Below are 57,671 nucleotides of genomic sequence, written 5' to 3'. Positions count from 1 at the left end.
CCGATGCCAGCGAAATCGAAGGCCCGGATGTGGTCGAGGAGAAAGGCGGATTCATGGTCAGCGGCGCGTTGAACCTGGCCCGGGTGCGCCAACGCACCGGCTTCACGGCAGAGCCGACCGACGACTACCAGACCCTTGCGGGACTGGTGGTGAGCGTGCTGGATCGGCTGCCGATGATCGGTGACAGTCATGAATGGGAAGGCTGGCGGTTGACGGTGATGGCGGTTGAAGAGCGGCGGGTGACACGGGTGTTGCTGGCACCTGTTGGCGGGTAACGGTGCGCTGCCGCTGAAGGCCCCTTCGCGAGCAGGCTCGCTCCCACAATTAGACCGCGATCGTCAACACGACTCGGTCAAAGGTGGGAGCGAGCCTGCTCGCGAATGCAATCTTTCAAACGAAGAGTAATTTCGGCTCCCACCTACACACTAAGGTATGCACGGAGGTGGACTTTGCCGTGGCGCTATGAAAAAAGGCGGGGTAAGGTTCGACTCAAAGTGCTATTTTGAACACCATTAAAAGCACTCCAGGAAAAAATCATGACGCATATCGTGCTTTCGCAAGTCGTCGCCAGCATTTCTGAGCTCAAGAAAAACCCAATGGGAACAGTTGCCGCCGGTGGTGGATTGTCCGTCGCGATTCTTAACCGTAACGAGCCGGCATTCTACTGCGTCCCTGCCAAAGAATATGAAGCGATGATGGATCGACTGGAAGACATGGAGTTGATTGCCCTCTGCCGCGAACGAGAAAACGATCCCACGATCAAGGTTTCTCTCGATGACCTATGAGTTGGAGTTTTCCGATAAGGCCTGGAAAGAATGGCAAAAGCTTGGCGCAACATTAAGGGAGCAGTTCAAGAAGAAGTTGCAGGAGCGACTCTCAAATCCCCACGTTCCGGCTGACCGGCTGAACGGGCTGAGGAATGCATACAAGATCAAGCTCCGTAATGCCGGGTATCGGCTGGTGTACCGCGTCGTCGATGAGGTACTGGTAGTGACGGTGATAGCGGTGGGCAAGCGTGAGCGTGGAGAAGTATATAAGGACGCAGAAAAGCGCTAGGTTTCCTGCAACTGAATACATGTGATGCATCTTGCTAGCCGGCTTCTGGGAGACACGCGAGCAAGCTCGCTCCCACATTTTGATCGCGTTCGCCAACACGACTCGGTCAAATGTGGGAGCGGGACCGGCTTGCCAGCGAATGCAGTCTTTCAAACGACGCAGGTCTCAGGTTCGGACACAAAATGTGGCCTTGATACCCGCCCTGCGTAGCCATCGGTAGCGTTCCCGGCCTGTGGGTTTCGTAACACCTCTTTCTCGCTCGATGCATCCTTCTGATTCCCAACACTTTTCAATCTCCCCAACATCCCCCGCACAACCTGTGGCACACTTTCTGCTGTCTATTCCGTTGTTACATACCATATTCCGGTATAGCGGAATACACAATCCAGGAGTGCTTGCCATGCATCGCCGACCTTCCTTGTTCAAAGCATGTGTTTTTCTCTTCGCGGCTTCGGTCGCTGCCGTGGGGGTTGCCCAGGCTGCGGACAGCAAGCTCGACAGTGTGCTGGCCCGCGGGAAGTTGATCGTCGGCACGGGCAGTACCAATGCGCCGTGGCACTTCCAGGGCGCGGACGGCAAGTTGCAGGGTTTCGATATCGATATCGCGCGGATGGTGGCCAAGGGTTTGTTCAACGACCCGAGCAAGGTCGAGTTCGTGGTGCAGTCATCCGATGCGCGGATTCCCAACCTGCTGACCGACAAGGTCGACATGAGTTGCCAGTTCATCACCGTCACCGCCAGTCGGGCGCAGCAAGTGGCGTTTACCCTGCCGTACTACCGCGAAGGTGTCGGCCTGTTGTTGCCCGCCAACAGCAAGTACAAGGAGATTGAAGACCTAAGGGCCGCCGGCGACGGCGTGACCGTTGCGGTGCTGCAGAACGTGTATGCCGAAGAACTGGTGCACCAGGCGCTGCCCAAGGCCAAGGTCGATCAGTACGACAGCGTGGACCTGATGTATCAGGCGGTGAATTCCGGCCGTGCTGACGCCGCGGCGACCGATCAGTCGTCGGTCAAGTACCTGATGGTGCAGAACCAGGGGCGCTATCGCACTCCGGCCTACGCCTGGAGCCCGCAGACCTACGCGTGCGCGGTCAAGCGCGGCGATCAGGACTGGCTGAACTTCGTCAATACCGCCCTGCATGAGGCCATGACCGGCGTCGAGTTCCCGACCTACGCGGCGTCGTTCAAGCAGTGGTTCGGTGTCGATCTGCCTACCCCGGCCATCGGTTTTCCCGCCGAATACAAATGATCCCGTGGGAGTGGGGCGCCTATGAAGCGCCCCGCTCAAGGTACTGCTGACCATGAACTATCAGTTGAATTTTGCCGCCGTGTGGCGCGATTTCGACACCTTGCTGGTGGGGCTCGGCCTGGGCCTGCAGCTGGCGCTGGTGTCGATCGCCATCGGCTGCGTGATCGGCCTGTTGATGGCGTTTGCCTTGCTGTCCAGGCATCGCGCGTTGCGGGTGCTGGCGTCGGTGTACGTGACGGTGATCCGCAATACACCGATCCTGGTGTTGATTCTGTTGATCTACTTCGCCTTGCCAAGCCTGGGCATTCGTCTGGACAAGATTCCGTCGTTCATCATCACCCTGTCGCTGTACGCCGGGGCGTACCTGACCGAAGTGTTTCGCGGCGGACTGTTGAGCATTCCCAAGGGGCAGCGCGAAGCCGGGTTGGCCATCGGGCTGGGTGAGTGGCAGGTCAAGGCCTATGTCACGGTGCCGGTGATGTTGCGTAATGTGCTGCCGGCGCTGTCGAACAATTTCATTTCGCTGTTCAAGGACACCTCGCTGGCGGCCGCGATCGCGGTGCCGGAGCTGACCTATTACGCGCGCAAGATCAACGTCGAGAGCTACCGGGTGATCGAGACCTGGCTGGTGACAACAGCGCTCTATGTGGCGGCCTGTTACCTCATTGCCATGCTGCTGCGTTACCTCGAGCAACGCCTGGCGATTCGCCGATAGGAGGCCACCATGTACGAATCCCCCAGTTGGTTACATGAGTTGTGGGTGGCGCGGGAAGTGCTGTGGCAGGGCTTTCTGACCAGTGTGCAGGTCTCGGCGCTGGCGATTCTACTGGGCACGATGGTCGGCATCGTTGCCGGCCTGGTGCTGACCTACGGCAAGTTCTGGATGCGCGCACCGTTTCGGTTTTACGTCGACGTCATTCGCGGCACGCCGGTGTTTGTGCTGGTGCTGGCCTGCTTCTACATGGCGCCGGCGCTGGGCTGGCAGATCGGTGCCTTCCAGGCGGGGGCGTTGGGGCTGACGCTGTTTTGCGGCTCACACGTGGCCGAGATCGTGCGCGGCGCCTTGCAAGCGTTGCCCAGTGGCCAGATGGAAGCGAGCAAGGCCATCGGCCTGACGTTCTTTCAATCCCTCGGTTACGTGCTGTTGCCCCAGGCGCTGCGGCAGATCTTGCCGACCTGGGTCAATTCGTCCACCGAGATCGTCAAGGCCTCGACGCTGTTGTCGGTGATCGGCGTGGCCGAGTTGCTGCTCAGCACCCAGCAGATCATCGCCCGCACTTTCATGACCCTGGAGTTCTACCTGTTCGCCGGATTGCTGTTTTTCGTCATCAACTACGCCATCGAATTACTCGGCCGGCACATTGAAAAGCGGGTGGCCTTGCCATGACACAAGCTCAAGCTTCAACACAGCCTCAAGCGCTGCTGGACATCCGCGGTTTGCACAAACAATACGGCGAACTTGAAGTGCTCAAGGGCGTTGACCTGAGCATGCAGCGCGGCAACGTCGTGACGCTGATCGGCTCCAGCGGCTCGGGCAAGACCACATTGCTGCGCTGCGTGAACATGCTCGAGGAGTTCCAGGGCGGGCAGATTCTGCTCGATGGCGAATCCATCGGTTACCACGAGGTCAATGGCAAGCGCGTGCGCCACCCGGAAAAAGTCATCGCCCGTCATCGGGCCATGACCGGCATGGCGTTCCAGCAGTTCAACCTGTTCCCGCATCTCACGGCGTTGCAGAACGTCACCCTCGGCTTGCTCAAGGTCAAGAAGCTGCACAAGGATGAAGCAGTGGCGCTGGCGGAAAAATGGCTGGAGCGGGTGGGGTTGCTGGACCGTCGCGATCACTACCCCGGTCAATTGTCCGGTGGCCAGCAACAGCGGGTGGCGATTGCCCGGGCGATTGCGATGAACCCGAGCCTGATGCTGTTCGACGAAGTCACCTCGGCCCTCGACCCGGAACTGGTGGGCGAAGTGTTGAACGTGATCAAGGGCCTGGCCGAAGACGGCATGACCATGTTGTTGGTGACCCACGAAATGCGCTTCGCCTTCGAGGTGTCGGACAAGATCGTGTTCATGAATCAGGGACGGATAGAGGAACAGGGGCCGCCCAAGGAACTGTTCGAGCGCCCGCAATCGCCACGACTGGCGGAATTTCTCAAGAACACGCGATTCTGACTTTTACCAAGATGTTCAAATTTCAATCAGGAGAGACACTCATGAGCATCACTCGTTACGGCACCGGCAGCACCGCCGGTGGCGGTCAGCCCCGTCCTTTTGCCCGCGCCGTCGAAGCCGATGGCTGGCTGCACGTGTCCGGACAGGTGCCAGCGGTGGATGGCGAGATCATTGCGGGCGGCATCGTCGAGCAGACTCACCAGACCATGAAAAACCTGATCGCGATTCTCGAAGAGGCCGGTTATGGTCTCGAAGACGTGGTGCGCACTGGTGTGTGGCTGGACGATCCGCGGGATTTCTGGAGTTTCAACAAGGTGTTTTCCGAGTACTTCAAAAGCGAGCACGCACCGGCGCGGGCCTGTGTGCAGGCGAGCATGATGGTCGATTGCAAGGTTGAGATTGACTGCGTCGCGTACAAGAAAAAGGCCTGAACCGAGGCGCGCCCATCGTGGCGGTGCGGCGATCCGACAAGCCACGCTCCCACAGGATTTGTGTCGGCCGCGGAATTGGCGGCAACTACAAAAACCTGTGGGAGCGGGCTTGCCCGCGATGGCGGCCTGACAGTCGCCATCGCACCCTGGGTAAACTCCCGGCCACATTGAATGGGAACCTGAAGACATGACCGAAGACACCATCAAGCGCCGGGCGCGCGGTCTGGACCGGGCGTTCGATATCCTCGATTTCCTCAAGGAGATCGGCCAGCCCCTGCGCCCGAATGAAATCGCCAGTGGCATCGGCAGCCCGAAATCCACGGTCTATGAACTGGTCGCTTCACTGCTCGAACGGCGCATCCTCGAACCCGTGGGCAAGGACGGGCACGTGTACCTGGGCCGTCAGCTGTACTTCCTCGGACAAGCGCATTTGCGTCATTTCGACCTGGCCCGCGAGGCCGATCACGCCTTGCAGGAGATCGTCAGCCAGACCCGTGAAACCGCGCAGATGTGCCTGCTCAACGGGCGCAAATACACGGTGGCGCTGATGAAGGAGGGCGAGCGGCATTTCCGCATTTCCTCGGACATTGGCGAAAACGCGCCAATCCCCTGGACCGCTTCCGGGCGCTTGCTGCTGGCGCACCTGAGCGACCAGGCCATCGTTGACCTGATCGATCCTGACGACTTCATCCTGCCCGGCGGCGAACGTCTGCCGCTGGAGCAGTTTCTCAAGGAGATTCGTCAGGCCGGCATCGATGGGTTCTTCTCCTTCGACAGCGTCGCCGATACCTTCACCCATTGCTTCGCTGCCCCGGTCAAGGACCCCGACGGTGTGGCCATCGCGACCCTGTGCATCGTCGCCCCCCGGGCCGATGCCAGGAGCAACTACAACGACTATCGTCGGGTGCTGATCGCCAGCGCCAATAGCCTGGCCCGTCGCATCAACGAATAACCGGCTGCTCGCGGCCGCGAATGTGAGGAGTTCGACCATGTATTCTGTCAAAAATACTGCCGCTGTTGAGAAAGGTTTTGCCCATACCGGTGCCAACCTGGTGCGCGACGTCAGCCTGCCGGCGCTGGTGCTGCATCGCGAGGCGTTGGAACACAACATTCGCTGGATGCAGGCGTTTGTCAGCGACAGCGGCGCGGAACTGGCCCCCCACGGTAAAACCAGCATGACGCCTGCGCTGTTCCGTCGCCAGCTCGATGCCGGTGCCTGGGGCATCACCCTGGCCAGCGCCACCCAGACCCGTGCGGCTTATGCCCATGGCGTGCATCGGGTGTTGATGGCCAACCAGTTGGTCGGCACGCCGAACATGGCGCTGATTGCCGATCTGCTGGCGGACCCGACCTTCGACTTTTATTGCATGGTCGATCATCCGGACAACGTCGCTGACCTGGGCGCGTATTTCGCCTCTCGCGGCGTGCGCCTGAATGTAATGATCGAGTACGGCGTGGTCGGTGGTCGTTGTGGTTGCCGCAGCGAAGGGGAAGTAATCGCGCTGGCCAAGGCCATTGCCGCGCAACCAGCCCTGGCGCTGACCGGGATCGAAGGCTACGAAGGGGTGATTCACGGTGATCATGCGGTGACGGGCATCCGCGAGTTCGCCGCCTCCCTGGTACGGCTGGCGGTGCAGTTGCAGGACAGCGGCGCCTTCGCCATCGCCAAGCCGATCATCACTGCCTCGGGCTCGGCCTGGTATGACCTGATCGCCGAATCCTTCGAGGCCCAGAATGCCGGCGGACGTTTCCTCAGCGTGCTGCGTCCCGGCAGCTATGTGGCCCACGACCACGGCATCTATAAAGAAGCGCAGTGCTGCGTGCTCGATCGTCGCAGCGACCTGCACGAAGGCCTGCGCCCGGCGCTGGAAGTCTGGGCGCATGTGCAATCGTTACCGGAACCGGGGTTCGCGGTGATCGCCCTGGGCAAGCGCGACGTCGCCTACGACGCCGGCCTGCCGGTGCCGTTGCTGCGCTACAAGGCCGGCGTATTGCCAGCGACGGGCGACGACGTCAGTGCCTGCAAGGTGACGGCGGTGATGGATCAGCATGCGTTCATGACAGTGGCGCCGGGGGGCGAGTTGCGGGTGGGGGACATCATTTCCTTTGGTACTTCCCATCCGTGCCTGACGTTCGACAAGTGGCGTATCGGGTGCCTGGTGGATGAGCAGCTGAATGTCATCGAGACCATGGAAACCTGTTTCTAAAGCTTGAGACCGCAGTGCTGCCATCGCGGGCAAGCCCGCACCCACAGGGGCGATGGCGAACATTAAATTTATGTTCAACACAAATAACTGTGGGAGTGGCGGTGCGGCGATCCGACTTGCCCGCGATGGCGGCCGGCCAGACACCACCGAAACACCAGAGACTCCACAACATGAACACCATTAACACCCTCGGCCCCAACCCCCCGCGTATCGCCCTGATCGGCGAATGCATGATCGAGTTGCAGCAACGCGCCGACGGCAGCCTGCAACAGAGCTTCGGGGGCGACACTTTGAACACGGCGGTCTACCTGGCCCGGGAGCTGGACAAGGGCGGCACGGTGGATTATGTCACGGCCCTGGGTGACGACAGTTTCAGCGACGCCATGTGCCAGGACTGGGCCGCCGAACACATTGGCCTGGGCATGGTCCAGCGCTTGCCCGGGCGCTTGCCCGGCCTGTATTGCATCCAGACCGATGCGGCCGGCGAACGACGATTTCTCTACTGGCGTAACGAGGCGGCCGTGCGCGATTGCTTCACCACCCCGGCCGCCGCCCCGATCCTGGCGGCGCTACCGGATTACGACGTGCTGTATTTCAGCGGCATCACCTTGGCGGTACTCGGTGCGCAGGGGCGCGAAAAGTTGCTGGACACCCTGATCGAGGCCCGGCAACGGGACGCGCGGATCGTGTTCGACAACAACTACCGGCCGCGCTTGTGGGCCTCGGTCGAGGATGCGCGCGCGGCCTATCGCAGCGTGCTGCCCTATGTCGACCTGGCGTTGCTCACGGTCGATGATGAGCAGGCGCTGTTTGGCTTTGCCGATTGCACGGCGGTGTTTGCTGCTTACGAACAGGTCGGCACACCTGAAGTGGTGCTCAAGCGCGGCGCCGAGGCGTGTCTGATTCGGTGTGGCGGCGAGTCGTATGAAGTGCCGGCGCAGAAGGTGGAGCGGGTGGTGGATACCACGGCGGCGGGGGATTCGTTTAGTGCGGCGTATTTGGCCAGTCGCTTGAAAGGTGGCAGTCCGGTTGATGCCGCAGAGGCCGGGCATCGGTTGGCGAGTCGGGTGATTCAGGTGTCGGGGGCGTTGATTCCGAAGTAGGTGGAGGGTGGCCCCCTGCTGCGCAGTCGGTTCGCTGGCAAGCCAGCTCCTACAGGAGAGGGTGTTTGTTGCCATAGATCGCGACCACACCAGTAACCTGCAGGAGCTGGCTTGTCGGGTCGCCGCATCGCAGCGAAGAGGCCGTCAGGCCAACCGCTCAATCCCGATAAAACACCTGCACCAGGTGATAACCGAACTTGCTCTTGACCGGCCCATGCACCACCCGCAGCGGTTTTTTGAAGATCACCGCATCGATCACGCCAACCATTTGTCCGGGCCGCACTTCGCCCAGGTCGCCGCCGCGCTTGCCGGACGGACAGGTGGAATACTTCTTGGCCAGCACATCGAACGCTTCACCCTTGGCGATGCGTTGTTTGAGCTGTTCGGCTTCTTCCGAGGTTTTCACCAGGATATGGCGGGCTTGAGCTTTCATTGGCAGTACCTTGCGACGGTGGTGGCGATGTTGGTGCCAGCGAGGGGGCGCGCGATTATGCCTGATCTCGCTCGGGTCCACCGATCATCGTGCGAATCTTGTTGGCCAGCAGGTCGATGGAGAAGGGCTTGGCTACCATGTCCATCCCTTCTTCGAGGAAACCCTGGCGTTCGGCGGCTTTCTCCGCATATCCGGTCATGAACAGCACTTTGAGGTCCGGCCGATGCTGGCGGGCGATTTCCGCCAGTTGCCGTCCATTCATGCCCGGTAGCCCGACATCGGTCACCAGCAGATCGATCCGCAGGTCGGATTCGAGCAACGGCAGGGCGGTGTTCGCGTCTTCGGCTTCGTGGGCGTGATAACCCAGCGCATTGAGCAGGTCGAGCACCAACATGCGCACCGCCGGATCGTCCTCCACCAGCACCACGGTTTCACCGGCAATCGCCGCTGGCGACTGGCTGGTGACCGGCGGCTCCGCCAAGTCCGGTACAGCCACGTACAACCGTGGCAAGTACAGGCGAACACTGGTGCCCTGGCCCGGCAGGCTGAACAGGCTGACATGGCCGCCGGACTGCTGGGCGAATCCGTAGATCATCGACAGCCCGAGCCCGGTGCCCTGGCCGATGGGCTTGGTGGTGAAGAACGGGTCGAAGGCCTTGGCCAGTACCGACGGTGTCATGCCGGTACCGTTGTCGCTGACGGCGATCATCAGGTAATCCCCGACCTTGACCGGCTCCAGGGTGGTGATGTCGCTACCATCGAGGTAGACGTTGGCGGTTTCGATCAGCAATTGGCCGCCATCGGGCATTGCATCCCGGGCGTTGATCACCAGGTTGAGCAGGGCGTTTTCCAATTGACTGACGTCGGTGTTGACCGGCCAGATTTCATCGGCCAGTTGCAATTTGAGCTCGATATGGTCGCCTTTGGTGCGGCTGAGCAGGTCTTCCAGGGAATGGATCAACTCGTTGGCATTGAGTGGTTTGCGATCCAGTGACTGACGCCGGGAGAACGCCAGCAGCCGATGGGTCAGGGCGGCGGCACGATGGGCCGAGGACACCGCCGCCTCGGTGAAGCGGCCGATTTCCGCGGCGCGCCCTTCGGCGATGTAACGCTGCATCAGGTCGAGGCTGCCGATGATCCCGGTGAGCATATTATTGAAGTCATGGGCGATGCCGCCGGTGAGCTGGCCGACCGCTTCCATTTTCTGCGCATGGCGCAGCGCTTCTTCGGCGCGTTCGCGTTCGAACATCTCGTTGAGCAGTTTCTCATTGGCTTCGGCCAGCTGCCGGGTGCGGGCGCTGACGCGTTCTTCGAGGGTTTCGTTGAGATTGCGCAGGGCTTCTTCAGTCTGTTTACGCTCGGTTTCATCGATCACGAAGATGTAGAAGCCATTCACCGCGCCATCCGGGCCATGACGCGGCAGGTAATTCATCAACGCCTGACGGATGCTGCCGTCCCGATGCGCGGCGCTGATGCTGAAGCAGCAGGCTTTACCCGACAGTGCTTCGGCGATGTATCCGGCACGCAGGTTGTAGGCCTCTTCGCCCAGTACCTCGCGAACCGTCCGACCATAGAGTTCCTGGGGTGTCAGACCGTACCAGTCGAGGTAAGCGGCGTTGTTGAGACGAAAACGCTCCTCGCTGTCCACGTAACTGATCAGGATCGGCATGGCGTTGATGATCAGTTGCAGCTCGGTCTGGCTCTGGCGCAACGCCTGTTCGGTGAGTTTGCGTTCGGTCAGGTCCAGGGCGGCACCGAGGAAACGGATGGGCCGGCCATGGTGGTCCTTGTAGCAACGCCCCCGGGCGAACACCCAGCGCAACTGACCGTCGGGCTGCAGCAGGCGATATTCCTCGGCGTATTCGGTGCCCTGGGTAATGGAGTGTTTGATGCTGCGGGTGACCATGGCGCGGTCTTCCGGGTGCACGGCGTGCAGATAGTCACTGATGGGCAACTGGCTGGCGAGCAAGGGGTCGACGCCGTGCAGCTGGGCGAAATGGGTGTCGGCAATGAAACGGTCTTCGCTGATGTCCCAGTCCCAGGTGCCGACGGCATCGGTGGCGGCCAGGGCCAGTTGCAGGCGCTCCTCGGTTTCATGCTGGGCCTTAAGGCTGGCTGCCGAGCGCTGTTCCAATTCGAGTGCAATGCGTCGGCGCTCGTTGGTTTCGATGGCGGTGACCAGGATCCCGGCGACCTGGGCGCTTTCATCGCGGATGGGGCTGTAGGTTAAATCCAGCCAGAAGTCGGAATCATGATCATCGCGTTGTAAGGTGAAGCGCTGCTCGCTGTAGGTGCGCACTTGTCCTTGTAGGACAGCGCTGTAAATCGGGTCGGTAAAGTCCTTGAGTTCCGGCCAGATCTGGTGCGTGGGTTGTCCGAAAGCGTGTGGATGCTTGCTGCCGGCCAGTAGGGCGAAGCCATCGTTGTAGATCTGCGTCAATTGCGGCCCCCACAGCAACAGCATGGGCATCGGTGAATGAATAACGATGTCCACGGCGGTGCGCAGGCTCTGCGGCCAGGTGGTGGCGGAGCCCAGCGGCGTGCATGTCCAGTCCAGCCTGGCGATCAAGGCCTGGGCATCGCTGCCGGTTGGTGATGCGTTCATCAAATTGTCCTGCACTAAGTCGGTGTGGCGGCGTCTACTATCCTTGCATGGCGGTAGACGCTGCATGACCTGTTTTGGGTCATTTTTATCCATTGAATGCTTCGCGGATGCTTTTTGCCATGGAAATCGATGCGTTGTTGAAAGTCCTGGCTCACCAGGATGGCTCGGATTTATACCTGTCCACGGGTGCGCCACCCAGTGCGAGGTTCGATGGCGTGCTCAAGCCCCTGGCCGATCAGCCGTTCAAATCCGGGGAAATAGCCGCCATTGCCGCGTCCATCATGGACGCCGAACAGCGTCTTGAGTTCGATCGGGAACTGGAAATGAACCTGGCGATCTCGATAGCGGGTGTCGGGCGCTTTCGGGTCAATATTTTCAAGCAGCGTAACGATGTGTCGATCGTGGTGCGCAACGTCAAACTCGACATTCCGCGCTTCGAAGACCTCAAGTTACCCTCGGTGTTGCTCGACGCGGTCATGCTCAAACAGGGCCTGATGCTGTTCGTCGGCGCCACCGGGTCGGGCAAGTCTACCTCGCTGGCGGCACTGATCGACTATCGCAACCGCCACAGCAGCGGCCATATCATCACCATCGAAGACCCGGTCGAGTACATCCATCGGCACAAGAAGTCGATCATCAATCAGCGCGAGGTCGGTGTAGACACTCGCAGTTTTCATGCCGCGCTGAAAAATACCCTGCGCCAGGCGCCGGACGTGGTGCTGATAGGCGAAATTCGCGACCGCGAAACCATGGAGCATGCGCTGGCGTTTGCCGATACCGGCCATCTGGTGATCTCGACGCTGCATGCGCACAACGCCAATCAGGCACTGGACCGGATCATCAATTTCTTTCCCGAAGAACGTCGCGCGCAACTGCTCAATGACCTGGGCAACAACCTCAAGGCCTTCGTTTCCCAGCGCCTGGTGCCCAGCCGCGACGGCCACCGCCGGGCTGCGGTGGAGGTGATGCTGGGCTCGCCGACGATCGGCGACCTGATCCGGCGCAACGAGTTTGCCGAACTCAAGGGGATCATGGAAAAGTCGCAGGAGGCGGGGATGCAGACCTTCGATTGTGCGCTTTTTGCGTTGGTCGTCGAAGGGGCGATCGATGAGGAAGAGGCGCTCAAGCATGCGGATTCGGTGAACAACCTGCGATTGCGCTTGAAGTTGCATGCCGAAGCGTCACCAGGCCTCCATGCCCCTCCCGGCGAGTGGGGACTGATGGACTGATGCATAACCTGTAGGAGCCGGCTTGCCGGCGATGGTCGTTAACGATAACGCGTGAGATCTGGTCAAACGCGGCGCACTTGAGTCCATCGCTGGCAAGCCAGCTCCTACATGGACTGATGCATAACCTGTAGGAGCCGGCTTGCCGGCGAAGGTCGTTAACGATAACGCGTGAGATCTGCTCAAACGCGGCGCCCTTGAGTCCATCGCTGGCAAGCCAGCTCCTACATGGACTGACGCATAACCTGTAGGAACCGGCTTGCCGGCGAAGGGGCCCTCGAGTCTTGCACCAATCGTGAGACCGCTTTCGCTGGCAAGCCAGCTCCTACAGGGACGGGTTTCAGTCCTTGAGTTCGGGACGATTGCGAAATTGTTCCAGCGCCTCGGGATTGGCCAGGGCATCGGTGTTTTTCACCGGTTGCCCATGCACCACATTGCGCACCGCCAATTCGACCACCTTGCCGCTGATCGTGCGTGGAATGTCGGTCACCGCGACAATCTTCGCCGGCACATGCCGTGGCGTGGTGTTGGCGCGGATGACCTGGCGAATCTGCTGTTGCAGGGCATCGTCCAGCTCGACGTCATCGAGCAAACGGACGAACAGCACCACCCGCACATCATCCTGCCACTGTTGGCCGATGGCCACGCTGTCGAGCACCTGGGGGACTTTCTCCACCTGACGGTAGATTTCCGCCGTGCCAATGCGCACGCCGCCCGGGTTGAGCACTGCGTCCGAGCGTCCGTGGATCAGCATCGCGCCGTGGGCCAGCTGTTCGGCGTAATCGCCCTGGGCCCAGACCCCGGGGAACAGACTGAAGTACGACGCGCGCAGCTTTTCCCCGGTGGGGTCATTCCACAAACCGATGGGCATGGCCGGGAAGTGGCGGGTGCAGACCAGTTCGCCTTTCTGTCCAATGACGGCTTTCCCCACATCGTTCCAGACCTCGACGGCCATGCCCAGGCTCTTGCCCTGGATTTCCCCGCGACGAACCGGCAGCAGCGGATTGCCGTTCACAAAGCACGAGACGATGTCGGTCCCGCCGGACATCGACGCCAGGCACAGGTCGCGCTTGAAGTCGCGGTAAACATAGTCGTAGCTCTGGGGTGACAACGAGGAGCCGGTGCACAGCAGGGTTTTCAGGCTGCCCAGATCATGGCTTTGTTGCGGCTTCACGCCGTTGCTTTCCAGGGTTGCCAGGTATTTGGGGCTGGTGCCGAACACGCTGATGCGTTCGTCGTCGATCAGATCGACCAGACGCTCGGGCCCTGGATGAAAGGGCGAACCGTCATACAGCACCACGGCGCTGTCCACGGCCAGGGCCGAGACCAGCCAGTTCCACATCATCCAGCCGCAGGTGGTGTAGTAGAACAACCGGTCGCCGGGACCAAGGTCGCAATGCAGCCCATGTTCCTTGACGTGTTGCAGGAGTACGCCACCGGTGCTGTGGATGATGCATTTGGGGATGCCGGTGGTGCCGCTGGAATAGAGAATGTACAGCGGATGAGCGAAGGGCACCGGCACGAAATCCGGATCGCCGCCAGGCGCGTAGAATTCATCCCAGAGCGTGACGTTGGCCCGGGTGTGAAATGCTTCGATGCGCGCTTCCGGCCGTGCGTAAGGCACGACGACCAGCTGCTGCAGGGATGGCAATTGAGCGAGTATTTCGTTGATCTTGGCCGTCTGGTCGATCTCCTTGCCAGCGTAGCGGTAGCCGGCGCAGGTGATCAGTACTGTCGGTTCGATCTGACCAAAGCGATCCACCACGCCCTGGGTGCCGAAGTCCGGCGACGAACAGGACCAGATCGCCCCGAGGCTGGTGGTGGCGAGCATGGCGACCAGGGTTTGCCAGGTGTTCGGCATGCATGCGGCCACGCGGTCGCCGAGGCCGACACCGCAAGCGATCAAACTGTTTTGAAAACCGGCGACGTGTTCCGCCAGTTCGGCCCAGGTCAATTGTTCACGCTGACCGTTTTCACCGATGGCTACCACGGCTACGGCATCGTCACGACGCCGCAGCAAGTGTTCGGCAAAGTTCAGGGTGGCGCCGGGAAACCACTGGGCGCTGGGCATTTGCGCGCCTTCGACCAGCACCGCGTCGGGTTGCTCGTGAAAGCGGATGTCGAAGAAGTCGACGATGGACTGCCAGAAGTCGACCCGCTGCACGATGGACCATTGATGCAGGGCGGGGTAGTCGGCGACGTCGAGGTGATGGCGTTGATTGATGAAACGCCGGAAGGCGTCCATGCGAGTCTTGCCGATGCGCTCGGCGCTGGGTTGCCAGAGGATGTCGGACATGTTTTGCCTCTTTTTTCTTATGCGTACACACAGGCTACTGGGGAGAAAACTTTGTGGCGAGGGAGCTTGTGTGGCGAGGGGGCTTGCCCCCGTTCGGCTGCGCAGCAGTCGTAAAAATGGGGGCTCGACCATTTTGGGGCGGCTTTGCCACCCAACGGGGGCAAGCCCCCTCGCCACAGGGGTCTAATGGCTGATTACTGCGCCAACCACCCACCATCGATATTCCACGCCGCGCCCCTGACCTGGTTACCGGCTTCGCTGCACAGGAACAGCACCAGTTCACCCAGTTGTGGCGGTGTCACGAACTCGCCAGACGGCTGCTTCTCGGCCAACAGATCATGCTGCGCCTGTTGCGGCTCGATGCCGGTCGCGATGCGTGCGTCGATCTGCTTCTGCACCAGCGGCGTCAACACCCAGCCGGGGCAGATGGCATTGCACGTCACATTCGACCGGGCCGTTTCCAGGCCGACCACCTTGGTCAACCCGATCACCCCATGCTTGGCCGCCACATACGCCGCCTTGCCCACCGAGCCGACCTGACCGTGCACCGAGGCGATGTTGATGATCCGCCCCCAACCCTTGGCGCGCATGCCCGGCAGGCTCAATCGGGTGCCGTGGAACACCGACGACAGGTTGATCGCAATGATCGAGTCCCAGCGCTCTACGGGGAAATCTTCCACCGCCGCCACGTGCTGGATGCCGGCGTTGTTGACCAGAATGTCCACGCCGCCAAACTCGCGATCGGCGTAGGCAATCATCTCGGCGATCTGTGCCGGGTCGCTGACATCGGCCGGATGATGGCCGACCTTGCCCCCGCTTTTGTTACTGATCTGCTCCACCTCGGCAATCACCGTGGAGGCATCGCCGAATCCGTTGAGGATCAGGTTGGCGCCAGCCTTGGCCAGGCTCAGGGCGATGCCCAGGCCGATGCCGCTGGTGGAACCGGTGACCAGTGCAGTCTTGCCCGAAAGAGTTGTCATGAATACCTCACACAATGCCAGTGGCGTAGAAAGTACCGATCACTACAAAGACCGCCAGGGTCTTGATCAGCGTAATACAGAAAATGTCTTTGTAAGCTTCGCGGTGGGTCAGGCCGGTGACCGCCAGCAAGGTAATCACCGCGCCATTGTGCGGCAGGGTGTCCATGCCGCCGCTGGCCATTGCCGCGACCCGGTGCAGTACTTCCAGGGGAATGTTGGCCGCATGGGCTGCTGCGATGAAGTCGTTGGCCATGGCCGCCAGGGCAATGCTCATGCCGCCCGAAGCCGAACCGGTGATGCCGGCCAGCAGGGTCACAGTGATCGCTTCATTGACCAGCGGGTTGGGAATGCTCTTGAGCCAGTCGGCCAGCACCAGGAAGCCCGGCAACGAGGCGATCACGGCACCAAAGCCGTACTCCGATGCGGTGTTCATCGCCGCCAGCAACGAACCGCCGACCGCACTGCGACTGCCTTCGGCCAACTTGCCGCGAATCGCCTGGAAGCCGAACACCAGGACCATGATGATGCCGACCAGCAAGGCGGCCTGGACCGCCCAGATCGCCGTGAGTTTGGCGATTTCGGTGGTCACCGGCGCCGCCATGCCCGGCAGCGCGAGGGTGTGGGTCTTGCCGTACCACTGTGGAATCCACTGGGTGAACAACAGGTTCATGATGCCGACGGCCAGCAGCGGCGAGAGCGCGATCCACGGATTTGGCAGCTTGATATCGGCAGCGGTTTCCGGCTCATTGCGCAGTTCGGTGCCATAGCCTTCACCGGCGACCTGGGCCTTGTTGCGCTGGCGCTGCAGGAACAGCATGCCGGCGCAGACCACGAAGATCGAGCCGATCAGACCCAGCCAGGGCGCGGCCCAGGCGGTGGTGTTGAAGAAAGTGCTGGGGATAATGTTCTGGATCTGCGGGGTGCCGGGCAGGGCGTCCATGGTGAACGAGAACGCGCCGAGGGCGATGGTCGCCGGGATCAGGCGCTTGGGAATATTGCTTTGACGGAACATCTCGGCGGCAAACGGATAGACCGCAAACACCACCACAAACAGCGACACGCCGCCGTAGGTGAGCAACGCGCAGACCAGCACAATCACCAGCATCGCCTGGCGGGTGCCGAGCAGACGAATCGCTGCCGCAACGATGGAGCGCGAGAAACCCGACAGTTCGATCAGCTTGCCGAACACCGCGCCCAGCAGAAATACCGGGAAGTACAGTTTGATGAAGCCAACCATTTTCTCCATGAACACCCCGGTGAAGGCAGGGGCGACGGCGGAAGGGTCGGTGAGCAGGACAGCGCCAAGGGCGGCAATCGGGGCAAAGAGGATAACGCTGTAGCCACGGTAGGCCGCGAGCATCAGCAGCGCGAGGGCTGCCAAGGCAATGATCACACTCATCGTGTGTCTCCTGGATTGTTATTTTTGTTGGTGGCTCTATGTGGGGGAGGGCTATAGCTAGATTCGTGCCATGAGTACAACATATTGAAATATAAGGATATTTGTTTGTTTTGGTGGTGTTTTTGGGTTTTTTGTCTCTGTTTGGAGATCTTTGTTGAGGTTGAGGGCCTCTTCGCTGGCAAGCCAGCTCCTACAGGGTGCGCGGTGTGCATGCGATCCTGTAGGAGCCGGCTTGCTGGCGAAGAGCGCGCAGCGCTCAAAAGTTGGTGTCTATAAACAGAGATGAATGTCTCTTTACGGAGACTCTGCAATCCCCAGCGCCACCATTTTCTTGTACAACGTCGATCGCCCCAACCCCAATCGTGCCGCCGCTTCAATCACCTTGCCCCCGCATTGCGCCAAGGCCGATTCAATCAACTGCCGGTCAAACCGCTGTCGAGCCTCGCTGAAGGTCTCATGGGCAACCGCCTCGATATTCAAGGTCGCGGCACGCTCAACGTGCATGAACGTACCGATAGCCGCCCGGATATCCATTGCATTCAGTATCAGGTCATCGCTGAGCAATGCCGCCCGCTCTAGCACATTTCGCAATTCGCGAATGTTCCCCGGCCAGGCGTGTTGCCCCAACAACTCGAGCGCCTCGCGGTTCAGTTCATGCTGACTGCGCAGTTCTTCCAGGATCGCTTCGCTCAGCGCCGGGAGATCGTCAAGGCGATCGCGCAAGGGCGGGACCTGAATCGGCAGCACATTGAGGCGATAATATAAATCCGCCCGGAACTCGCCGCGTTTGATCGCCGCTTCCAGGTCGGTGGACGTGGCGGCGATGACCCGTACATCGCTCTGGATCACTTCGTTGGAGCCCACCGGCTCGAATTCCTTTTCCTGCAGCACCCGCAGCAACTTGCTTTGCAGGGGCAGCGGCATGTCGCCGATTTCATCGAGGAACAAGGTGCCGCCCTGGGCGATCTGCAACTTGCCGGCGCGGCCCTTGCGCTCGGCGCCGGTAAACGCGCCGGGCGCGGTACCGAAGAATTCGGCCTCCAGCAGCGACTCGGGAATCGCCGCGCTGTTGATGCTGACGAAGGCTTTGTGCGCACGGGGCGAGGCACCGTGAATCGCCTGGGCCAGTAATTCCTTGCCGGTGCCGGTTTCGCCCAGCAGCAGCACCGGCGAGTCGGCGCTGGCGCTGCGTCGGGCGCGACGTTTGACTTCCAGGCTGGCGGCGCTGGTGCCGATGAAGTGGGCGAAGTTGTATTTGGTCTGTCGCGATCGCAGCAGCGAACGGGTGGAAGCAAGCTCTTCCTGCATGCTCATGTAGCGCTTGAGCATGGGCGACAGGCTGCGCAATTCGTCGAACAGGGCAAAGCCGATGGCGCCGATCACCACGCCCGCGTCGTCGTGAATCGGCAGGCGCATCACCACCAGCGGTTCCTTGGGGGTGTCTTGCATGTCGAGCAAAATCGGCCGGCCGCTGCGCACCACCTCCCGCAGCAGGCTGCCGGGGATCACGCTTTCGCAGGCTTTGCCGATGGCCACTTGTGCCGACTCCAGCCCAAAGCGCTTGGCGTAGCGCTCGTTCATCCAGACGATATTGGCGTCGCGATCGACGATCACCGTGCCTTCGCTCGACTGCTCGATGATTTCGAACAATGAACGGATCGCCAGCAGGCGGACCTGTTGGTAGTCCTTGAGGCTTTCGGTGGTGTTCATGGGTGCTGATCCTGATTATTTATTGCCTGTGCCGGCCTCTTCGCGAGCAAGCTCGCTCCCACAGGGGATTTGTGAACGACGCAATTCCCCTGTGGGAGCGAGCCTGCTCGCGAAGAGGGCGACGCGGTCCGGAGCCAAGCACCGGATTATGCCCACCCCAACTGCGCCGCCGCCAACAGCTCTTTGGTATAGGCATGCTGCGGCGACTCGAACACGTCGTGGCTGGCACCGCTTTCCACCACTTTGCCATCCTTGATCACAATCATGTCGTGGGCCAGGGCGCGAACCACCGCCAGGTCGTGACTGATGAACAGGTAGGTCAGCCCGTGCTTTTCCTGGAGCTGACGGAGCAGGGCGACCACTTGTTTTTGCACGGTGCGGTCCAGCGCCGAGGTTGGTTCGTCCAGCAGGATCAGCGCCGGTTTCAACACCAGCGCCCGGGCGATGGCGATGCGCTGGCGTTGGCCGCCGGAAAATTCGTGGGGGTATCGATGGCGGCTTTGCGGGTCGAGGCCGACTTCTTCCAGCGCCCGGATCACCTCGGCCTTGCATTCGTCCACGGTCAAGCGGCTATGCACCTCCAGGCCTTCACTGATGATCTGCGCCACCGACATCCGCGGGCTGAGGCTGCCGAAGGGGTCCTGGAACACCACCTGCATTTTCTTTCGCCACGGCCGCAGTTGCTTTTGCGACAAGCCATCCAGCGGCTCCCCCTGAAAGCGAATGCTGCCGTCGGAATCGAGCAGGCGCAGGATCGCCTGGCCCAGGGTCGACTTGCCGGAACCGGATTCACCGACGATGCCCAGGGTCTTGCCGCGCTGGACATTCAGGCTGATGCCGTCCACCGCGTGCAAATACGTCTTGCGTTGGAACAGCCCGCCACCGAGGGCGAACCGCACGCACAGGTTGGTCACTTCCAACACGTTCTCGCGCTCGTCCCGGGGCAGGGCTTCACCTTCCGGTTCGGCGTTGAGCAGCACGCAGCTGTAGGGATGTTTCGGTGCGGTGAACAGCGTCTCGCAAGGCGCTTGCTCGACGATTTCCCCGGCCTTCATCACGCACACGCGCTGAGCGATGCTGCGCACCAGATTGAGGTCGTGACTGATCAACAGCAGCGACATGCCGAGGCGCTTCTGCAGGGATTTGAGCAGCAGCAGGATCTTGCGCTGCACCGTCACGTCCAGCGCGGTGGTGGGTTCGTCGGCGATCAGCAGCTCCGGTTCGCAGGCCAGGGCCATGGCGATCATCACCCGTTGGCGCTGGCCGCCGGACAATTGATGGGGGTAGGCCTTGAGCCGCTCCTGGGGTTTCTGGATGCCCACCAGGTGCAACAACTCGAGAATCCGCGCCTGCGCCGCCTTGCCGGCCAGCCCCTTGTGCAACAGCAGGGTTTCGCCGATCTGTTTTTCGACGCTGTGCAGCGGGTTGAGGGACGACATCGGCTCCTGGAAGATCATCGCGATCCGGTTGCCGCGCAGCTCCCGCAATACCGTGGAGGTGGCGCCGAGCAGTTCCTTGCCGCGATAGCGAATGCTGCCCGAGGAGTCGGTACCGGTCTCGGGGAGCAATTGCAGGATCGAATGCGCGGTCACCGACTTGCCGGAGCCCGACTCGCCCACCAGGGCCAGGCACTCGCCGGGGCGGATGTCCAGGCACAGGTTGCGCACCACCGTTTGGCCGCTGAACGCTACGCAGAGGTCACGGATTTCGATCAGGTTGTCACTCATATCAACGTCCGCCTCATGACCGTGGATCAAGATCGTGGATCAAAGGCGTCGCGCAACGCTTCGCCGATAAACACCAGTAAAGAAAGAATCAACGCCAGGGTGAAAAACGCGGTCAGTCCCAGCCACGGCGCTTGCAGGTTCTGCTTGCCCTGACCGATCAACTCCCCCAGGGACGCACTGCCGGCCGGCATGCCGAAACCGAGGAAGTCCAGGGCCGTGAGGGTCGAGATCGCCCCGGTCAAAATGAATGGCAGATAGCTCAGGGTCGCATTCATCGCGTTCGGCAGGATGTGCCGCACGATCACCTTGCGGTCGCTCAAACCCAGGGCTCGGGCGGCCTTGACGTATTCCAGGTTGCGCCCGCGCAGGAACTCGGCGCGCACCACATCGACCAGGGCCAGCCAGGAAAACAGCGCCATGATTCCCAGCAGCCACCAGAAATTCGGCTCGACGAACCCCGAGAGAATGATCAGCAGGTACAGCACCGGCAACCCGGACCAGACCTCCAACAGCCGCTGCCCCAAGAGGTCGACCCAGCCACCGTAATAGCCTTGCAGTGCGCCGGCCGCAATACCGATCACCGCGCTGATCAGGGTCAGCATCAAGGCGAACAGGATCGACACCCGTGCGCCGAAAATCACCCGGGCCATCACGTCCCGGGCCTGGTCGTCGGTGCCCAGCCAGTTGACCTTCGACGGCGGGCTCGGTGCCGGTTTGTCCAGATCATAGTTGGGCGTGTCGTCGCTGAACGGGATCGGCGGAAACAGTAGCCAGCCGCCGTCCTTCTTGATCAGCTTCTGCACATAGTCGCTGCGGTAATCCGCCTGGAACGGCAGCTGTCCGCCGAATTCCTGCTCGGTGTGGCGTTTGAAAGCAGGGAAGTACAGCGAACCCTGGTAACCGACCACCAGCGGTTTGTCGTTGGCGATCAGTTCGCCGCCGAGGGTCAACAGGAACAGGCCGATAAACAGCCACAGCGACCACCAGCCACGACGGTTTTTCTTGAACCGTTCGAAACGGCGACGGCCCAGCGGCGAGAGCTTGAACATCAGGCGTTCCTCGCGGCGAAGTCGATACGGGGATCGACCAGGGTGTAGCACAGGTCGCCGACCAGTTTTATCAGCAGCCCGAACAGGGTGAAGATGAACAGCGAGCCGAACACCACCGGATAGTCCCGGGACACCGCGGCTTCGTAGCTCATGCGGCCCAGGCCATCGAGGGAGAAAATCACTTCGATCAGCAGGGAACCGGCAAAAAACACGCTGATAAAGGCCTGGGGTATTCCCGACACCACCAGCAACATGGCGTTGCGAAACACGTGGCCGTACAGCACCCGGCGTTCGCTCATGCCCTTGGCGCGGGCGGTGACCACGTACTGACGGGTGATTTCATTGAGAAAGGAGTTCTTGGTCAGGATGGTCAGGGTGGCGAAGCCGCCGATCACCAACGCCGTGACCGGCAACACCAGGTGCCAGAAGTAGTCGGCGATCTTGCCCAGGGTCGACAGCGACTCGAAGTTGTCCGAGACCAGGCCCCGCACCGGAAACCAGTTCAACGAAGTGCCCCCGGCGAACACCACGATCAGGAACATGGCGAACAGGAACGCCGGCATGGCGTAACCGATGACGATCGCAGTGCTGCTCCAGATATCGAAATGACTGCCGTGATGCACGGCCTTGCGGATGCCCAGGGGAATCGACACCAGGTAGGTGATCAGCGTGGCCCAGAGCCCGAGGGAAATGGTCACCGGCATTTTTTCCAGGATCAGGTCGGTGACCGTGGCGCCGCGGAAGAAGCTCTTGCCGAAGTCCAGTTGCGCATAGCTCTTGAGCATCAGCCACAGACGTTCCGGGGCCGGCTTGTCGAAGCCGTACTGTTTTTCGATCTCCTTGATCAGCTGCGGGTCGAGGCCACGGCTGGCCCGGGAACCGCCATGACTGATGGCGTCGCTTGCGCCACCGCCGACACTGGCGCCGCCGATGCCTTGCAGATGCGCAATTGCCTGCTCGACAGGACCGCCCGGCGCGGCCTGGACGATGACGAAGTTGACCAGGAGGATGATCACCAGCGTCGGAATGATCAGCAGCAGGCGCCGCAGGATATATGCCCACATCAGTGCGGCCCTCCGGGTGCGCCGCGCTTGATGAGTTCGGCTGTCATCTGCTGGTTGGTCAGGGGGGTGGAGCTGACTTCCCACCAGCTCTCGATGGCTTCGTCATTGCTGGCTTGCACGCTTGGAATGCCGAAGCGGTTCCACCACACGGTCGAACTGCCTGGCGGGTAATAGTTGGGAATCCAGTAATAGTTCCACTGCAGCACCCGGTCCAGGGCATGGGCATGGCGCAACATGTCGGCCTGGGTGTTGGCGCGAACCAGGCCGTTAAGCAGCGTATCGACTGCCGGGTTCTTCAATACCATGTAATTGTTGGAACCCGGATCGTTGGCCGCCACCGAGCCAAAGTAGTTGTACAGCTCATTGCCCGGGGAGGTGGTGACCGGGTAACCGGTCACAATCATGTCGTAGTCCCGGGACATCAGGCGATTGACGTACTGCGACGAGTCGATGCGGCGGATGTTCAAATCGATGCCGATCTGTTTCAGCGTGCGCTTGTAGGGCAGCAGCAAGCGGTCCATGCCGTTCTGACTGACCAGGAAGGTAAAACTCAGCGTCTTGCCTTCGGCGTTCACCAGTTGATCGCCATCCGGTTTCCAGCCTGCCGCTTCCAGCAGCGTCAGGGCCTGCAACTGTTTGTCGCGAATCACGCCGCTGCCATCGGTTTTCGGCGCTTCGAAGACCTGGGTGAACACCTCGTCCGGGATCTGCCCGCGCAGGGGCTCGAGAATCGCCAGCTCGGCGGCATCGGGCAGGTGGCGTGCGGCGAGGTCGGTGTTGGAGAAAAAGCTCTGCTGACGGATATAGAGGTCGCGCATCATCTGCCGGTTGCTCCACTCGAAATCCCAGAGCATGGCCAAGGCCTGGCGGACGCGTCGGTCCTGGAACAGCGGATTTTGCAGGTTGAACACGAAGCCTTGCGCCGTTTGCGGGGCGTTTTGAGCCAGGTGGGCCTTTTGCAGGCGTCCGTCACTCAGTGCCGGGCTGTCGTAGCCGATCGAGTAGGCGGTGGCGGAAAATTCACGGTTGTAGTCGTAGGCACCACCGCGCAGCACTTGGCGCGCCACGTCGGTGTCGCCAAAATATTCGATGCTGAAATGGTCGAAATTGTACAGGCCGCGGCTGACCGGCAGGTCCTTGCCCCACCAGTCGGGGTTGCGCTTGAAGGTGATGCTGCGCCCGGAGTCGACCTTGGCGACCTTGTACGGGCCGCTGCCCAGTGGGGGCTCGTAACCGCCGCCGCCGGCGAAGTCACGGTTCTTCCACCAGTGCTCGGGAAACACCGGCAAAGTCGCAATGTCCAGGGGCAGGGTGCGGTTCTGGTTGTGCTTGAAGTCGAAACGCACGGTGCGTGGCGACTCGACTTCGACGCCTTTGACGTCGGCGAACTGCGTGCGATAACGCAGGCTGCCCTGGGTCATCAGCAGCTCGAAGGTGTATCGCACGTCTTCGGCGGTGATCGGCTGGCCATCGGCAAACCGGGCCTTGGGGTTGAGGTTGAAACGCAGGGACAGGCCGTCAACGGCGCGCTCCATCGTCTGCGCCACCAGGCCGTACACCGTGTAAGGCTCGTCCAGCGAGCGTTGGGCCAGGGGGGAATAGATCAAGCCGTCGATCTGCGTCACGCCGATGCCTTTGTCGATGTACGGCAGGACATGGTCGAAATGGCCGATTTCGACCGCCGAACGACGCATCGTCCCGCCCTTGGGTGCTTGCAGGTTGGTGTAGGCAAAATGACTGAAGTCGGCGGGATACTTCGCCGGTTCGCCATAAACGGTCAGCGCATGTTGCGGTGTTGCATTCACCCCGGCAGCACCCGTTAACAGGGTCACGGCAGTGAACAACAAAGTAGGGAAAGCCAATCGCATTGTCAGCCTTTGAGCCGGGTGGTCGATAACCGCAATTTGTACGCTAGCGGCGCGTCCCTCGCCAGCCGTATCACGCAACCGAAACACAACGGCCCACCAAAAGGTGGGCCGTCATGGAGCAAACTGCGGATTGATCAGTCCTGACGACTGGTCACTTCCAGCAAGTGGTAACCGAACTGGGTCTTTACCGGGCCTTGCACCACGTTGATCGGTGCGCTGAAGACCACGGTGTCGAATTCCTTGACCATCTGGCCCGGACCGAACGAACCCAGGTCACCGCCCTGACGGCTGGACGGGCAGGTGGAGTTGGCTTTGGCGACTTCTGCGAAGTCGGCGCCACCCTCGATTTGAGCCTTGAGTTCGTTGCACTTGGCTTCGCTGGCAACCAGGATGTGACGGGCAGTGGCTTTAGCCATGGGAAAATACTCCTTTCAATATTCATAAAAGTGGTGAGCCTACCGGATTCAGTGGCCTTTTTCTTCCCAAAGTTCCTTGTATCCGGCGCTCGGCAGCCGCATTTCTTACACGCCGGCCTTTTTCAAGCGTTCGGCATGCTCTACATAAAGCTCGACCGGGTCGACGCCTTTGCGGACCCGGCCGGCCATCTGACTGATGCTGTCGAAGTGATCCAGCGGATAGTCGGAGCGGATCACGGTGCCCAGGTGAGAGCTGTAGCGCCCGACCAGGCCGTCGTTCTGCCTGGCTTCGGTGGTGAAATAGCGGGAGAAGCCCCGGCAGAATCCGTGCAGCGGGTCGAGTGCATTGCCCCCTTGATCGAGGAGGCTCCTTTGCAGCGTGCCGCTCCAGGAGTAATAGCGAACGCCGTTGACCAGTTCCCGGCCCTTGCCACCCCAGGTGTGCGGCAGCCCTTGAGGGTATTTGGCATTGAATGCGCCCACGCCCTCGGTGGTCAGCGCATTCAGCGCGGCAATGGCGTCTTTGGGCAACTGACGGTTGCCGCTGAGCAAGGATAGAAAGTCGGTGAACAAGCCGGCGACGGTTTCGGCGACCTGCTCTGACAGGCGTCCGGGCGTCAGGGCCTTGCGCAGGACGTCGGCCAGCTCCGAACCGTGGTTCGGTCCGCTGACGGAGGTCACCGACGCGACGGCCCCGGGTGCAATCGCCGCCGCATAACGCGCCGCCAACGCACCCTGGCTGTGACCGATGAGGTTGACCTTGTTCGCGCCCGTACCTTCCAGCACCCGCTCGATCTGCGCCAGAAGCTGTTCACCGCGAACTTCGTTGCTATGGGCGGCTGACAGGTGTGGGACAAACACCCTGGCGCCGGCGTTTCTGAGGGCTTGCTTGATGTCATGGAAGAGCTCGAACGGGCCGATGCGATCGAAACCGAAGAGCCCATGGACCAGCAGGATCGGGTAGAGAGTCGTTGCATTCCGTTGCATTGTTCATACCTTTTTCACAAGAGGTTGTGGGGTGCCTGCGCCTCACTCTAAAGCACTCCAGCGCGCGTGCGATGTATGAAAAAGCCGCGCTGGCCTGATGAAAACGGAATAGGGGAAGTACGAATGCTCGAAGGGATATGAGGTACTTTTCGCAATGTCTGGACAGTCTTTTGCCGGAGGCAGTGCGCAGGTGCGCAATGGCCTACCTCCGGCGAGTCATTTGTTTGCTAGTCGCGTTGAGCCCGCATCCTGATCGCCGCCTGGCGCAACAGGTCTTCGGTCCCGTCCCATCCCAGGCAGCCGTCGGTGACCGATACCCCGTAGCGCAGCGATGGACTCAACGCTTGGCTGCCTTCGAACAGATGGCTCTCGAGCATCATGCCGATCAGCGATCGATCACCTTGCAAACGCTGTTCGAGCACGTCGTTGAACACCGCCGGCTGGCGCGAGGGATCCTTGCCACTGTTGGCATGGCTGCAGTCGACCATGATCCGCGCCGGGATCTTCAGCCTGGTCAAATCGCTGTGCACCCGCGCGACGCTCTCGCGGTCGTAGTTAGGTCCGCCGTGCCCGCCGCGTAACACCAGATGGGTGTCCGCGTTGCCCGGCGTCTGAATGATCGCCGGATGGCCCTGACTGTCGACGCCGAAATGTCGATGGGGATGGGCCGCCGAGCGCATGGCATCGCTGGCGACGGTCACACCGCCATCGGTGCCGTTCTTGAAGCCGACCGGCATGCCCAGGCCGCTGGCCATTTCCCGGTGGATCTGCGACTCGGTGGTGCGGGCGCCGATCGCCACCCAGCTGAGCAGGTCGTCGAAGTATCCGGCGGCCATCGGTTGCAGCAGTTCGGTAGCCACTGGCAAACCCGACCGGAGCATTTCACGCATCAGCTCGCGGGACAGGGTCAGGCCGCCCGCCATGTCGTCGCTGCCATCCAGCTGCGGATCGTAGGCCAAACCTTTCCAGCCGACTGTGGTACGCGGTTTTTCGACATAGGCGCGCATCACCAGCAGCATCTCATCGCTGACTTCAATGGCCAGGCGAGCGAGGCGGGTGGCGTATTCGAGGGCAGATCGGGGATCGTGAATCGAGCAAGGGCCAACGATGACCAGCAGGCGGGAGTCTTCGCCATTGAGGATCGCGCGAACCGCCTGGCGGTGGGCGGCAACTTGTTGGGTCAGGGCGTTACTGAGGGGTAATTGCTGCTTGAGTTGCAATGAGCTGGGCAGACGCAGGGTCAGCGCCTCATTGGCAGGGCTCAGGGTGGACAGCGGCAGAGCGGAGACGGACGAGTTCATGTTCAGGCTTCCTGGGCAGATGGCGGGTTCGGTCCCGCGCACTCGGCCCTACTGGGGTGTTCGACAATTGGCCGGATTGGCTGCGTGCGTGTGCTTGCCACCTGTGGGTGACCGATCGGAGGCGGCAGGCTGTCCCGAGCGGAGGCTGCTAAATCGCCAGGCGGTAAAACTGTCGTAGCGGTAATAAGTGGCGTAATTCATGTTCGTGATCCTCGAGTTGTCGGCAGTGTCGCTAAAAATGTTCAGGGCTGAAAAAACAAAACCCCCGGTCGGGAAGCCGACCGGGGGTTGAGAATTCTCTGGTGGCGACCCGTTCAAAGTGGGCGCCGTGTGGGTATCAGGCGCGCCAGTGGCTAAACCAATACCCAAAATAAAAGCTGACCGAAGCACAGACGTCATTCACCCGGGCGGCCGCGACCGAGCGCAGGGCGCTGGCGATCTGAAGCGGTGAGCGAGTGTTGAACATGGTCTGTCTCCGATGAATGGGTCGAGCTTACTAGAGGCCGGTAAGCAAATTCAATCAGAAAATGCTATCGGTGGCCGACAATGTTCTCTATTGCTCGAGTGGGTCGAAGGAAGAACTATTGATACTGTTTATATAGCGCGTGCCGCTAGGTCTGCCAGTCGCTTTTTGCTAAGGTGTCGAGCATCCCATAAGACCATATCGCGAGGTGTCTGCTTGATTAGGGTGCTAGTAGTCGATGACCATGATCTCGTTCGTACAGGCATTACACGAATGCTGGCTGACATCGATGGCCTGCAAGTGGTCGGCCAGGCTGAATCAGGTGAAGAATCCCTGCTCAAGGCGCGTGAATTGAAACCCGATGTGGTACTGATGGACGTCAAGATGCCGGGAATCGGCGGTCTTGAAGCCACGCGCAAATTATTGCGCAGTCATCCGGATATAAAAGTTGTCGCGGTTACCGTGTGTGAAGAGGATCCGTTTCCTACCCGGTTGCTGCAGGCCGGTGCCGCGGGATACCTGACCAAGGGCGCCGGGTTGCCGGAAATGGTCCAGGCGATCCGCCTGGTGTTTGCCGGACAACGCTACATCAGCCCGCAGATTGCCCAGCAACTGGCGATCAAGTCTTTCCAGCCGACCAACGATTCACCCTTCGATGCACTGTCGGAAAGGGAAATCCAGATCGCGTTGATGATTGTCGGCTGCCAGAAAGTCCAGATCATTTCCGACAAGCTGTGCCTGTCGCCAAAAACCGTGAATACCTACCGTTACCGCATTTTCGAAAAGCTTTCGATCAGCAGTGATGTCGAGTTGACGCTGTTGGCGGTTCGTCACGGCATGGTCGATGCCAGCCTCTGAAAATGACTGAAGCCTTTGATCCAGGTGCTTTTCTCTCGACCGTCAGTGGGCGCCCCGGTGTGTATCGCATGTTCGACAGCGATGCGCGCCTGCTCTACGTCGGCAAGGCCAAGAACCTCAAGAGTCGCCTGTCGAGTTACTTTCGCAAGTCCGGGCTCGCACCCAAGACCGCGGCCCTGGTAGCGCGTATCGCCCAGGTCGAAACGACGATCACCGCCAATGAAACCGAAGCCCTGTTGCTCGAGCAGACGCTGATCAAGGAGTGGCGTCCGCCCTACAACATCCTGCTGCGCGACGACAAATCCTACCCCTACGTGTTCCTCTCGGATGGCCAGTTCCCGCGCCTGAGCATCCATCGCGGCGCGAAGAAGGCCAAGGGTAAATACTTCGGTCCTTATCCCAGCGCCGGGGCGATTCGCGAAAGCCTGAGCCTGCTGCAGAAGACCTTTTTCGTACGCCAGTGCGAGGACAGCTACTACAAGAACCGCACGCGCCCGTGCCTGCAATACCAGATCAAACGCTGCAAGGCGCCCTGCGTCGGCCTGGTGGATCCCGAGGTCTACGCCGAAGACGTACGGCACTCGGTGATGTTCCTCGAGGGGCGCAGCAATGCGTTGACGGACGAATTGTCCGTGGCCATGGAGGAGGCGGCGATCAATCTCGAGTTCGAGCGGGCCGCCGAGTTGCGCGACCAGATCTCGCTCCTGCGTCGGGTCCAGGACCAGCAGAGCATGGAAGGCGGCTCGGGCGATGTCGACGTGATCGCCGCATTCGTCAACCCGGGGGGTGCCTGCGTGCACTTGATCAGCGTACGCGGCGGGCGGGTGCTGGGCAGCAAGAACTTCTTCCCGCAGGTGGGTATAGAAGAAGACGTGTCCGAGGTCATGGCAGCATTCCTCGGCCAATATTACGTCAGCAGCCCCGAACGCGACTTGCCGAGCGAACTGATCGTCAACGTGGTTCACGAAGACTTCCCGGCCCTGATTGCGGCCATCGACAAGCTGCGCGGTCGCGAACTGACTATCAGTCACAGGGTACGTGGTACCCGGGCACGCTGGCAGCAATTGGCGGTCACCAATGCCGAGCAGGCCCTGGGCGCACGGCTGGCCAACCGGCAACATGTTGCGGCACGTTTCGATGCCTTGGCAGAAGTACTCAACCTGGACGAGCCACCGCAGCGGCTGGAGTGTTACGACATCAGCCACTCCAGCGGCGAAGCGACCGTGGCCTCCTGCGTGGTATTCGGCCCGGAAGGCCCGATCAAGTCCGACTACCGACGCTACAACATCGAAGGCGTCACCCCCGGCGACGACTACGCCGCGATGCACCAGGCCCTGACCCGACGCTTCAGCAAGCTGAAGGACGGGGAGGGCAAGCTGCCGGACATTCTGCTGGTGGACGGCGGCAAGGGCCAACTGTCCATGGCCCGGGATGTGCTCAATGAACTGGCGGTGCCCGACCTGATCCTGCTGGGCGTGGCCAAGGGTGCAACCCGCAAGGCTGGTTTCGAAACTTTGTACCTGAATGATGCCGCCCACGAATTCACCCTGCGCGGCGATTCCCCCGCACTGCATTTGATCCAGCAGATACGCGACGAAGCCCACCGTTTCGCGATTACCGGGCACCGTGCCCGTCGCGGCAAAACCCGCCGTACGTCTACGCTTGAGGGCGTCGCCGGCGTCGGCCCGACACGTCGGCGCGATTTGTTGAAACATTTTGGTGGATTGCAGGAGCTGTCTCGTGCCAGCATCGAAGAGATCGCCAAAGCACCCGGGATCAGTAAAAAGCTCGCAGAGTTGATTTATGCAAATCTGCACAGCGAGTAGAATGCCACCTCACCTCGTAGCCAGTTGTGCCGATGAATATCCCTAATCTGATTACCGTTCTACGCGTCCTGCTCATTCCGATCTTCATTTTGCTGTTTTACCTGCCTTACCATTGGAGCTACCTGGCATCTGCCTCGGTCTTCGCCTTTGCCGCGGCCACCGACTGGCTGGACGGGTACCTGGCCCGCCGACTGGAACAAAGCACACCGTTCGGGGCTTTCCTCGATCCGGTGGCCGACAAGCTGATGGTCGCCGTGGCGCTGGTGCTACTGGTGCAGGAACACGGCAACCTGTGGCTCACGCTGCCAGCCGCCGTGATCATCGGTCGCGAGATCGTGGTCTCGGCGCTGCGCGAGTGGATGGCCGAACTCGGCGCCCGGGCGCACGTCGCGGTGTCGAACCTGGGCAAATGGAAAACCGCCGCGCAGATGGTGGCGCTGGTGATCCTGCTGGCCAACCCGTCGGACTTCACGTTCTGGGTATTGGTGGGTTACGCCTTGCTGTTGGTCTCCGCCGCCCTGACGTTGTGGTCCATGATCCAGTACCTGCGGGCTGCGTGGCCGCATCTGAAGACTGATGCAGAAAAGAAATAAAACTTTTTTGAATCAAAGGCTTGACGGGGCTTCTGGATTGTATAGAATGCGCCACACCAAGACGCGGGAATAGCTCAGTTGGTAGAGCACGACCTTGCCAAGGTCGGGGTCGCGAGTTCGAGTCTCGTTTCCCGCTCCAAATAAACAAAAACGCCACTCTATTCAGAGTGGCGTTTTTGTTTGTGCGCTATTTGTCATCCCTATTTAAAGAGACTGAAGTCTCTTTTGCCGATTGATGCCCGTCAGGAAGCAAATTGACATGCAAGCAGCTTCTTTTCTCGAAACCATCATCGGCACGCCGCCCGGCGCAAGCTCGCTCCTACAGTTTTCTCCGTTATGCCGACAACAAAATTTCGCCATTACCCAAACGGAATATCGGACGCTGATCAGTGGCTACAGCCCCATTGCTGCCCATCTGCCCACCCCGGCTGCCGCCCGAATGCCTCGAACAGCTCGAAAATGGTCGACTTGACCTTCTGCACCGCATTGCTTTCTACAACCGTGTCATGCCAGCACAGCGACAGATCCCGCTTGAACAGTCGATGATCGATCCTGGCCAGCTTGAGCCTGTGTTGCACAAGCTCGGCATGGGCCGCGGCCCACGGCAGGATCGTGACACCGAGTTGCGCCTTGACGGCTGAGAACAACAGGTCGGTGGAATTGGCTTCGAATTCAACCTCGCATTTCAGTCCGGCCTCCTGCAGTGCGAATTCGACTCGACTGCGAATGGTGTTCGGGGCACAGGGCAGCACTAGCGGCATCTTCGCCAGAGCCTCAATCGACACCGGTCCATCCGATAGTGCAAATTCCGGCCACGCCACCAGGTACAGCGTTTCGGTTAACAGCTTCTGGAAAGCCATGCCCCGGGTTTCGACCGCATCGACATTCACCGCCAATGCCACCCGTCCTACCGTGATCAGGCGTCCGAGTTCGGCGCTCGGGGCATCGATCAATTCCAGTTTGATCCCCGGATAACGGCTGCGAATCGTGCGCGCGAGCGGAATGGCCAACATGCGCGCCGTACTCGACGGCATGCCGACCGAGACTTTGCCTCGCGGGAACTCGGCGTCCTGGCGCAGCAGTTCGTGGGTGCCGTCGGCCTGGCGCAGCAATTCGATGGCATGCCGGTAGAGCGTTTGCCCGGCCGCCGTGGGAACAACGCCATGCACGCTGCGCTCGAGCAGTTGCATGCCCATGTCCTGTTCCAGGTTGCGCATCTGCTGGCTGATTGCTGGCTGCGCTATATGCAGCGCTTCGCTGGCGCGGGTGATGTTCCCGCACTCGACCACCTTGATGAAATAGCGCAATTGGCGCAGGTCCATGTGTACGCTCCCAAGCCATATGATTTTCCGATGAATGTAGAGGAATATCATATTTGAAGGATATGAGATACGGCGCCTAGACTCGTCGCACAACACACGAAGCGCTAACCGCCGTCAAAGGCAAGCCGCGCCTCAACAGGCCTTGGCGCCCGTACTCAACCCTTCACTGGAGAACCCTATGCAAGCTTTGCAAGGCGTGAAAATCGTCGACCTGAGCCGTGCACTGTCGGGGCCGTTCTGCACCATGGTGCTGGCAGACCTCGGTGCCGATGTGATCAAGATCGAGCCCGGCCCGACTGGCGATATGAGCCGCACCTGGGGCCCCTTCGATCGGGGCGTGAGCACCTACTATTTATCCTGCAACCGCAACAAGCGCGGCATGTGCATTGACTTGCGCCACCCCGAAGGGTTGGCCACCATCGAGCGGCTGATCGATGACGCCGACGTCGTGATCGAGAACTTCAAACCCGGCACGCTGGAAAGCATGGGCCTGGGTTATGAGGTGCTCAGCGCCCGCAATCCTCGACTGGTCATGGGCAGCATCAACGCCTTCGGCACCGACGGGCCGATGAGCAGTTGGCCGGGCTTCGACCAGATCGCCCAAGGCTACTCGGGGCTGATGAGCCTGACCGGTTTCGTCGATGGCGACCCGACACGCACCGGCACCGCCATCGGCGATTTGACCTCGGGCATGTGGTTGGTGACAGCGGTGCTGGCCGCGCTGCTTGAGCGCGAGCGCACCGGGCGTGGCCAGCATGTCAGCACCTCGCTGCTGGCCAGTCTGGTCGGGTTGCTGAGTGTGCACGGTCAACGCTACCTCAGCCTGGGGGATGTGCCGCGCCGCACCGGCAACGCCCATTCGGTGATTGCACCTTATGGCGTGTTCCAGACCAAGGATGGCCCGCTCAATCTGGCGCCGATCACTTCGGCGATGTGGGGGCGTCTGTGCGTGCTGCTCGATTTGCCCGAGCTGCCGGATGATCCGCGCTTCGCGACCAATGAAACGAGGGTCGAACGTCGTGACGAATTGAGAGAGATTCTGGAAACTCGTTTGAAAACCCGCAGCAAACGCGAGTGGACCTCGCTGTTCGTCGACGCAGGATTACCCGCCGGCCCGATCAATACACTCGATGAGGTCTTCGACGACCCGCAGGTGCTGCACAGCCAACTGACCGAGACACTCACGCACCCGACACTCGGCGCCCTGCGTCAGGTAGTGACCCCGGTGTTCTGCGCCACTGACAGCGTGGCCAGCCGGCCACCGCCACTGCTGGGCGAACACACTGTCGAAGTATTGCGCGAAACCGGTTTCGACGCTGCATCGATCAACGCACTGCTCGCCGCTAAAATAGTGTTCCAGAACTCCGACGACATGACCGGCGCGCAATCGACAGGAACCGCACAATGAATCCAGCCTCTTCCACAACTGTCACCGTCAACCACGTCGATGAACGCATCGCGCGGCTGGTCTTCAGCAACCCCACACACCGCAACGCACTCAGCGCGCAACTGCTGACGGCGCTCGACGAAAGCCTCGTCGCCCTGGCGTCACAGCGTATTCCGGTGGTGATCCTCGGCAGCGAAGTCGGCCAATCCGTGTGGAGTGCCGGCCACGATATCCGCGAACTGCAACACGACCGCGACCCGATTGCCTATGGCAAACCGCTCGAACAGGTATTGCGCCGCATCCGCGCCTATCCCGGCGTGGTGATTGCCCTGGTGTCCGGCTCGGTGTGGGGCGGCGCGGTGGACCTGGTCATGAGCTGCGACATGGTCGTCGCGGACCACAGCGCAAGCTTTGCCATGACGCCTGTGAACATTGGGTTGCCGTACACCACCAGCGGACTGCTGCGCTTCTTCAACAATTTGCCGATTCATGTGTTGAAGGAGATGTTTTTCACCGCACAGAAGCTCGATGCGCAGCGGGCGGAACGATTTGGCCTGGTCAACCGACTGGTCGACACTGATGAGCTGGAAGCGACCACGCTGGAACTGGCGCAGGGTATCGCCAGCAAAGCGCCGCTCGCCGTTGCGGCGGTCAAGGAACAACTGCGTATCCTCGAAGACCTGCAGCCGATGCCGGTGCAGGCGATGGAGCAGATTGCCGAACTGCGCCGACAAGCTTGCGAAAGTGCTGACTTTGGCGAAGGGCTGGCAGCCTTTGCCGAGCGCCGGCCAGCCGTATTCAGTGGCCAATAGCACGACAGATTTTATAGCGTGCGTGTTTGTACGACCGACTTCGCGGGCAAGCCACGCTTGCTCGTTCGGCACGCCCGGCCCGACGTGAGTCGATTGCCATACATCCCGAAAAAATAACAACAAGGACGGTACCTGCGGGACCGTCCGAATGCGGGGAGTCAGATTGAAATGAATAATGAAATTCTGTCGATTTTAGTGCTGGTGGCCATTTTCGGCATCGCCAGCGTGTTGCCCATCAACATGGGCGCACTGGCGTTCGCAGCGGCCTTTATCGTCGGTTCGGTGATCATGGACATGACATCGGCGACCATCTTCGCCGGCTTTCCCAGTGACCTGTTCCTGACGCTGGTCGGTGTCACTTATTTGTTCGGCATCGCCCAGAACAACGGCACCATCGACTGGCTGATCGAACGGGCAGTATTGATGGTACGTGGTCATGTCGCCTGGATCCCCTGGGTGATGTTCGTGGTGGCGGCGCTGCTCACCGGTTTCGGCGCGCTGAGCCCTGCGGTGGCAGCGATCCTTGCGCCTATTGCTCTGAACTTCGCCGTGCAGTACCGCATCAACCCGGTGCTCATGGGACTGATGGTGATTCACGGCGCCCAAGGCGGCAGTTTCTCGCCTGTGAGCATTTTCGGTGGCATCACCAATCAGATCGTTGCGTCCTCCGGGTTACCTTATGCACCGTTCACTCTGTTCATCACCAGCCTGCTGTTCAACCTGGGGATTGCCATGGTGGTTTTCGTAGTCTTCGGTGGCTTACGCAACGCTCGCCTGGCACTGGTGCCGGTCTCGCCGGGTCCAGCGTTACATGCTGCCGGTGCCTCGCTGGCCATTCTTGGCCACGGCGGTACGCCTGCGTCCCCGGCTTATCACCGCGCTGACCTGACGGGCGCCGGTACGCCGCTGCGGACCGTCAGCGGCCTGGACGGGGCCAAGCTGTCGACGCTGGTCGGGCTGTTGGCCCTGGCGATCTCGGCATTGGTGTTCAAGTTCAATATCGGGTTGGTGGCCATGACGGTCGCGGTGGTCCTCGCCATGTTCGCCCCTGCGGCGCAGAAGGCGGCCATCGACAAGGTCAGTTGGTCGACAGTCCTGCTGATCACCGGGATCATCACTTACATCGGCGTGATGCAGACTATCGGCACCATCGACTATGTCGCCCATGGCATCTCCGGCTTGGGTAACCCGCTGCTGGTCGCTTTGCTGCTGTGCTTCACCGCCGCGATTATCTCGTCCTTCGCCTCGTCCACGGCGTTGCTGGGGGTGATCATTCCCCTGGCCGTGCCATTCTTGAGCCAGGGCCACATCAGTGCGGTCGGCGTGGTCGCGGCCATCGCCATTTCCACCACCATCGTCGACACCAGCCCGTTTTCCACCAATGGTGCGCTGGTGGTGGCCAATACACCCGTGCAGGAGCGGGAAAAGGTGTTGCGTAGCCTGCTGATCTACAGCGCGGTGATTGCCTTGGTGGGACCCTGTGTCGCCTGGTTGACCCTGGTGGTGCCCGGGGTGCTTTGAACTACCCACAAGTGACCACCCCGGACACCCTGCACCTCATTCAAAGCCGAATCGACGATAACATCGGACTGCTTCGCTCAAGGTCGGAAACCGGGCGCTTCGAGGTTTTGAAGCGCTCGCCCGGCGGCAACTTGAGCAAAAATGTACCGCCAGGAGACTCGCGGATAATTCAGGCACTCAGGATTTTTCCGCCACCCGCCCTGGATAATTCAACACAAATTGCACATGCGCCTTCACCCCTGTCGCCAGGGTCGCATCGTCCGCGGTGAAATAGGGGCTGTGATTGTTCGGGACCTTCTGCATGTCCTGGTCTGCAGGCGTTGCCCCAAGGAACACGAACAACCCCGGCACCTTCTCTGCGTAGAAGGAAAAGTCCTCGCTTGGCGACAGCGATGATTCCAGCCGCTCGACCTTGCCCGGCGAAGCCAGCTCCAGTGCGGGCACCATGGCTTCGGTCAGCGCAGGATTGTTGATGGTGACCGGGGCAATGTTCACCAGTAACAGGTTGGCCTTGGTCTCATAGGCGCTGGCAATACCGTTCACCAGCGGCGGCATTTTCTGCAGGATGGTGTCGCGGATCGAGGCGTTGTTGGTGCGAATGGTGCCAGTGAGTTCGGCAGTTTCGGGAATGATATTGCTCGCCGCGCCGGCATTCATTGTGCCGACACTGATGACGCCCATGCCCTTGGTCATGTCTATCCGCCGGCTGACCAGGGTCTGCAGGCCGCCGATGATGCTCTCGCTGGCGATGATCGGGTCCACGCCGCTCCACGGCGCCGAGCCGTGGGTCTGCTGGCCTTTTACGGTGATGCGGAAGGCGTCGTTGCTGTTGAGCACCGTCCCGGATTTGTAATACAGGTGACCGGTCGGGTAGCCGGCCATGACGTGCACCCCGAATATGGCTTCGACCTTCGGCGAGTCCAGTGCCCCGTCGCGGATCATCGCCCGCGCGCCGATCACCGCGTCTGCCTCGAACTCATCCACGTCGGCGGCGCCTTCTTCGGCCGGCTGGAACAGGAAGACCACCGTTCCCGCGACCTCGTTGCGATGCTCGGCAAGTACCTTGGCGGCGCCCAGGAGCATCGCCGTGTGCGTGTCATGCCCGCAGGCATGCATGACCGGTACCGTTTTGCCCCGGCGCACGCCGGTGGCCGTGCTGGCGAACGGCAAGCCGGTCATTTCCTTGACGGGGAGAGCGTCCATGTCGGCGCGCAAAGCCACCACGGGGCCGGGTTTGCCGCCCTTGAGGACGCCGACCACGCCGGTCTTGCCGATGCGGGTGCGCACCTCCAGTCCCAGTGCCTTGAGCTGCTGCGCGACCAGTTCCGAGGTTTTCACCTCCATGTTTCCCAGTTCGGGATTCTGGTGAATGGTGTGGCGTAGCTCGATGACGTCCTGGTTGACCGAGGCGACGGCGGGGTCGACCCAACTGAAATCGGAAGCCTGGCAGAAGGCTGCCGAGAAGGTGCTTAACAGAGCAATACCCAAAGACAAGGATGGTATACGCATGAGGAATTCTCCCTGTGGCCGTATGGTGGTCGGAAGGCTTGTTGGTGTGCGTCTGACGAAGACGTTGAGCGATGCGTGATCAATGGCTCATGTGCCGAGTCATGGCGAACCGATTGAGAAATCCGTGGGTGACGAAAACCAGTGTCAAGGTCAATACGACCGAGACCGATACGGAGGTGAGTCTATAAAAGATATCGAACATGATGTCGTGGGAGGGGGTCAGGTATTGGCCGAACAGAATGGCCAGTGTGGTGATCGCACCAAAGCCTATCCCCGGCACGCCTTTTTCCATGGAATGCCAACGGGCGCAAATCATCAGGGCTACCCAGAACATTACGAGTACCAAGGGCAAGATGTCGTGATGGTTGTAGAGCAACAACTGCATGACAAAGCCCACGGCGCAGCCCATGAGCGTGCCTATTGCACGAATCCGTCCGGCGAAATGCGCGCCTTTCCAATGCATGGGAAACAGGATGAGGATGCTTGCCACCTGTGCGGATAATGAGTCTTTCAAATCCAGGCATTGAAAGGCGACAAACGACGCGGTAGCGACCGTTGCCCCCAGCAGGGCTTCATGGCGCTGGCTGGGAAGGTCTTTCTCTACTGGTTGCCTGGGGCTGCGGGGCGCTGCATCCGGGAACAGGTAAAACATCAGGCCGGCGATCCCCGCCGAGAGCCAGATTGCCGCGCCATTGCACCACAGCAGATCGATGACATCGGTTTGCGGATAGCTGGAAAAATGCAACAGAATCGAGAGGAACACCGCGCTCAGAGCGCTGAAGAAAAACAAGGGGCCCCGCGCCATCAGCGCAAAGCGATAGAGAAACAACAGGAACACGATGGGCACCGCCAACACCGGTCGATCACCGAACAGCCCGTAGAGCACCCCGACCTCCACGCTGACGACCACGCCCTGTGCCAGGAACTGGCGCACCAGATGGGCATTCAAGGTTGGCACCAGGCCAAGGACCAACATCGGATAGACGCAAAAAAAAGCGCCGTATTCCAGGTTGAACACCTTGCAGATAAACAGCCCCAACGTACCACCGCCGGCAATGCGCAGGCATTGGCGCAGGTCGTTTTCGCTCAGTCGATGTGGGCCAGACTCAGTAGACATAATGGATAAGGCTGACGAGGCGGATTTGCAGCGCACCCATGAGGCGCGCCACTGCGTTGTCGCTGGAAAACAGCTGCACGGTTGCCTTCGCACCCGAAGGTAACGTGGGTGGAAGATCGGTATTGAACACCAGGTGAATGCGTTGGCGTTGCGCATCCCTTACCCATCGATCCGATTGCAGGGGAGCGGCCAGATCACCATTTGCGTCGATCTGGCCTTCTTTTACCCCCGACTCCAGGTGGCTGACTTTTGCAGCGAAAATTTCCCCTGGGCGGGCATCGAACACTACTGAGGCCGTTGTGCCTGGCTGGGCATAACGCAACGCCTTTTCCCTGAAGTCAGCCGTGACATCGGCATTGTCTTCCACCAGCGCCATGACGGATGCCCCGGCCTGGAGGTAGGCCCCGGGACTGAGCTGCAAGTTGCCGACCACGCCGGCACGTTCAGCCCGGACTTCGCTGTAGTCCAGTTGCAGCCGCGCCTGCTCCAAGGCATTTTGTGCCTGGCGGACGTGAACATTGTCGTCGCCGGGCCCGCCTCTGCGTGCCCTGATTTCCTCGATGGTGCTGGACGCGGCCCTCACTTGCGACTGGGCAATCGTCAGGCTGGCATTGATCTGATCCCGCAGTTGGGTAGAGACGAAGTTTCGGTCATGCAAGGTCCGAATGCGAGCCGCCTGCGCTGCCAACTCCTGAACCTTGGCCTTGGCGGCTGACAAGTCGGCCTGGGCGGCGCCGAGATTGGCATCACGTTCGGAGTAATCCTGGCGGGCGCGCTCGATCATCAGCTGAGCTTCCTTGACCTTTAAAACAAAAGGGCGCGGATCCAGGCGGAACAGCAACTGCCCGGCCTCGACATGCTGATTGTTGGCCACGGTCACGTCGATCACCTGACCAGACACGCGAGGCGCGATACGCACCACGGAACGGGTCAGTTGCGCCTGGGGTGTGAGCGGCATGTACAGGTCTGCTGCGAGGAAATAGACGAACAGAGCGGTCAACATCAAAATGGCAAAACGCACGTGACGGGCAAATCGTTGGTCTGGGGTCATGGCAACTTGCATAAAGCGTTCATGGGCAATCCGTCAGTGGATGGTCGAGCCGGTTTCGTCGTCTTGATTCAAGTGCGCCGAGCGGCCACGAGAGCATCAAGTATGAAACGAGCAGGAGAAGGGCATGGCGACGGATGTTACCCAGTGAAGGCAAAACGGCAATATTGAAAATCCTGATAGTCCCAATCCATGCAAGCGATAGTCCGGGCTTCGTACACGCGGATAGTCTGACGCCCTGGACTTGGCGACGAGCCAGGGCCAGACGCGTTGCTGGCCCGTGCGTCGACGCTGGCCGACCAGGTGCAGATCCCGGGAAATCTGGCCACCAGCGTGATCCCGGCTTACTTCGTTCCTGCACCGATCTGCCAGACATAGGGCGGTTCGGTACCGTTGATCTCCCAGTCGCCGATGATGCGTTCCTTGTAGATCAGCGGGTTGTGTGAGGCCGCGGTTCGCGCATTGCGCCAGTGCCGATCGAAGGCCTTGCCGGTGCTGGTGGCCGAAGCGCTGAGGCCGTTGAACAGGTCACTGGTGGCGCGCAGCACCAGGTCGGCGATCACCACTTGGGCCTGTGCCGATTCCAGTTCGGCGGCGATGTTGGCTTCGCGTTCGGCGATCTCGTCCTGGACGAAGCGGCTTTCGTATGCCACCTGCAGGGCGCTCGCCGCGCGCAGGGTGGTGGCGTGTGCGGCGTAGACCTGCGCCGACGCCTTGCCCACCACTTGCTGCACCTGGACGTCCTGGCTGACGTGGCTGGCATTGCCGGTGCTGAAGATGCGCGTGCGCGTGCGCACTTCTTCGGTGATGTCGTTGACCGCGGCGCGGCCGGCACCGGTCTGGACCGCCAACAACACCAGTTGATAGAAGGCCGTTTGGTATTTGAAACGGGTGGCGAAGTCCAGCAGGTTCTCGGGCTCGACCACCGCGTTCTCGAACACCGAGGTGCCGCTGCCGGTGGTGCGTTGGCCAAAGCCATCCCAGTCGTCGCTCTGGGTGATGCCCGGTTGCTGCACGCGAACGGCGGCAATCACGTCGGCGCCGGTGTCATCGCGCTGGGCATAGAGGTCGATCCAGTCGGCGAAAATGCTGCCGGTGCTGTAGTACTTGGTGCCGTTGACCACCCAGTGTTCACCCAGGCGCGAGACACGGGTGCCGACCTGGCCGACCTTCACGCTGCCGACCTCGGTCCAGGCGTTGCCCACCAGGTCACCCTCGACGAACCGCTTGAACCAGATGTCCTGCGCAGCGTCGGCCTGCGCATTGAGGCGGTCTTCAACAAAAGCAAAGTGCCCGCGCAATGCCTGCGGCAGGTTGGAATCGGCGGCAGCCAGCTCGATCAGCAACTCAAACAATTGGGGCAGGGAAGCGCCGGCGCCACCGTATTGCACCGGCACGCGCACGGCGCCAAAGCCGGCTTCCTTCAGCCATTTCACTTGTTCAAAGGGCAGGCTGCGGCTTTGCTCGCGCTCCAGTGCGCCGGTGGCGATGCGTGCAAAAATCGGCCGGAAGCGCGCGGCCAGGGCCTGGTAGTCGGTACCGCTGGAGAGTGGGTGTGGCAGGTGCTGTTGCTGGGCAGTCATGGTGCAGCTCCTTATGAAGGCAAGAGAAGCAACAGAGCAGTCGATCTGTTGCGTACTGCTGTTACTGCACAGGTCGTGCCTGGCGCTGCATCGCCCGTTTTTCCGGCGCGAGAGGCTGTGGACGACGCTCGCGCCTGTCGCCTGCCGGGCAACTTGTTGAAGCGTTGACCGCCCGGCAACAGTGGCCGAGACGCGTTGCATCGGCTGCACCTGGAGGCAACTGTTGTGCGCGCAACAGTCGATCAACAGCCTGTCCGGCAAGCGACACTGCGAACATTCGAGAAAAGTTAATAACGCTTTGATTTATATCTATTTATTGAAGTGGCACGGTTGCTGCTCTATTCCTTGTGCAGGTGCCGCGGTGGCCTCTGCCAGCATGAGGACGGGCAATGAGCAACACACTGAAAGTCGTCGCGGTATCCGGGAGCGTGCAGCGGCCGACGCGCACCCTGGTGCTGCTCAAGGCCCTGGTCGACGGCCTTGCGCAACAGCTGCCGATCGAGCTGCACCTGATCGAGTTGTCCGAAGTCGGCCCGCAGTTCGCCGGGGTACTGCGCCGTGAAGACTTGCCCGCGGCGGTTGAAGCCGATCTGCAGGCCATTGAAACGGCCGACCTGCTGATCGCGGCCAGCCCGGTGTACCGCGCCTCCTACACCGGCCTGTTCAAGCACCTGTTCGACTTCGTTCATCACCAGGCGTTGAACAACGTGCCGGTGTTGCTGGCCGCCACCGGTGGCTCGGATCGCCATGCGCTGATCATCGATCACCAGTTGCGCCCGTTGTTCGGCTTTTTCCAGGCCCTGAGCCTGCCTGTCGGTGTGTATGCCGCCGAGGCCGATTTCACCGATTACCGGATCACCAGCCCGCAGTTGCTCGAACGCATCGAGCGCGCTGTCGAGTCGGCGGTCCTGAGCCTCCATCCGACCGTCCAACCGGCCGCCAGCGCCGCCTGACGAGTCCGGTCGACCCTCACTTCAACGAATCAATGGAGTACATGCAATGAGCCAGGACAACATCAAGTTTGCCTACTGGGTGCCCAACGTCAGCGGCGGCCTCGTGATCAGCAAGATCGAACAGCGCACCAGCTGGGACATCGATTACAACCGCAAGCTGGCGCAGATCGCCGAGAAGGCCGGCTTCGAATACGCCTTGTCGCAGATCCGCTTCACTGCCGGTTATGGCGCCGAAAACCAGCACGAATCGGTGACCATCAGCCACGCACTGTTGGCCGCCACCGAGAAGCTCAAGGTGATCGCCGCCATCCTGCCCGGGCCCTGGAGTCCGGTGCTGGCAGCCAAACAGTTGGCCACCATCGACCAGTTCACCAACGGTCGGGTCGCGGTGAATATCGTCTCGGGCTGGTTCAAGGGCGAGTTCCGGGCCATTGGCGAGCCGTGGCTGGACCACGATGAGCGCTATCGCCGCTCGGAAGAATTCATCCAGGCGCTCAAGGGCATCTGGACCCAGGACAATTTCAGTTTTCATGGCGATTTCTACCGCTTCCATGACTACACCCTCAAACCCAAGCCCCTGCAGCAACCGCACCCGGAAATCTTCCAGGGTGGCAGCTCGCGCGCGGCCCGGGACATGGCTTCGCGGGTGTCCGATTGGTACTTCACCAACGGCAACAGCATCGAAGGCATCAAGGCGCAGGTCGACGATATTCGGGCCAAGGCCGCGATCAATGGCCACTCGGTGAAAGTCGGGGTGAACGCCTTTGTCATCGCCCGGGAAACCGAGGCTGAAGCCCGCGCGGTATTGCAGGAGATTATCGCCAAGGCCGATCCGGAGGCCGTCAACGGTTTTGGCAGCGAGGCGAAGAACGCCGGCGCCTCCAGCCCCGAAGGCGATGGCAACTGGGCCAAGTCCACCTTCGAGGACCTGGTGCAGTACAACGATGGCTTCAAGACCAACCTGATCGGTACGCCGCAGCAAATTGCCGAACGCATCGTCGCCCTCAAGGCGGTGGGCGTGGACCTGGTGCTCAGCGGCTTCCTGCATTTTCACGAAGAAGTGGAGTACTTCGGCCGCAAGGTGTTGCCGCTGGTGCGTGAGCTGGAGCGCGAGGCGGTCGCGGCCAAGACTGCGGCACTCGCCTGAAGGAAGGGAAAGGTCATGGCGACATTCACCGATAACTCGCAACCCGGCACCTTGCCCCAGTGGCTGCAACAGCAGGCACGTCAGCAAGGCCTGGGCATCGCCCTGCGCCATAAGCGCCTTGGGGTGTGGCAAGTGCGCACCTGGGGCCAGCTGGCCGCTGAGGTTGAACAGCTGGCAGCGGCGTTGCAGGTGCGTGGTTTTGTGCCAGGCGCAAGCTTGGTGATTGTCAGCCGCCCGCGACCGGAGGCGTTGATTGCCGCCCTGGCGGCACAGTGGTTGGGGGGCGTGGCCGTGCTGTTGGATCCGCTGGAGGCTGCGCCCGCGCAGGTGACGCTGTTGCGTGAGTTGCACACTGAGTGGGTGTTCGCCGAAGGCCACGAAGAGATTCAGCGCCTGCGCGCCGCCGGACTGACACCCAGGCTGCTGATTTACGCCGACGGCCGCGGCCTGGCGCAGGTGAGCCAGGCCGGCGACACCTTGGCGTTCGCGCAACTGCTGCAGCAGCGCAGCGATCACCGCCCGGAACTCCAGGCCCGAGCCGAGCGCACAGCCTTCGCCTTCTACCGTTTGGGCGCGGGGCAGCGCATCGAGCAGCAACGTATCAGCCACGCCGAGTTGCTGCAGGATGGCCGGCGCCTGGTACACAGCGAGCAGTTGGGGCGGCAGGATGAGGCCCTGGCGGCGCGAGCGTTTGCCGCGGGTGGTCACGCGCGTTATTTGTTGGCGCCCTGGTTGATGGCTGGCTTTCGCCTGAATTTTCCGGAGAACCTGGCGACGCGCGACCAGGACCGTCGCGAGCTGGGCCCGACGCTGGTGGCCGGCACCCGGGCCACCTACGAGCGCCTGCATGCCCAGGTCCAGGCCCGCTTGCCGGCCCCAGGCAGTTGGCGCCGCCGCCTGGTGGAGTGGGCGCTGGTAGCGCACCCCGGTGCGCTGCAACGGTCTCTGGGGTACTGGCTGATCCGCCGACCGTTGCGCGATGTCCTCGGCTTTTCCCGCACCCGTGCGCCGTTGCTGGTGGGCGAGGCATTGGCGCCGCCGACCCTGGCGTTTTTCCGGGCATTGGCGATTGAAGTACGCACCTGGCCGGATCCGGCGCAGTGGCATCGTCCCGTGCCTTGGCCAGCCCCGCTGATCAACGGCTGGATCGAAGACAACACGCAACCGGCCTGAGGAGGACATGACCCATGGCACAGACACAGGCGACACACGTTGAACATCTGCTGGTGCTGGAAAACATTGGCGTGTCGTTCAAAGGCGTCAAAGCGGTGACCGACATCAGCTTTGCCGTGGCCACCGGGGAGATCTGCGCCTTGATCGGACCCAATGGCGCGGGCAAAAGCTCACTGCTGAATGTGATCAACGGCGTGTACCAGGCCCAGCAGGGGCGCATTCGCTTTGCCGGGCAAGAGCACCGACGCATGCGCCCGCAGGAGATGGCGGTGCGCGGCATTGCCCGCACCTTTCAGAATATCGCCTTGTTCAAAGGCATGAGTGTGCTCGACAACGTGCTCACCGGACGCACCCTCAAGCGTCGCAGCAGCTGGATCGAACAGGCCCTGCGCATCGGCCGCGCCGCGGGCGAAGACGACCGCCAGCGTGAGGCCGCCGAACGGGTCATCGAGTTTCTGCACCTCCAGCCCTGGCGCGACACCCTGGTCGGCAAACTGCCGTATGGCTTGCAGAAACGGGTGGAACTGGCCCGCGCCCTGGCCGCGGAACCGCGCTTGCTGCTGCTGGACGAACCCATGGCCGGGATGAATGCCGACGAGAAGCAACAGATGAGCCGGTTCATCGTCGACATCAACCGTGAGCTGGGGACCACGGTGGTGCTGATCGAGCACGACATCGGCGTGGTCATGGGCATCAGCGATCACGTGGTGGTGCTCGACTACGGCCGCAAGATCGGTGACGGCCCACCCGATGAGGTGCAGCAGAACCCCGAAGTGATCGCCGCCTACCTCGGCACTAACCCCTGAATCAATAACGTCGCCCGCGCTCGGGTGGCCGGGAACCCTTTGCCGGCAAAACAGGAAGGCTCATGGAATTTTTCTTCGAGGTGTTGATCGGTGGGCTGCTGGCCGGGGTGATGTACGCCCTGGTGGCCATCGGCTTTGTCCTGATCTACAAGGCGTCCGGCGTCTTCAACTTCGCCCAGGGCGCCATGGTGCTGTTCTCGGCGCTGACGTTTGTCAGCCTGCTGGAGCGCGGGGTGCCGTTCTGGCTGGCCTTTGCCATCAGCCTGGCGGCGATGGTGCTGCTGGCGGTGGCCGTGGAGCGGGTAGTGTTGCGCCCGCTGGTCAACCGTCCACCGATCACCTTGTTCATGGCCACCCTCGGCTTGTCCTACGTGATCGAAGGGTTCGCCCAGGCGCTATGGGGCGCCCAGGTGCATGGCCTGGAACTGGGTATCAGTGACGAGCCCCTGGAACTGGGCGGCATGCTGCTGTCGCAGTTCGACATCTTTGCCGCCGTGACCGCCGCGTTGCTGGTGGTGGCGCTGTCGCTGCTGTTCAACAAGACCCGTATCGGTTTGTCGTTGCGCGCCGTGGCCGACGACCCGCTGGCGGCGTTGGCCGTGGGCATCCGCCTGCAACGGGTCTGGGTGTTGGTGTGGGCGGTGGCCGGGTTTGTCGGTCTGGTAGCCGGGCTGCTCTGGGGCGCGCGACTGGGGGTGCAGTTTTCATTGTCGCTGGTGGTGCTCAAGGCCTTGCCGGTGCTGATCATCGGCGGCTTTACCTCGATCAGTGGGGCGATTGTCGGCGGCCTGATCATCGGCGCCTCGGAGAAGCTGGCCGAGGTGTACCTGGGCCCCGTCATCGGCGGCGGCATCGAGAACTGGTTTCCCTATGTGCTGGCGCTGCTGTTCCTGCTGGTGAGGCCGGCCGGGTTATTTGGCGAACGTGCGATCGAGCGGGTTTAAGGAGAGGCGTATGTTTTATCAAGAAGCCGGTCAGTTCAGTACTCGCTATGCCCAGGACCGCCGGGTGTTTCGCCTGCGTCAGGACCGTTACGGCCTGGTTGCCTTGCTGTTGTTGGCCTTTGTCGGCGTGCCGTACCTGGGCAACGACTATTGGTTCAGCGCCATTCTGATTCCATTTCTGGTGCTGTCACTGGCGGGGCTGGGGCTGAACCTGCTGACCGGCTACGCCGGGCAGTTGTCGCTGGGCTCGGCAGCCTTCATGGCGGTGGGCGCCTTTGCCACTTACAACGTGGAACTGCGGGTGCCGGGGTCACCGTTGTTGCTCAGCATGGCCTTGGGCGGGGGAGTGGCCGCGCTGGTGGCGGTGCTGTTCGGTCTGCCCAGCCTGCGGATCAAGGGCTTCTATCTGCTGGTGTCGACCCTCGCCGCGCAGTTCTTTGTGACCTGGGCGCTGACGCGCTTCAGCTGGTTCTCCAACAACAGCGCTTCGGGGGTGATCAGTGCACCGCGCCTGGAGATTCTGGGAGTGGATCTGAGCTCGCCGGTGGGGCGTTACCTGCTGACACTGGGCGTGGTGGTGACGTTGTTCTGGCTGGGCCAAAACCTGGTGCGCAGCGAGCTGGGGCGTAACTGGATGGCGGTGCGTGACAGGGACACGGCCGCTGCCGTGATGGGCATTGCATTGCTCAAGACCAAGCTGCTGGCGTTTGCCATCAGCGGCTTCTTTCTCGGGGTGGCCGGAGCGCTGTGGGCCTTCACTTACCTGGGCACCGTGGAGCCCCACGGTTTCGATCTGAACCGGTCCTTCCAGATCCTGTTCATCATCATTATCGGTGGCCTGGGCAGCATCCTCGGCAACTTCCTGGGCGCGGCGTTCATCGTGCTGTTTCCGGTGCTGCTGTCGAATCTGGTGGCTTTGTTGCCGGCCGGGCTGATCGATGCCGGGCAGATGGAAAACCTGCAGAAGATGGCATTCGGCGCCCTGATCATCGTGTTCCTGGTCAAGGAACCCGAGGGTCTGGCGCGCCTTTGGAAAACGTTTCGCGAGCAGGCCCGGGTGTGGCCGCTGCGCTACTGAACAAACCGGCGCAGGCCTGGACTGCGCTTCGATCCTCCTGCGGTACACGCGATTGAATCATTGATAAGGAACATACCGATGTCCAAACGAGCACTACTCAGTGGCCTGGCGCTGGCAATCAGCCTGAGCGCCGCCTTTACCGCGCAGGCGGATAACGAACAGTACTTCCCGCTGCAGAGCTATCGGGTCGGTCCTTATGCCGCCGGGGGGACCGGCTTCTTTGGTGGCTTTATCGACTACCTCAAGTACGTCAATGCCAAGGGCGGGGTCAACGGCGTCAAGCTGACCTGGAGCGAGTGCGAAACCGAATACGTGGTCGAGAAGGGCGTCGAGTGCTACGAGCGCTTGAAAAAAGGCCTCGACGGCGCGCCTTCCGCGGCGACCAATCCGCTGTCGGTGGGTATTGCCTACGCCACCCTGGAGCGCTCGACCGCGGACAAGCTACCGCTGATTACCATCAACCATGGCCGTACCGATTCCACTGACGGCAGCGTATTCCCCTACGCCTTCCCCTTGCAGTTGAATCCGTATTCCGAGGTGTCGGCGATCATCAACTACATCGGCCAGCAGGCCGGTGGCCTCGACCAGCTCAAGGGCAAGAAGATCGTCACCCTGTACCACGGCTCGCCCTACGGCAAGGAAACCAATGAGGTGTTGCAGACCCTGGCCGACAAGTACGGGTTCAAGCTGACCTTGCTGGAAGTGCCCCATCCAGGCAACGAGCAGCAGTCGCAATGGCTCAACATCCGCAGGGAAAAACCCGACTGGGTGATTCTGCGCGGCTGGGGCGTGATGAATCCGGTGGCGTTGAAAACCGCGCAGAAGGTCGGCTTCCCGGCGGATCACATCATCGGCAACATCTGGAGCAACTCCGAGGACGATGCCGCCCCGGCCGGCGCCGCCGCCAAAGGCTACATCGCGATCACCACGCACCCCTCGGGCACCGGGTTCCCGGTCCTGCAAGGCATCCAGCAGCAGGTGGTGGCCAAGGGCAACGGCGACCTCGCCGATCCGAAACGCTTTGGCACCGTGTATTACAACCTCGGGGTGGTGAACGGCATTCTCAACGTTGAAGCCCTGCGCATCGCCCAGGAAAAATTCGGCAGGCAGCCGCTCACCGGCGAGCAGGTGCGCTGGGGTTTCGAGCATCTCAAGCTGGACAATGCCCGCCTCGAGGAGCTGGGTGCGCTGGGCCTGGTGCAACCCTTGCAGCTGTCGTGCTCGGACCATGAAGGGGGTGGCGCGGTGCGCTTTCAACAGTGGGATGGCAGCCAGTGGAAACTGATCAGCGACTGGGTGCAGGCCGACCGTGCTTTGCTCAGGCCGATCATCGAAGCCTCGTCGCACCAGTACGCCAAAGAAAAGGGCATCACGCCACGCGATTGCAGCCAGGACATTTGATTACGTGTAGGAGCTGGCTTGCCAGCGAAAATCGTTAACGAAAACACATGTTTCCTGGGTTAACGCGGCTCATTTAAATCCATCGCTGGCAAGCCAGCTCCTACAGGATGCTAGGCTGCCTTGGAGAGAACAGCATGAACCCAGTACCGATCTTGCAGATCGATGCAATTGAAGTGCTTTACGAACAGGCAATCCTCGCCGTGCGCGGGGTATCCCTGGTGGTGCCGCAAGGCCAGATCGTGGTGTTGCTGGGGGCCAACGGTGCCGGCAAAAGCACCACGTTAAAGGCCGCCTCCAATTTGGTGCGGGCCGAGCGGGGCGAGGTGGTGCAGGGACGGATTCTGTATCGGGGCCAGGATGTCACCCGCCGTACGCCCCACAGCCTGGTGGCCGGCGGACTGGTCCAGGTCCTGGAAGGCCGGCATTGCTTTGTCCAACTGACCGTGGAGGAAAACCTGCTGACGGGCGCCTTTGCGCGTCAGGTATCCCGTGGGCAACTCCAGGCAGACCTGGAACGTATCTACAGCCAGTTTCCGCGACTCAAGCTGCGGCGCAAAAGCCTGGCCGGCTACACCTCGGGTGGTGAACAGCAGATGATTGCGCTGGGTCGGGCGCTGATGGCCCGGCCACAACTGGTGCTGCTGGACGAACCTTCGATGGGGCTGGCGCCGCAGGTTGTCGAGGAGATCTTCGAGATCATCCACCAGCTCAATCAGCGCGATGGCGTGAGCTTTTTGATTGCCGAGCAGAACATCAACCTGGCCTTGCGTTATGCCCGGTACGGCTACGTGCTGGAAAGCGGGCGGGTCGTCAGCGAAGGCACGGCGCAGCAGTTGGCCGCCCGCAGCGATATCCAGGATTTCTACCTGGGGGGCGGCACCGGTGGTACGGGAGCTGCGGCTTGACGGTGGATGGGGCTGATCATCCCTGGCGCTGATCAATGAGCCAGGGATGAAATTTATCGCCATTCAAGTCGACAAGTTAACCACTTTGACCCCTTGGCCGTCTTGTGCCGGACGGCGTTTGTTGACCACCAGCTCACCGATCTTGATCAGCATGGCGCGGGTGACGTTGCGGCTCAGCCCAAGCAGGCTGGCAGTGTGCACCTGGTTGTAATGGCAGAAGCGATAGGCCGCGCGCAGCAGTGCTTCTTCGACCCGCTCATGCAGGGCGCCGCTTTCTTCCTCGAACAGCTTCAGGAAGGCTTGCTGCAACCGGGCGTCGGCACTGTCGTCCTGGACGGTGTGACTGGCTTCCTGGCGTTCGATCCGCAGTTTGGACAGGTGCAAGTCCTGGACGCGGATCAGATTGTTACTGCAGATCAGCAGGGTGTGGTGAATGACGTTTTCCAGCTCGCGAATATTGCCCGGCCATGCATAGTTCACCAGTTTGCGTTGGGCTTCGGCATCCAGCACCACGTCGCCATAGCCCAGCCGGTGACTGTACTCGGCGATGAAGTGGCGGATCAGCGGCAGGATGTCCCCTGGCCGCTCGCGCAACGGGCTGAGTTCCAGGCTGACCACGTTCAGCCGGTAATACAGGTCCTCGCGAAAGTGCCCGGCGTTGATGGCTTTTTCCAGCTGCACGTTGGTCGCAGCCAGGACCCTCACATCGATGGGGATGCTTTTGCGTGACCCCAGGCGAACCACTTCACGCTCCTGCAGCACCCGCAGCAACTTGACCTGGATCGGCATCGGCAGGTCGCCGATCTCGTCGAGGAACAGCGTGCCACCGTTGGCTTCTTCGAACCAGCCGGCCTTGGCGCTCAGGGCGCCGGTGAAGGCGCCTTTTTCGTGGCCGAACAGTTCGGCCTCCACCAGGCTTTCGGAAAAGGCCCCGCAGTTGACTGCGATAAACGGCCTGTTTCGACGGGCGCTCAGGTTGTGCAGGTGGCGCGCCACCAGCTCCTTGCCGGTGCCGGTTTCGCCGATGATCAACACGCTGGCATCACTGGGCGCGACCTGTTGCAGGTGCGCCAGCAGCGCCTGTGATTTCGGATCTTCGAAGACTTGCGCGGTGGCGCGGATCGAGGTGGCCAGGGCAGGTGAGGGCGGCAGCGTGAGTAGTTGCATGGTCGGACCTATGAATAAAAGGACGGGGTGGGCAGCGCCGAGTTGAGCGCCCAGTCACCCAGTTCATGGAGCTTGTAGTCCACGGGATCGTGAAGGGTCTGGGTGCGCAGGTTGCGCCAGTGGCGATCAAGGCGCAGCGCGGCATGGGTGGCGCGGGCGCCGGTCACTTCGAACAGACTGCTGGTCAGGTCCAGGCCGGTGCGGGTGGCCGCGACCTTGGCGGTGGCAATGGCCAAGGCCAGTTGGCCACGCTCCTCGGCACCAAGCCGGTGCTCCTTGCTCCAGGCGTTGTCGAGCATGGCGTTGGCGCGCTCTGTGAGCAGGCGCACGCTTTCCAGTCCGACCCAGAATTCGCCGTAATGGCGCAGGACATAAGGATCCTGATTGGCCTGGCTGACGTCAGCCTTGAACCAGGGACGCGCTTCCTTGAGGGTGTAATTGCGGGCTTCTTCGAACGCTCCCTCGGCGATACCGAGGAAGATATTGACGAAGGTCAGCTGGGCGATCAGCGGGCGCAGACAGGCAAAAGGCGTGCTCAGCGGGCCGGGATCGAGCAGCAATTCGTTCTCTTCCACCCGGACCCGCTCGAAGGTGGCGCTGCCGCTGTCGGTCTGCCGTTGGCCGATATTGTCCCAGTCGCCGTGCAGGGTGATGCCGGTGCGGTGACTGGGAATGGCGGCGATCAACAGTTTGCCACGGGTGGATTCGTCCAGCGCCGAGGCGATCAACATTTCCGAGTCGGCGGAACCTGAGCAGAAACTCTTGCGCCCGGAAAACTCGCGCCAGCCGGCGAATTTTTTCGACAGGGTGCGGGTGTCCAGCGGGTTAAGCGCGTTGCCCCAGAACCAATTGTTGCGCGCGGTCTGTTCGAACCAGGGCTGCCATTGCTCAGGCCGGGAAAACAGGCGCACCGTGGCCAGCATCAAATGCTGGAAGCCGAATACATGGGCGATCGAGCTGTCAACCCGGGCGAACTCGCGTACCACTTCCAGCGTGTCGCTCCAGCTGGCGCCCAGGCCACCGTATTGCCGGTCAATTTTCAGGGCCAGCAGACCGCTACGGCGCAGCTCGTCACGCTCGGCTTTCGGCGTGCCGCCCAGTTGATCGCGTTCGGCGGCGGTTCGGGAAAATTCGGTGGCGAGCGTCCTGGCGACCTGCAGCGGGTTTTCGCTCATGGGGTCTGTTCCTGTTTGGGTTGCGGGATGTGCAGCCATCAGAGCAAAAGTTGTTCCATGAATTAATATATATAAAAAACAATAAGTTAAGCGGTGCTCGGTGTCGGCTGGTGTTGTCCGGGCCGTTAACTGTTGAGTGACTGTTGCGTGATCAACAATGGCGCTGCTGTTTGTCGGGCAACACTGCTTAATCAGTGAGTAGAATGTAAATGATCTAAAAAATAACTAATAAATAACGTTTGGTTATTAGCTTAGGGCGATGTCGGATTGGAGGGGGGGGCCGGCTTGCTAGCGAAGACGGCCTAAAGCCATGCAGCGCCATACAGACGCCTTCGCCGGCAAGCCGGCTCCTACATGGGGTTGGCGCCGAGCCCAATTCATCGGTACACAGCTGATCCCTGTAGGAGCTGGCTTGCCAGCGAAGGCTGCCTCAAGTCATGCAGCGCCCATGCGGACGCCTTCGCCGGCAAGCCGGCTCCTACAGGGGGTATGGCGCCGAGCCCAATTCATCGATACACAACTGATCCCCGTAGGAGCTGGCTTGCCAGCGAAGACGGCCTCAAGCCATGCAGCGCCCATGCAGACGCCTTCGCCAGGCCGGCTCGAGGTGGGCAGTAAGCGCCGCCGCTGGAAGAAAGACCCGCCAGGGCGGCGGGTCCGGAAGAGGATCAGAGCTTCGGCAACTGCCCGATACGCCCCAGCATCTCGGTCACGATCTGCAGGTCCAGCAGGAACTGGTCGACCGTCTTGAACTCGTTGTCGGTGTGGCCGGTGTACTTCAGCTCGGGCCTGGCCAGGCCGAACTGCACGCCATTGGGCAGGTCATGGACCGAGGTCGCGCCGGCGGAGGTGCCGTACTGGTGTTCCATGCCCAGGTTTTCGCTGGCCACGGCCAGCAGCGCCTTGACCCATTCACCCTCGGGGTTGCGGTACATCGGCTCGGCGATCGAATAGTCGAAGGCCGGCGCAATACCGGACTTCTTGCTCCAGGCGTCCAGCTTGTCGGCAATCTCGGTCTTGAGCACTTGCGGGGACTTGCCCTTTGGCACCCGCAGGTTGACCGCGAGCTTGAAGGCTTTTTCATCCATCCCGACAAAAGTCAGGGAAGCTGTCAGCGGCCCCATGAAGGCATCGGAAAAGCCCACGCCCAATTTGCCGCCCAGGTAATCCAGGCCCCAGTTGTCGGCGGCGTAGCGCGCGGCATCGGTGATGTGGTTGTGCTTGAGCGCAACCTTGCCGTCGAGGCTGTTGATCAAGTCCAGCATCCTGGCCACCGGGTTGACGCCGGATTCGGGTTCAGAGGAGTGGGCGGAAACGCCGGTGACCGTCAGCTGCACGTCCTGGCCGACGACCTTGGTGGACACCTCAAAGTTGCCGCCATTGCGCTGGGCATAATCGGCACCGGCCTTCTGCAGGCTGGCGGCCAGCTCGGCGGGTTTGTCGGTCACCAGGGTGGCGACCGAGGTCGACGGAATCTGGTTGGTGGCCAGCCCACCCGTCATTGCAATGATTTCGGCGCCTTTGCCCTCTGCGGCCCGCCGGGTAAAGCTTGCCATGACAGTGCCATAGCCTTTCTCGGCGATCACCACCGGATAGCTGCCATCGAGTGCCAGGTTGTAGTTGGGTGTGGGATTGCGTTCAAAGTAGTAGGGGATCGCGTCGCCGGTGGTTTCCTCGGTGGTGTCCACCAGCAGCTTGAAGTTCCTGGCCAGCGGCAGCTTCTCTTCCTTGATGACCTTCATCGCGTACAGCGCGACGACGATGCCGTTCTTGTCATCCTCGGTACCGCGACCGTACATGCGCTCGCCCACCAGGGTGACTTTGAACGGATCGAGCTTGGTGCCGTCTTTGAGCACCCAGTTTTCCGGGGTCACGGGCACCACATCTGCATGCGCGTGAATACCCACGACTTCGTCGCCATTGCCCTCGAGGGTGATCTCATAGACACGATTGTCGACGTTGCGAAAGGTCAGGTTGAACGCCTGGGCGAGGCCCTTGAGCTTGTCGGCGATCTTGATGAACTCGGGGTTGTCGTGCTGGGCCACGCCGTCCACGCGGAAAGTCGGGATGGCCACCAGTTCGCGCAGGGTCTCGTTGGCAGCGTTGCCGTATTTCACCCGTGCATAAATGCCCAGCAGACGATGGATGTCGTTCTGCTGTTCGGGGGCAAGGGCCTTGTTGCCAAGGAAGGCGTTGATGGCCGCGTCGAGGTTGTCGGTTTTGGCCAGATCGCTCTTGGCCAGGCCTCCCAGGAACTGCCTGAAATCCGTGACCGGTGCGTCACCGAAGGTCTTGAGGATCGCCGCGCTCTGCTGCGGGGTGATGTGGGCGTACGCTGGCGTGGCAAACGACGAAAAGCTGGCGAGTATCAGGGTGGCGGCGGCCAGGTGCTTGAGTGAACAATTCATTGCTGGGCATTCCTTTGCAGGCTGGTTGGAAAATGTCTGATCGAAGTAACAGAACATTTCCAAAATTAACACCATTCGTCAGTTCGAAGGGCACCAAGGGCTGCAATTTCGATTCAATCAACCGGGTAGTCGCCACCCGACAATCGGCAAACTGCGCATTCTGCTCTTTCGATATGGAATAAGTGAAGGCACAATGCGCATCCTTTTTTGGCTGGCCTTGCCGGAGGCGCCTCGAAATGATCAAAACGCCGTACTACCTCATCGATAAACAGAAGCTGCTGGCGAACATGCAGAAGATCGCCTATGTGCGCGAACAGTCCGGGGCCAAGGCCCTGCTGGCGCTCAAGTGCTTCGCCACCTGGTCGGTGTTCGACCTGATGCAGCAGTACATGGACGGCACCACGTCGTCGTCGCTCTACGAACTCAAGCTTGGTCGTCAGAAGTTCGCCGGCGAGACCCATGCCTACAGCGTGGCCTGGGCCGACGACGAGATCGAGGAGATGCTCGAGAACTGCGACAAGATCATCTTCAACTCCATTGGCCAACTGCAGCGCTACACCGAAGCGTCGGCGGGCAAGGTCCGCGGGCTGCGGGTCAATCCTCAGGTGAGCAGCTCCGATTACCTGCTGGCCGACCCGGCGCGTCCGTTTAGCCGCCTGGGTGAATGGGATCCGGTGAAGATCGAGCAGGTCATCGGGCAGATCTCCGGTTTCATGTTCCACAACAACTGCGAGAACGGCGACTTCGGCCTGTTCGACCAGATGCTGTGCACCATCGAAGAACGCTTCGGTCATCTGCTGCACAAAGTCGAGTGGGTCAGCCTCGGTGGCGGCATTCACTTCACCGGTGAAGGCTACGCGCTGGACGAGTTCTGCGCGCGCCTCAAGGGCTTCTCGCAGAAGTACGGCGTGCAGGTGTACCTGGAGCCGGGCGAAGCCGCCATCACCCAGAGTGCGTCGCTGGAAGTCACCGTGCTCGACACCCTCTACAACGGCAAGCACCTGGCGGTCGTGGACAGCTCCATCGAAGCGCACATGCTCGATCTGCTGATCTATCGCCTCAACGCCAAGTTGGCGCCAAGCGACGGCGAGCACACCTACATGGTGTGCGGCAAATCCTGCCTGGCCGGCGACATTTTCGGCGAGTATCAATTTGCTCGGCCGCTGGCCATCGGCGATCGGCTGTCGTTCGTCGATGCAGCGGGTTACACCATGGTCAAGAAGAACTGGTTCAATGGCTTGAAAATGCCGTCCATCGTAGTGAAACAACTCGACGGTAGTATCGAGGTGATTCGCGAATTTGGTTACAACGACTACATGTCCAGCCTTTCGTAAGCTGGCGCAGAGGAGAGTTAGATAAATTGAAGAAGAACGTACTTATCATTGGTGCAGGAGGTGTCGCCAAGGTGGTGGCCCACAAGTGCGCGCAGCACAACGATGAACTCGGTCGTATTGCTATCGCGTCGCGCAACATCTCCAAATGCCAGGCCATCATCGACAGCGTCAACGCCAAGGGCAGCCTCAAGGTGCCCGCCGACATCCAGGCCTTCGAGCTGAACGCCCTGGACGTGGAAGCGACCAAGGCGCTGATCCGCGACACCGGTTCGCAGATTGTCATCAACGTCGGCTCCGCGTTCCTCAACATGTCGGTGCTGCGTGCGTGCATCGATACCGGCGTGGCCTACCTGGACACCGCCATCCACGAAGAACCGGGCAAGGTCTGCGAGACGCCGCCCTGGTATGGCAACTACGAGTGGAACCACCTGGAGGAATGCAAACAGAAGAACATCACCGCCATTCTCGGTGTGGGCTTCGACCCGGGTGTGGTCAACGCCTATGCGGCGCTGGCGCAACAACAGTATTTCGACCGCATTGATTCGATCGACATTCTCGACGTCAATGCCGGTTCCCATGGCAAGTATTTCGCCACCAATTTCGACCCGGAAATCAACTTCCGTGAGTTCACCGGGCAGGTGTGGAGCTGGCAGGACAGCCAGTGGACCAGCAACACCATGTTCGAAGTCAAACGCACCGATGACTTGCCGGTGGTAGGGGAGCAGAACCTGTACCTGACCGGTCACGACGAAGTGCACTCGCTGTCGAAAAACCTCGACGTGCCCAACGTGCGTTTCTGGATGAGCTTCGGCGAGCACTACATCAATGTGTTCACGGTTCTGCGCAACCTTGGCTTGCTGTCCGAGCAACCGGTCAAGACCGCCGAAGGACTGGAAGTGGTGCCGCTGAAAGTGGTCAAGGCCGTGCTGCCTGATCCGGGCTCGCTGGCGCCGGGCTACACCGGCAAGACCTGCATCGGCGATCTGGTCAAGGGCACCAAGGATGGCCAGCCGCGCGAGGTGTTCATCTACAACGTGGCCGACCATGAAGACGCCTACGCCGAAACCGACAGCCAGGGCATTTCCTATACCGCTGGCGTGCCACCGGTGGCAGCAGCCCTGCTGGTCGCCCGCGGCGAGTGGGATGTGCAGCGTATGGCCAACGTTGAAGAGCTGCCGGCCGAGCCGTTCCTCAAGGCGCTGGACGTGATGGGCCTGCCGACCCGCATCAAGGACGAGCATGGCGATCGTCCCCTGGAGCTGTAACGCCTGACACCCCCCGACACGAGGTGCGCCAGGGCAGGTGCACCTTGCTGATTTGTTCATCCCCCCCTGCAAGAACCTCTGATTTGCTGAGCCGCTGACATCCTTATGGATCAGCTCGCGGCACGGGCTTGCCTTGTGCGATATAGATCTCGACGGACCCCTGGAAGTTTGTATTCGCGGGGCGTACTGCCGACGACTGGCGGGATTTTCCAGCCTCGGCCGCTGTTCAATACCGCCTGTCGCGTCTCAAAAATCTTTTTAAAATTTTCAAACGGGCCAGCGCTTCAGATGACTGTGGGCGGCGCATTCGGTTGATACCGGATGAGTAGCGACGCCTTTAGACCTGAGGAGATTTGTCATGTTTCTACATAACAAACGACTGCAATACACCGTGCGTGTCGCGCAACCCAACCCTGGATTGGCCAACCTGCTGCTCGAGCAATTCGGCGGGGCACAAGGCGAACTGGCAGCGGCGTCCAGATACTTCACCCAGGCACTGGCCGAAGACGATCCGGGAAGAAAGGATCTGCTGATGGACATTGCCACCGAAGAACTCAGCCACCTCGAGATCGTCGGGTCGATCATCGTGATGCT

At 61.0% G+C, this 57,671-nt stretch carries 51 protein-coding genes and 1 tRNA gene (2 of these 52 cut by a window edge); 30 read left to right on the top strand and 22 right to left on the bottom strand.

From position 1 onward, the window contains the following. The 11 genes from J2W17_RS15520 to J2W17_RS15470 form a co-directional block, all read left to right on the top strand. Positions 1-275, top strand: partial view of a TerC family protein gene (locus tag J2W17_RS15520; protein WP_307335413.1) — the 3' end only. Its footprint begins 1,285 nt before the window's first position; the window shows 275 of its 1,560 coding nt (coding positions 1,286-1,560); the start codon falls outside the window, past its left edge; the stop codon is at positions 273-275. 261 nt (positions 276-536) lie between these two features. Next, positions 537-785 carry a type II toxin-antitoxin system Phd/YefM family antitoxin gene (locus J2W17_RS15515; protein WP_150764783.1) on the top strand — a complete coding sequence of 83 codons (249 nt, stop codon included), beginning with the start codon at positions 537-539 and terminating at the stop codon, positions 783-785. Continuing rightward, entirely contained in the window at positions 775-1,056 is a 282-nt protein-coding gene (locus tag J2W17_RS15510; protein WP_307335404.1) for a type II toxin-antitoxin system RelE family toxin, read from the top strand. The genes J2W17_RS15515 and J2W17_RS15510 overlap by 11 nt, the downstream gene beginning before the upstream one ends. Positions 1,057-1,456: 400 nt before the next feature. Beyond that, positions 1,457-2,305, top strand: coding sequence for a transporter substrate-binding domain-containing protein (locus J2W17_RS15505; RefSeq protein WP_307335398.1), 849 nt, complete (start codon positions 1,457-1,459; stop codon positions 2,303-2,305). A 52-nt stretch (positions 2,306-2,357) separates the two neighbouring features. After that, positions 2,358-3,020, top strand: coding sequence for an amino acid ABC transporter permease (locus J2W17_RS15500; protein ID WP_150764786.1), 663 nt, complete (start codon positions 2,358-2,360; stop codon positions 3,018-3,020). A gap of 9 nt (positions 3,021-3,029) precedes the next feature. Next, complete coding sequence (locus J2W17_RS15495) at positions 3,030-3,692, top strand: amino acid ABC transporter permease (protein ID WP_307335395.1); 663 nt, start codon at positions 3,030-3,032, stop codon at positions 3,690-3,692. After that, positions 3,689-4,480, top strand: a complete 792-nt coding sequence (locus J2W17_RS15490; RefSeq protein WP_307335392.1) for an amino acid ABC transporter ATP-binding protein — start codon at positions 3,689-3,691, stop codon at positions 4,478-4,480. The genes J2W17_RS15495 and J2W17_RS15490 overlap by 4 nt, the downstream gene beginning before the upstream one ends. Positions 4,481-4,521: 41 nt before the next feature. Then, the gene (locus J2W17_RS15485; RefSeq protein WP_154994914.1) at positions 4,522-4,911 is read left to right on the top strand and encodes a RidA family protein; all 390 of its coding nucleotides are present in this window, start codon (positions 4,522-4,524) and stop codon (positions 4,909-4,911) included. Between the two features lie 187 nt (positions 4,912-5,098). Then, the gene (locus tag J2W17_RS15480; RefSeq protein WP_307335387.1) at positions 5,099-5,863 is read left to right on the top strand and encodes an IclR family transcriptional regulator; all 765 of its coding nucleotides are present in this window, start codon (positions 5,099-5,101) and stop codon (positions 5,861-5,863) included. 37 nt (positions 5,864-5,900) lie between these two features. Further along, on the top strand, positions 5,901-7,118 hold the full coding sequence (locus J2W17_RS15475) for an amino acid deaminase (protein WP_307335385.1): 1,218 nt from the start codon (positions 5,901-5,903) through the stop codon (positions 7,116-7,118). A gap of 170 nt (positions 7,119-7,288) precedes the next feature. Then, entirely contained in the window at positions 7,289-8,221 is a 933-nt protein-coding gene (locus tag J2W17_RS15470) for a sugar kinase (RefSeq protein WP_307335382.1), read from the top strand. A 157-nt stretch (positions 8,222-8,378) separates the two neighbouring features. Here J2W17_RS15470 and J2W17_RS15465 read toward each other — a convergent pair whose 3' ends face one another. Together J2W17_RS15465 and J2W17_RS15460 are read right to left on the bottom strand one after the other, a co-directional pair. Beyond that, positions 8,379-8,654, bottom strand: coding sequence for a peptidylprolyl isomerase (locus J2W17_RS15465; protein ID WP_028622750.1), 276 nt, complete (start codon positions 8,652-8,654; stop codon positions 8,379-8,381). Positions 8,655-8,709: 55 nt separating this feature from the next. Beyond that, complete coding sequence (locus J2W17_RS15460; protein ID WP_307335379.1) at positions 8,710-11,259, bottom strand: PAS domain-containing hybrid sensor histidine kinase/response regulator; 2,550 nt, start codon at positions 11,257-11,259, stop codon at positions 8,710-8,712. A 119-nt stretch (positions 11,260-11,378) separates the two neighbouring features. Here J2W17_RS15460 and J2W17_RS15455 point away from each other — a divergent pair, with 119 nt between their 5' ends. Further along, positions 11,379-12,488 carry a PilT/PilU family type 4a pilus ATPase gene (locus tag J2W17_RS15455; RefSeq protein WP_307335376.1) on the top strand — a complete coding sequence of 370 codons (1,110 nt, stop codon included), beginning with the start codon at positions 11,379-11,381 and terminating at the stop codon, positions 12,486-12,488. A 337-nt stretch (positions 12,489-12,825) separates the two neighbouring features. Here the strand turns inward: J2W17_RS15455 and J2W17_RS15450 are convergent, their stop codons facing one another. From J2W17_RS15450 to J2W17_RS15395, 12 genes are all read right to left on the bottom strand, one after another. Continuing rightward, a complete protein-coding gene (locus J2W17_RS15450) occupies positions 12,826-14,781 on the bottom strand; it encodes an acetoacetate--CoA ligase (protein WP_307335373.1) in 1,956 nt (651 codons plus the stop codon). A gap of 194 nt (positions 14,782-14,975) precedes the next feature. Beyond that, positions 14,976-15,761, bottom strand: coding sequence for a 3-hydroxybutyrate dehydrogenase (locus tag J2W17_RS15445; protein ID WP_307335369.1), 786 nt, complete (start codon positions 15,759-15,761; stop codon positions 14,976-14,978). A 7-nt stretch (positions 15,762-15,768) separates the two neighbouring features. Then, positions 15,769-17,160, bottom strand: coding sequence for a GntP family permease (locus J2W17_RS15440; RefSeq protein WP_307335367.1), 1,392 nt, complete (start codon positions 17,158-17,160; stop codon positions 15,769-15,771). Between the two features lie 294 nt (positions 17,161-17,454). After that, positions 17,455-18,870 carry a sigma-54 interaction domain-containing protein gene (locus J2W17_RS15435; RefSeq protein ID WP_307335364.1) on the bottom strand — a complete coding sequence of 472 codons (1,416 nt, stop codon included), beginning with the start codon at positions 18,868-18,870 and terminating at the stop codon, positions 17,455-17,457. 146 nt (positions 18,871-19,016) lie between these two features. Continuing rightward, positions 19,017-20,597: an ABC transporter ATP-binding protein gene (locus J2W17_RS15430; RefSeq protein ID WP_307335362.1), complete on the bottom strand. Its 1,581-nt coding sequence runs from the start codon at positions 20,595-20,597 to the stop codon at positions 19,017-19,019. Positions 20,598-20,623: 26 nt separating this feature from the next. Further along, positions 20,624-21,646 (bottom strand): ABC transporter permease, encoded by a 1,023-nt coding sequence (locus J2W17_RS15425; RefSeq protein WP_307335358.1) that lies wholly within the window; start codon positions 21,644-21,646, stop codon positions 20,624-20,626. Then, positions 21,646-22,710, bottom strand: a complete 1,065-nt coding sequence (locus J2W17_RS15420; RefSeq protein WP_307335354.1) for a microcin C ABC transporter permease YejB — start codon at positions 22,708-22,710, stop codon at positions 21,646-21,648. The genes J2W17_RS15425 and J2W17_RS15420 overlap by 1 nt, the downstream gene beginning before the upstream one ends. Continuing rightward, a complete protein-coding gene (locus tag J2W17_RS15415) occupies positions 22,710-24,578 on the bottom strand; it encodes an extracellular solute-binding protein (RefSeq protein ID WP_307335351.1) in 1,869 nt (622 codons plus the stop codon). The genes J2W17_RS15420 and J2W17_RS15415 overlap by 1 nt, the downstream gene beginning before the upstream one ends. Before the next feature lie 134 nt (positions 24,579-24,712). Further along, positions 24,713-24,994, bottom strand: a complete 282-nt coding sequence (locus J2W17_RS15410) for a peptidylprolyl isomerase (RefSeq protein WP_008150918.1) — start codon at positions 24,992-24,994, stop codon at positions 24,713-24,715. A 105-nt stretch (positions 24,995-25,099) separates the two neighbouring features. Next, on the bottom strand, positions 25,100-25,981 hold the full coding sequence (locus tag J2W17_RS15405) for a lipase family alpha/beta hydrolase (protein ID WP_307335336.1): 882 nt from the start codon (positions 25,979-25,981) through the stop codon (positions 25,100-25,102). 227 nt (positions 25,982-26,208) lie between these two features. Further along, entirely contained in the window at positions 26,209-27,282 is a 1,074-nt protein-coding gene (locus J2W17_RS15400; RefSeq protein WP_307335334.1) for a 3-deoxy-7-phosphoheptulonate synthase, read from the bottom strand. Positions 27,283-27,619: 337 nt separating this feature from the next. Further along, entirely contained in the window at positions 27,620-27,748 is a 129-nt protein-coding gene (locus J2W17_RS15395) for a hypothetical protein (RefSeq protein ID WP_307335332.1), read from the bottom strand. Positions 27,749-27,961: 213 nt separating this feature from the next. On the opposite strand from J2W17_RS15395, the gene gacA reads away from it, so the two are divergent. The 4 genes from gacA to J2W17_RS15375 all read left to right on the top strand — a co-directional run bounded on the left by gacA (position 27,962) and on the right by J2W17_RS15375 (position 31,161). Next, on the top strand, positions 27,962-28,603 hold the full coding sequence (gene gacA, locus J2W17_RS15390) for a response regulator transcription factor GacA (RefSeq protein WP_008015884.1): 642 nt from the start codon (positions 27,962-27,964) through the stop codon (positions 28,601-28,603). Positions 28,604-28,605: 2 nt separating this feature from the next. Next, positions 28,606-30,429 (top strand): excinuclease ABC subunit UvrC, encoded by a 1,824-nt coding sequence (gene uvrC / locus J2W17_RS15385; protein WP_307335330.1) that lies wholly within the window; start codon positions 28,606-28,608, stop codon positions 30,427-30,429. A gap of 32 nt (positions 30,430-30,461) precedes the next feature. Further along, entirely contained in the window at positions 30,462-31,022 is a 561-nt protein-coding gene (gene pgsA, locus J2W17_RS15380) for a CDP-diacylglycerol--glycerol-3-phosphate 3-phosphatidyltransferase (protein ID WP_154848402.1), read from the top strand. 63 nt (positions 31,023-31,085) lie between these two features. After that, positions 31,086-31,161, top strand: a tRNA-Gly gene (locus tag J2W17_RS15375). A 247-nt stretch (positions 31,162-31,408) separates the two neighbouring features. Here J2W17_RS15375 and J2W17_RS15370 read toward each other — a convergent pair. Continuing rightward, positions 31,409-32,344: a LysR substrate-binding domain-containing protein gene (locus J2W17_RS15370; RefSeq protein ID WP_307335327.1), complete on the bottom strand. Its 936-nt coding sequence runs from the start codon at positions 32,342-32,344 to the stop codon at positions 31,409-31,411. A gap of 178 nt (positions 32,345-32,522) precedes the next feature. Between J2W17_RS15370 and J2W17_RS15365 the strand changes: the two genes are divergently transcribed. The 3 genes from J2W17_RS15365 to J2W17_RS15355 all read left to right on the top strand — a co-directional run bounded on the left by J2W17_RS15365 (position 32,523) and on the right by J2W17_RS15355 (position 36,064). Continuing rightward, positions 32,523-33,752 carry a CaiB/BaiF CoA transferase family protein gene (locus J2W17_RS15365; RefSeq protein ID WP_307335325.1) on the top strand — a complete coding sequence of 410 codons (1,230 nt, stop codon included), beginning with the start codon at positions 32,523-32,525 and terminating at the stop codon, positions 33,750-33,752. Further along, on the top strand, positions 33,749-34,543 hold the full coding sequence (gene scpB / locus J2W17_RS15360; protein WP_307335323.1) for a methylmalonyl-CoA decarboxylase: 795 nt from the start codon (positions 33,749-33,751) through the stop codon (positions 34,541-34,543). The genes J2W17_RS15365 and scpB overlap by 4 nt, the downstream gene beginning before the upstream one ends. Before the next feature lie 168 nt (positions 34,544-34,711). Then, the gene (locus tag J2W17_RS15355; protein ID WP_307335321.1) at positions 34,712-36,064 is read left to right on the top strand and encodes an SLC13 family permease; all 1,353 of its coding nucleotides are present in this window, start codon (positions 34,712-34,714) and stop codon (positions 36,062-36,064) included. Positions 36,065-36,241: 177 nt separating this feature from the next. Here the strand turns inward: J2W17_RS15355 and J2W17_RS15350 are convergent, their stop codons facing one another. The 4 genes from J2W17_RS15350 to J2W17_RS15335 form a co-directional block, all read right to left on the bottom strand. Next, entirely contained in the window at positions 36,242-37,573 is a 1,332-nt protein-coding gene (locus tag J2W17_RS15350; protein ID WP_307335320.1) for an amidohydrolase, read from the bottom strand. A gap of 79 nt (positions 37,574-37,652) precedes the next feature. Next, positions 37,653-38,690: a DUF2955 domain-containing protein gene (locus J2W17_RS15345; RefSeq protein ID WP_307335318.1), complete on the bottom strand. Its 1,038-nt coding sequence runs from the start codon at positions 38,688-38,690 to the stop codon at positions 37,653-37,655. Then, the gene (locus J2W17_RS15340; protein WP_307335848.1) at positions 38,680-39,741 is read right to left on the bottom strand and encodes an HlyD family secretion protein; all 1,062 of its coding nucleotides are present in this window, start codon (positions 39,739-39,741) and stop codon (positions 38,680-38,682) included. The genes J2W17_RS15345 and J2W17_RS15340 overlap by 11 nt, the downstream gene beginning before the upstream one ends. Before the next feature lie 341 nt (positions 39,742-40,082). Continuing rightward, a complete protein-coding gene (locus J2W17_RS15335; protein WP_307335316.1) occupies positions 40,083-41,321 on the bottom strand; it encodes an acyl-CoA dehydrogenase family protein in 1,239 nt (412 codons plus the stop codon). A gap of 389 nt (positions 41,322-41,710) precedes the next feature. On the opposite strand from J2W17_RS15335, the gene msuE reads away from it, so the two are divergent. The 8 genes from msuE (at position 41,711) to J2W17_RS15295 (ending at position 49,728) form a co-directional block, all read left to right on the top strand. Further along, a complete protein-coding gene (msuE, locus tag J2W17_RS15330) occupies positions 41,711-42,274 on the top strand; it encodes an FMN reductase (RefSeq protein WP_307335314.1) in 564 nt (187 codons plus the stop codon). A gap of 46 nt (positions 42,275-42,320) precedes the next feature. Beyond that, positions 42,321-43,421 carry a dimethylsulfone monooxygenase SfnG gene (sfnG, locus tag J2W17_RS15325; protein WP_307335312.1) on the top strand — a complete coding sequence of 367 codons (1,101 nt, stop codon included), beginning with the start codon at positions 42,321-42,323 and terminating at the stop codon, positions 43,419-43,421. A gap of 15 nt (positions 43,422-43,436) precedes the next feature. Then, entirely contained in the window at positions 43,437-44,594 is a 1,158-nt protein-coding gene (locus J2W17_RS15320) for an AMP-binding protein (protein ID WP_307335310.1), read from the top strand. A gap of 14 nt (positions 44,595-44,608) precedes the next feature. Continuing rightward, on the top strand, positions 44,609-45,400 hold the full coding sequence (locus J2W17_RS15315; protein WP_307335308.1) for an ABC transporter ATP-binding protein: 792 nt from the start codon (positions 44,609-44,611) through the stop codon (positions 45,398-45,400). A gap of 62 nt (positions 45,401-45,462) precedes the next feature. Continuing rightward, the gene (locus J2W17_RS15310) at positions 45,463-46,344 is read left to right on the top strand and encodes a branched-chain amino acid ABC transporter permease (RefSeq protein WP_307335306.1); all 882 of its coding nucleotides are present in this window, start codon (positions 45,463-45,465) and stop codon (positions 46,342-46,344) included. Positions 46,345-46,354: 10 nt separating this feature from the next. Beyond that, positions 46,355-47,422: a branched-chain amino acid ABC transporter permease gene (locus J2W17_RS15305; RefSeq protein WP_307335304.1), complete on the top strand. Its 1,068-nt coding sequence runs from the start codon at positions 46,355-46,357 to the stop codon at positions 47,420-47,422. A gap of 78 nt (positions 47,423-47,500) precedes the next feature. Beyond that, positions 47,501-48,823 carry an ABC transporter substrate-binding protein gene (locus J2W17_RS15300; RefSeq protein WP_307335302.1) on the top strand — a complete coding sequence of 441 codons (1,323 nt, stop codon included), beginning with the start codon at positions 47,501-47,503 and terminating at the stop codon, positions 48,821-48,823. A gap of 134 nt (positions 48,824-48,957) precedes the next feature. Beyond that, complete coding sequence (locus tag J2W17_RS15295; RefSeq protein ID WP_307335300.1) at positions 48,958-49,728, top strand: ABC transporter ATP-binding protein; 771 nt, start codon at positions 48,958-48,960, stop codon at positions 49,726-49,728. A gap of 63 nt (positions 49,729-49,791) precedes the next feature. On the opposite strand, the gene J2W17_RS15290 is transcribed toward J2W17_RS15295, so the two are convergent. From J2W17_RS15290 to J2W17_RS15280, 3 genes are all read right to left on the bottom strand, one after another. After that, positions 49,792-50,895: a sigma-54 interaction domain-containing protein gene (locus tag J2W17_RS15290; protein ID WP_307335297.1), complete on the bottom strand. Its 1,104-nt coding sequence runs from the start codon at positions 50,893-50,895 to the stop codon at positions 49,792-49,794. Positions 50,896-50,903: 8 nt separating this feature from the next. After that, positions 50,904-52,109: an acyl-CoA dehydrogenase family protein gene (locus tag J2W17_RS15285; protein ID WP_307335295.1), complete on the bottom strand. Its 1,206-nt coding sequence runs from the start codon at positions 52,107-52,109 to the stop codon at positions 50,904-50,906. A gap of 629 nt (positions 52,110-52,738) precedes the next feature. Further along, on the bottom strand, positions 52,739-54,478 hold the full coding sequence (locus J2W17_RS15280; protein ID WP_307335293.1) for a dipeptidase: 1,740 nt from the start codon (positions 54,476-54,478) through the stop codon (positions 52,739-52,741). A 236-nt stretch (positions 54,479-54,714) separates the two neighbouring features. On the opposite strand from J2W17_RS15280, the gene J2W17_RS15275 reads away from it, so the two are divergent. From J2W17_RS15275 to J2W17_RS15265, 3 genes are all read left to right on the top strand, one after another. Beyond that, complete coding sequence (locus J2W17_RS15275) at positions 54,715-55,812, top strand: carboxynorspermidine decarboxylase (RefSeq protein WP_307335291.1); 1,098 nt, start codon at positions 54,715-54,717, stop codon at positions 55,810-55,812. A 26-nt stretch (positions 55,813-55,838) separates the two neighbouring features. After that, entirely contained in the window at positions 55,839-57,077 is a 1,239-nt protein-coding gene (locus J2W17_RS15270; RefSeq protein WP_307335288.1) for a saccharopine dehydrogenase family protein, read from the top strand. Positions 57,078-57,435: 358 nt separating this feature from the next. Further along, positions 57,436-57,671, top strand: partial view of a manganese catalase family protein gene (locus tag J2W17_RS15265; protein WP_307335286.1) — the beginning only. It continues 649 nt past the right edge of the window; 236 of the gene's 885 nt are visible here — the first part of the coding sequence; the start codon lies at positions 57,436-57,438; the stop codon falls past the right edge of the window.

The organism is Pseudomonas lini, assembly GCF_030812475.1.
Lineage (GTDB): Bacteria > Pseudomonadota > Gammaproteobacteria > Pseudomonadales > Pseudomonadaceae > Aquipseudomonas > Aquipseudomonas lini_A.
This window is presented reverse-complemented; position numbering and strand designations above follow the sequence as displayed.

Coding starts and splice junctions, on each gene's coding strand:
- J2W17_RS15515 (WP_150764783.1), top strand. CDS start 537: ATGACGCATATCGTGCTTTCGCAAGTCGTCGCCAGCATTTCTGAGCTC.
- J2W17_RS15510 (WP_307335404.1), top strand. CDS start 775: ATGACCTATGAGTTGGAGTTTTCCGATAAGGCCTGGAAAGAATGGCAA.
- J2W17_RS15505 (WP_307335398.1), top strand. CDS start 1,457: ATGCATCGCCGACCTTCCTTGTTCAAAGCATGTGTTTTTCTCTTCGCG.
- J2W17_RS15500 (WP_150764786.1), top strand. CDS start 2,358: ATGAACTATCAGTTGAATTTTGCCGCCGTGTGGCGCGATTTCGACACC.
- J2W17_RS15495 (WP_307335395.1), top strand. CDS start 3,030: ATGTACGAATCCCCCAGTTGGTTACATGAGTTGTGGGTGGCGCGGGAA.
- J2W17_RS15490 (WP_307335392.1), top strand. CDS start 3,689: ATGACACAAGCTCAAGCTTCAACACAGCCTCAAGCGCTGCTGGACATC.
- J2W17_RS15485 (WP_154994914.1), top strand. CDS start 4,522: ATGAGCATCACTCGTTACGGCACCGGCAGCACCGCCGGTGGCGGTCAG.
- J2W17_RS15480 (WP_307335387.1), top strand. CDS start 5,099: ATGACCGAAGACACCATCAAGCGCCGGGCGCGCGGTCTGGACCGGGCG.
- J2W17_RS15475 (WP_307335385.1), top strand. CDS start 5,901: ATGTATTCTGTCAAAAATACTGCCGCTGTTGAGAAAGGTTTTGCCCAT.
- J2W17_RS15470 (WP_307335382.1), top strand. CDS start 7,289: ATGAACACCATTAACACCCTCGGCCCCAACCCCCCGCGTATCGCCCTG.
- J2W17_RS15465 (WP_028622750.1), bottom strand. CDS start 8,654: ATGAAAGCTCAAGCCCGCCATATCCTGGTGAAAACCTCGGAAGAAGCC.
- J2W17_RS15460 (WP_307335379.1), bottom strand. CDS start 11,259: ATGAACGCATCACCAACCGGCAGCGATGCCCAGGCCTTGATCGCCAGG.
- J2W17_RS15455 (WP_307335376.1), top strand. CDS start 11,379: ATGGAAATCGATGCGTTGTTGAAAGTCCTGGCTCACCAGGATGGCTCG.
- J2W17_RS15450 (WP_307335373.1), bottom strand. CDS start 14,781: ATGTCCGACATCCTCTGGCAACCCAGCGCCGAGCGCATCGGCAAGACT.
- J2W17_RS15445 (WP_307335369.1), bottom strand. CDS start 15,761: ATGACAACTCTTTCGGGCAAGACTGCACTGGTCACCGGTTCCACCAGC.
- J2W17_RS15440 (WP_307335367.1), bottom strand. CDS start 17,160: ATGAGTGTGATCATTGCCTTGGCAGCCCTCGCGCTGCTGATGCTCGCG.
- J2W17_RS15435 (WP_307335364.1), bottom strand. CDS start 18,870: ATGAACACCACCGAAAGCCTCAAGGACTACCAACAGGTCCGCCTGCTG.
- J2W17_RS15430 (WP_307335362.1), bottom strand. CDS start 20,597: ATGAGTGACAACCTGATCGAAATCCGTGACCTCTGCGTAGCGTTCAGC.
- J2W17_RS15425 (WP_307335358.1), bottom strand. CDS start 21,646: ATGTTCAAGCTCTCGCCGCTGGGCCGTCGCCGTTTCGAACGGTTCAAG.
- J2W17_RS15420 (WP_307335354.1), bottom strand. CDS start 22,710: ATGTGGGCATATATCCTGCGGCGCCTGCTGCTGATCATTCCGACGCTG.
- J2W17_RS15415 (WP_307335351.1), bottom strand. CDS start 24,578: ATGCGATTGGCTTTCCCTACTTTGTTGTTCACTGCCGTGACCCTGTTA.
- J2W17_RS15410 (WP_008150918.1), bottom strand. CDS start 24,994: ATGGCTAAAGCCACTGCCCGTCACATCCTGGTTGCCAGCGAAGCCAAG.
- J2W17_RS15405 (WP_307335336.1), bottom strand. CDS start 25,981: ATGCAACGGAATGCAACGACTCTCTACCCGATCCTGCTGGTCCATGGG.
- J2W17_RS15400 (WP_307335334.1), bottom strand. CDS start 27,282: ATGAACTCGTCCGTCTCCGCTCTGCCGCTGTCCACCCTGAGCCCTGCC.
- J2W17_RS15395 (WP_307335332.1), bottom strand. CDS start 27,748: ATGTTCAACACTCGCTCACCGCTTCAGATCGCCAGCGCCCTGCGCTCG.
- uvrC (WP_307335330.1), top strand. CDS start 28,606: ATGACTGAAGCCTTTGATCCAGGTGCTTTTCTCTCGACCGTCAGTGGG.
- pgsA (WP_154848402.1), top strand. CDS start 30,462: ATGAATATCCCTAATCTGATTACCGTTCTACGCGTCCTGCTCATTCCG.
- J2W17_RS15370 (WP_307335327.1), bottom strand. CDS start 32,344: ATGGACCTGCGCCAATTGCGCTATTTCATCAAGGTGGTCGAGTGCGGG.
- J2W17_RS15365 (WP_307335325.1), top strand. CDS start 32,523: ATGCAAGCTTTGCAAGGCGTGAAAATCGTCGACCTGAGCCGTGCACTG.
- scpB (WP_307335323.1), top strand. CDS start 33,749: ATGAATCCAGCCTCTTCCACAACTGTCACCGTCAACCACGTCGATGAA.
- J2W17_RS15355 (WP_307335321.1), top strand. CDS start 34,712: ATGAATAATGAAATTCTGTCGATTTTAGTGCTGGTGGCCATTTTCGGC.
- J2W17_RS15350 (WP_307335320.1), bottom strand. CDS start 37,573: ATGCGTATACCATCCTTGTCTTTGGGTATTGCTCTGTTAAGCACCTTC.
- J2W17_RS15345 (WP_307335318.1), bottom strand. CDS start 38,690: ATGTCTACTGAGTCTGGCCCACATCGACTGAGCGAAAACGACCTGCGC.
- J2W17_RS15340 (WP_307335848.1), bottom strand. CDS start 39,741: ATGACCCCAGACCAACGATTTGCCCGTCACGTGCGTTTTGCCATTTTG.
- J2W17_RS15335 (WP_307335316.1), bottom strand. CDS start 41,321: ATGACTGCCCAGCAACAGCACCTGCCACACCCACTCTCCAGCGGTACC.
- msuE (WP_307335314.1), top strand. CDS start 41,711: ATGAGCAACACACTGAAAGTCGTCGCGGTATCCGGGAGCGTGCAGCGG.
- sfnG (WP_307335312.1), top strand. CDS start 42,321: ATGAGCCAGGACAACATCAAGTTTGCCTACTGGGTGCCCAACGTCAGC.
- J2W17_RS15320 (WP_307335310.1), top strand. CDS start 43,437: ATGGCGACATTCACCGATAACTCGCAACCCGGCACCTTGCCCCAGTGG.
- J2W17_RS15315 (WP_307335308.1), top strand. CDS start 44,609: ATGGCACAGACACAGGCGACACACGTTGAACATCTGCTGGTGCTGGAA.
- J2W17_RS15310 (WP_307335306.1), top strand. CDS start 45,463: ATGGAATTTTTCTTCGAGGTGTTGATCGGTGGGCTGCTGGCCGGGGTG.
- J2W17_RS15305 (WP_307335304.1), top strand. CDS start 46,355: ATGTTTTATCAAGAAGCCGGTCAGTTCAGTACTCGCTATGCCCAGGAC.
- J2W17_RS15300 (WP_307335302.1), top strand. CDS start 47,501: ATGTCCAAACGAGCACTACTCAGTGGCCTGGCGCTGGCAATCAGCCTG.
- J2W17_RS15295 (WP_307335300.1), top strand. CDS start 48,958: ATGAACCCAGTACCGATCTTGCAGATCGATGCAATTGAAGTGCTTTAC.
- J2W17_RS15290 (WP_307335297.1), bottom strand. CDS start 50,895: ATGCAACTACTCACGCTGCCGCCCTCACCTGCCCTGGCCACCTCGATC.
- J2W17_RS15285 (WP_307335295.1), bottom strand. CDS start 52,109: ATGGCTGCACATCCCGCAACCCAAACAGGAACAGACCCCATGAGCGAA.
- J2W17_RS15280 (WP_307335293.1), bottom strand. CDS start 54,478: ATGAATTGTTCACTCAAGCACCTGGCCGCCGCCACCCTGATACTCGCC.
- J2W17_RS15275 (WP_307335291.1), top strand. CDS start 54,715: ATGATCAAAACGCCGTACTACCTCATCGATAAACAGAAGCTGCTGGCG.